Here is a 57,671-nt window from a genome sequence, read left to right on the forward strand (position 1 = left end):
GATATTCTGATGGCGCAGTCGTTTGTGGTCACCGGATCGGTACGTAATGCCGTGGTGGAGAAAATTGGGGCGTTTGTCTAAATATTTTTAAAAATGGATCTATTCAACATGCATACCCACTCGGCCAGCAATGGCCACGTGGGTATTATTTTGCGACAAATTACGCCAACCGACCGGAGTTATCGCCACCACCACATACAGGCGTCAACTTCTGATAGGTCGCACTCAGTCTGATTTAACCGTTGTTTATCAATTGTTGTTGCTGAATTGATGAAAAGGCTGCGATATTTCTTAAGCGACGATGTTACGAGATTGCGCCCGTGTTAACATCTTTGCTTTGATCCGCACCACCCTTCATGACCTCATCCTCGCTCGCTCGCATCGTTGAAATAGTAGCCGTTGTTCATCCTGACATTCTACTTGGCCCCATTCAGCCAGAACTCATACGCAACGAAGTTCTCGCAGATCTTCTGGAGGACACCGCACGGCGGTCGCCTGACCAGATCGCGTTAATTTTTGCAGACCGATGCGTCACTTATAAAGAACTCAATCAGGCCGCCGACCGCGCCGCTTCCGCACTCATTGACGCAGGTGTAAAACCGGGCCAAATCGTAGGCTTATGGCTTCCACGTGGAATTGATTTGCTCATCATGCAAGCCGCCATAGCCAAAGCCGGTGCAGCATGGCTACCATTAGATGCTGACACCCCAGTTGAACGTATTGCAGTCTGCCTCGAAGATGCCAGCGCACCGGGTATAGTTACCTGCGCTTTGTTTTCATCACGGCTTGAGAACCTTGGTCGCCACCTCTGGACGATAGAAAATCTGCTTACGCCGCTGGAAACGCCGCTTCAAAGTCGTACTGGCTTGTTAAGCACCCATCCGGCTTATGTCATTTATACATCCGGATCAACCGGCAAGCCCAAGGGTATCGAAATCACCCAAGGCGGCATCTGCCACTTTCTGCGTAGCGAAAATGCGGTACTGGGCGTGCGCGGGTCAGATCGCGTTTACCAAGGATTTTCTGTCGCTTTCGACATGTCTTTTGAAGAAATCTGGATCAGCTATCTGGTTGGTGCGACGCTATGGATCGCGCCAAAAGAACTCGCCTCCGATCCAGAGGCATTACCGCTGGCATTGGCCGCAAACGGCGTGACCGTATTGCACGCTGTGCCCACTTTGCTGGCATTGTTTAATCAAGATATCCCAAGCCTGCGCCTGATCAATCTGGGTGGAGAAATGTGTCCGGAGGCTTTGGTCAATCGATGGGCTAAACCAGGACTACAAATATTTAATACCTATGGACCGACCGAGGCAACCGTCTCTGCCAGTTTAGCGGCATTACGTGCCAACGAACCGGTGACAATTGGTTCACCTTTGCCAAACTACGGCATGCTAATCATTCATCCCGCGACTGAAAATGGTCTGACGTTGATGCCGCGTGGCGATACCGGCGAACTGTGTATCACCGGCCCTGGCGTCGCCGCTGGTTATCTCGGCCGCCCTGACCTGACCGCAGAAAAATTCTTAGTCAATCCGTGGTCATCCGGCGCACATGATGGCCGCCTGTATCGTACCGGCGATCTGGCACGGATCGACACTGACGGACGCGTTCAATGTTTGGGCCGCACCGACGATCAAGTGAAGATTCGCGGCTTTCGCGTCGAATTAGGCGAAATCGAAGAAGTATTGGCGCGACAACCCGGCGTCGGGACAGTCGCGGTCATATTGCGCAATGATGACGGTATCGATCAACTGATCGCTTTCATTGTTCCAGAAAATGGTGCAACGATTGCTACTGGCACACTGCGCGCAGCGCTCGGGAAACTTCTGCCGCCGTACATGGTGCCGGGATTTTTTGAGTTGATGAGCGAGATGCCACGACTGACATCGGGCAAAATTGACCGAAAAGCCCTCAAAATACGTCCACTTACGGTCAGCCCCGTCGGGACAGCAAGCGTTGGCTCGGACACAGCAGAAACAGTAGCCGAAGAAGCGTTATTCGCCGCATTGATCAAATTATTCCCCGGTCAACCTATTCGTCGTGATGCCGACTTCTTTAGCGATCTTGGTGGTCATTCACTCTTTGCCGCGCGACTTGCTTCCGCATTGCGAACCGATCCTCGCTTTGCCCACGTCACCGTACGCGACATCTACATGAATCGCGTGATTGGTCGCATCGCCGCAGCTTTATCAGAAGTGCCCGAAATCCCTGTTGCAGTCGATACCACCTGGATCGCTCCATCGTCGTTGAAACGTTGGGTCTGTGGAGCCGCCCAAGCCGCAGCTGTGCCATGGTTAGTGGCAATGCGGATGATGCAATGGCTCGCACCATTTTTTACGTATCACTTCTTTACCGGTGATCCTGGAGATTCAATTCCACGTGCAATTGTCATGTCGGTCGGCGTATTTTTACTGGCAACGTTTTTTGAATTCGGCATAGCTATTGCTGCCAAGTGGTTAATTCTAGGACGCCTTAAACCCGGGCGCTACCCGCTGTGGGGATTAACCTATTATCGCTGGTGGCTGACTGATCGTCTGATTGAGGCAGCGCCGACCTATTTGCTTAGCGGCTCATCGATTTACACATGGTGGTTGCGCGCACTCGGCGCGCGGATTGGCTCGGAGGTGTTAATTGGTTCAATTATGTTACGCGTACATGATTTGCTCATCATTGAAGACGGCGCAACGATAGGCAATGCTGTCAATTTTGAAAATGCACGTGTAGAGCACGGTGAATTGCGCATAGGGCAGATTGCGATTGGTCGAGAAGCCAACGTTGGTTCTTACGTCGTCATGGAGGGAAACACGACTATTGGAGAATTCGGCCATCTGGAAGGACAGTCCGCGCTAAGCGATGGTCAGTCCGTCCCGGCGAACCGGATTTGGGGTGGTTCACCGGCGCGAGATATGGGCGCTTTCGACAAACGCTCTAACTCACCACGACCACCCGTAACCCGTAAGCGTCAAGTTGGCGAATCGATATTCTTTTTATTAGGCGCATTACTGATCACCACGCTGTTCTTCATGCCGGTTTTTCCTAGTTTTATTCTGATCGACTGGCTTGATAACTATGACCGCTTCCCATGGTTACAAAGTAATCAGTTATCCTTCCAGCTAACAAAATATTTTGTGATGGCCTTCCCTGCGACAGCGGTGTTGATTATCTGTACGGCGTTACTTTCGGCGGGCATTCGCTGGAGTATTTTGCCGCGACTCAAAGCCGGTAGCTGGCCGGTGCGGAGCAATAAATATTGCAGCAAATGGCTGGTGAACCAGATTCAGGAGTCCAGCCTGAGTGTTCTGCACGGCGTATACGCGACCATTTACGCACCGTTCTGGTATCGTCTGCTCGGTGCCAAGGTCGGTCGTGGCGCTGAAATTTCGACTGCGCTGGGCGTTGTGCCGGATATGCTGACTTTGGGCGAAGAAACGTTTATTGCCGACGCCGTTCTGCTTGGAGATGAGCAAATCGACGGCGGCTGGATGCGGATGCAGCCAACTGTCATTTCACGCCGTAGTTTTGTCGGTAATGGTGCCTATATTCCCGACGGCACCACTTTGCCAGAAAACGTCCTGATTGGCGTTCACTCGCGCGCACCCGCCAACGACAAAATGCACAACGGCGACGTCTGGTTAGGATCGCCGCCGATTAACCTTCCAGCGCGTGAGCAAGTCAGCGGATTTCCTGAGCATTTAACATTCCGACCATCCAAGCGCCGCCGCCTTGGTCGCGGTTTAGTAGAAGCCTTCCGTATCGTCTCACCACACGCAATCGTGATTGCCGTCGGTTATACATTGGTATTAAACCTGATGCCGCTAGCCGGTGCAGGACTTTGGGGCGAAGTAATCTGGTTACTGACGTTATCAGGGCTGATGTACGGCGTCGGGACGTTTATTTGGATCGTCTGTATCAAATGGTTATTATTAAAGCGTTATCATAAATGCAGCGTCCCAATGTGGACCCCTTTTGTATGGCTATCTGAAGGCGTAACCAATCTGTATGAGGGAATCGCTGTCCCGAACTTACTCAATTACCTGCGCGGAACCCCTTGGCTACCGCTGGCGTTCAACCTGCTGGGATGTAAAATTGGACGCGGCGTGTATCTCAACACCACTGACATTACCGAATTTGACTGCGTCACCATTGGTGACTACAGCGAACTCAACGCTTTGGCTTGTCCACAAACCCATTTGTTCGAAGACCGCGTCATGAAGATCGATCACGTCACCATCGGAAACCGCGTCTATATGGGGCCTCGGAGCGCAGTTCTGTACAGCGCGGTGGTCGGTGATAACGCCAAGCTGGGCGCGCTGACACTTGTTATGAAGGGCGAGCAAATACCTGCTGGCACCAGTTGGCGTGGTTGTCCTGCCGCACCGGAGTTAAAGGGATCGAAATGAACGTCATTTGCGCGCTCTGAATCATGCTAGCGTATCAATCAGGGCAACCAATCTCCGTCACTCCCTGGCCGCTAGCGGCTCCTCATATCCAGCAAGTGCGCGCTATGAGGGCTGTCGGTGGGGGCGAGCTAAAACCGTTGATTCTCGCCATCAGTATCATTACACCGCAAACAACAAACCGTGATAGCGCCCGGAAGCTAGTCCGTGCGGCGCTGCGTGAAACACTCGGTATTTTGCTTGATATGTCACCGCAATCGGTGCCCTTGATTTCTGAACCCGGTCACCCCATCCGATTAGCTTTACCTCATCAGCAGATTGGACTGTCGATAACCCATGAAGCTGGTTTTTCACTCGCAGCCATCAACTTGTATGGCAAAATCGGTATCGATACGATGCGAACCGACAGCATTTCTGATTGGCAACAGGTAGCCCAAGACTATCTCGGAAGCACTATTTATAACCGTATTTTGAGCAAGCCCGAAAACCAGCGTGCGATTGCATTTGCGGAACAGTGGACGCGATATGAAGCGAGTCTTAAATGTCTCTGTTTAGGTATTACAGAGTGGGATTTAAGGTTAGATAAAGCATTACGCCAATGCGCCGTAAATTCGCTGATGTTGCCAAATGGCATGGTCGGCACTATCGCCACATTGCCCGCCAAACCTTAATTTTTGTTGTCTCATTTTAGCTTGGCTTGACGTTCGGCTCAAACCCTACAAAATCACTTTGCCGCGCATCGCCTTGTCTTTGCCCCGCCGGGTTTTTCCTTCAACACGTTTAAGCTGCGAAGAATAACTCGGTTTCGTAGGGCGACGACGCTTCTGTACCACGGTCACACCTAATACCAGCGCACGTAGTCGCTCTAGCGCATCCACCTTATTCTGTTCCTGACTGCGTGATTGTTGCGCCTTCAGAATCACCACGCCATCCTTGGTAATGCGCTGATCTTGCAGCGCCAGCAGTTTTTCTTTATAAATAACAGGAAGTGACGATGCGTTTATATCAAAACGCAAATGGATAGCGGACGACACCTTATTCACGTTTTGACCTCCCGGCCCTTGTGCGCGCACGCCGGTCATCTCAACTTCTGCAAGAGGAATGCTAAGGCCTTCGGCGATAACCAGCAAATTTTGATCGTTAGGAGGGAACATTTGGCCTATTATAAAGCGGCAATTTCGAAGAACCTAATACCACCAGAAAACACCAAGGTTGAACGCCGTTAACCTAGAGGGAAGTCCTGATGCGCGCCAAAGTTATCAAAGTAAAAAATGGGTTAATCATTCTGATCGCCCTCGCTTTTAGCGCAAGTGCTGGTTCAAGCTCGGGTGCGACGGAGCACTTCACAATTGATTCCGACCATACGTTTTCGTCATTCGAATATAGCCATTGGGGCTTATCGATGCAGCGCAATCGGTTTGATCGTACCAGCGGCTACATTGCGTTTGATCAGGCTGCAGGAACCGGTGAAATCATGATCGAGATTGAAGCAGCATCTGTTAATACCGGTACCGAGTTATTTAATAAAGCACTACGTGCCAGCGAATTTTTTGATGCCGAAAAATATCCAAAAATACTATTTACCTCTTCGCAGTTACTATTTGACGGAGACAATCTCAAGCAGGTCCAGGGCGATCTAACTATTAAAGATGTCACCCATAACGTGACGCTGGAAATAACCAATTTCAATTGTCGCTTTATGTTGCTGTACGGAAAGCGGGCTTGCGGTGCGAATGGCTTCGTCAAAATTCTCCGAAGTAATTACCACTTGGGACGTTTTGTACCTTTTGTCAGCGATGCGGTCACGCTGCATATCGTAGTGGAAGCGATCAAGGATTATTGATGCTTGCCACGCTTCATTCTCATGATCGAGTAATCAAACAAGAAGTCATCCAAGTAAATCCGCGTTACAGCTATTTGGGTAAGAAAAAATACTCTCTTCTAAAGAAATAACCAGACATACACCAATGCAGCAACAACCAAAAGAAACGGAATCGAATAAACATGAAAGGTGATCCACGCCTTTTTGTCCGGTGTCATACGCAGCGCAATAATATTAGCGAGTGAACCCAACATAAAACCAAATCCGCCGACGTTAACGCCGAAAGCGATCAATCGCCAGTCGCCACTATATTCCGCAAGCAAAATCGCAGCGGGGACATTACTGATGAATTGCGACGCCACGATACCGGCAAGATAGAGTCGTTGCGATTCGGCAAGACCGACACTCTCCACCAACGCATGAACTATCGGCAACTGCGCTACCAGTCGTAAATCGACAAACATTAAAATGAATACCAACAGCAATGCCCAGTCGATCCGCGCCACCACGTTGCGCTGCGCAAATAAAAAGATCGCCAATACCATTAACAAAGCGGGGGCGGCATAATGCCTGTCCGTCATGATTAAAAACGGCACATACATAGCCAGCGATATGAGAAGCAATTTTTTATTGATCGGGGTCATCGCAGCATCCTCCTCAACCATCAGTTTTAAACCGGGAAATGCAACTACGGTCAATAAAACCAGCGGAATCATAAAAATGCATACCATCGGTAACATCGCGATCACATAATCCTGAAAAGAGAGATGTGAAAGCTGCCAGAGGAAAAGATTTTGTGGATTTCCAATGGGTGTCAGCGCAGAACCCGCATTGGCCGCCAGCGCTTCAAAAATAATCAGGCGGGTTATCGGCAATTTGATCGTGGTGCGCAAACTGAGTGTCAACGGGACCATGACGAACAGTCCTACGTCGTTGGTCAACAGCATCGACAAAAATGCGGTGGCGAGCACCAGAAAAACAGCAAGGGCGCGCTCAGTTGGCATCAATACCGTTAAATGCCTACCCAAGCGCGACAGATAGCCGCTTAATTCAACACCCTTGGTTAACGCCAGCAAACCGGTCAATGTCGCAATCGTGGGCCAATCGACCAAATGCGGATACTGCTGAATTTTTTCGGGAGCAATAGCCGACAAAATCAGCAAAATGACGAATAAAATTAGAAAAAAATAATCTTTACGTAGTGTTTCAAATAAAGTTGCAAATAAGGATGAAGTTGTCGATAGTTTAATAATATTTGTCATTGTTGGTCGAGTAAACACTTTGTAAATCGGTGTAAAGTTTGCGAATTCCGGGCGACTAGCCGACGGTGAACGAACCGTTTAAGGCGTTTTCATCAACGCCCTCTAATCGTTGTGCCTACACAGAATACTGCTTCAACGCAATTATATCGATACACGCTCAGTGAGCGTGAAAAAGCAGGAGCACCGCACGTAGATCTTTGCTTTAGTGTATTTGAAAAGCGCAGCAGTACTAGTGGAAACAATCATTTCCACGCTGTAAGTGCGTAATTGCAGATTGGATCGCTTGACGGCGGGAAGATAGATTTGTATTAACGCGACATTCCCTCAACTGCTGTGCGCAATTTCTTTATGGAAGCATCCAGGTCGGTTTTTAATTCTTCCCAGGCATTCAGTCCACTATTTTTCAAATCCATGCTTTTTTTATCAAGATCATTCAGATCTCTTTGAAAGCCTTGAATAGTCGGCTCCATACGCAGTCTCGCAACTCGACCTGACTTCTTGGCCTTAGCATTAAGACTATCAATTTTGATTTTTAAGTCGGCAATTTGCTGGCGCACCGCTTTTAAATAGGTATCCCGTTGTACTTCTACACCATATATTTTTTGTCGCGTATCGGGCGACTCTGCGAACGTGTTTTCGTAAAAACACAAAGGTAATAAAGCCCAGAGCAATAAAACACCAATATTCGATTTAGCTACTTTGATGGTGCGTTTCATGTACATTCCCCGGTAGGCCCATCACATGGGCGTGATTTGAGCGTCTTATTGGAACGTCTTATCAGTGATCCTATAAGGGAGCCGTGATAACAGGTTAATAAATAAAACCGGTATGACACGTCAATAAATAGCAGGAATAGTTGACGCCAGATAAGTCCTGCAATTTCACTTGTTAACGAAAGCTCTCCATTCAGCCTATCCTCTATTTTCGTACTTTCAAGAAAATTCTATTCAGTATCGAAGCCACGGGTTGTACCTGTGTCTATTGAGCTCAAACCTCAACAAGTGGCATATCTGCTGACTGGCCCACAATATCGAGAACGGCTTACATAATTGGACGAATTGTTGAAATATCCTTGGAAGATCAATACTGGCTAAAAAGCGATACGATCAACAAAAAATTAACACACCTAAAAATCTGTGATCCCCATGACTGCAATAAGCTCCAAAATTGACTTGCAGAACAGTTAATTGCGATTACAATTGTAATCATAAAGACAACATTAATAACTGATCCACATCAAAATTTATCGTCAACAAATCAGAAAATCAACGCCTTAGTGGCGATTCTGGTTTAGAAATATCGCATCCCGTCCGCGTCTTTTTATTTTTAAAGGGATCAGTCACGATGGTTAATACAGTCCCATTTCTCTCCCCACATCCGACACACGTCATGAACGTAAAGACGCATTGCGGGAACTGCAATTTGCGCGACCTATGCCTTCCAATCGGACTCACCGAGGCCGAACTTGATCGATTGGATCAAATTGTTAAACATAGACGGCGCATTACGCGCGATAGTGCGCTCTATCGGATGAACGATCCATTCGTCAATCTGTATGCTATTCGTGTCGGGCATTTCAAGACATATCAAGTTAATGCCAACGGAGCTCACCATATTTCCGGATTTCAAATGACCGGTGAATTACTAGGGATGGAGGCCATCAGCTCATATCGGCATCAATGTAACGCAGTGGCGCTGGAGGATAGTGAAGTCTGTGAAGTGCCGTTTTCGGACTTGGAAAATCTCTTGAAAGATGTCCCGATCATGCTGCATTATTTTCATCGCATGATGAGCCATGAGATTGCACAAGATCATAACGCCATGCTGCAATTAGGGAATCTTCGCGCAGAGCAACGGTTTGGGGCTTTTTTGCTCAATCTTTCGACCCGATATAAAAATCGCGGCTATTCAGCTACGAATTTTCAATTACGGATGTCTCGAGAAGAAATTGCCAACTACTTAGGACTGACAAACGAAACTATTAGTCGGTTGCTTTCTCATTTTAAAAAAATGGGATGGTTGAAGGTCAACAACCGCGAAATTACATTATTAGACGTTCCCGCTTTGCTGATGTTAGTAGAGGGAAAGTAACCAAGCTGTGAAAAAGTCACCACCCAAGAGCGAAAGTCCAAAAAAGAGTAGCGCCAATCTACTCAGCAGATAAAAATATCAGGCGGTAGTAATGCCTTACGTCAACCAAGCTGTGAAACATCTGCCGTTACTGTCGCTGTCTCTTAACCTTTTCGCTATTCCTGCAACACTAACGGATCACAACATCAAATCGGGCCTACCAATTTGTTACGTTTAAAAAGGCGACTTTACCTGCTTAATTTTTTTCCATTGCTTATGGAGTTTTTTAAGATTGATTTCGTTATGCGCTGAGACATAATCGCGCACGTATCCAGAAACATCGGCCAGTCTTGGCTTACCCGCTGTACATTGCTGTAATAAACCATCAGCTACACGCGCATCGTTTAATTCGCCTAACGTATCTTGCAGCACGCTAAGGGCGGCAAGATACGTTTTGATTTTTTTTGCAGAATATAACGAAGAAAAGAACGCTAATCCATAGCGCATTTTTTTTGCCGCAATCCGTAATTTGTGACGCTCTGTCGCATCGATGGCACTTAGCCCCTTTCCGCGCTGACGTAGTTTCTTTTGATATCTACGCAACTGCGCAGTGGCGAAAGGGCGCAACGGTGCATTAGCACGTTCCAGTAGCGAGGTGGCAGTGTCCGACTTTTTCCCTAACTGCTGATTTGCATCATGGATACATGCGCCCAAGATCAATATAAGACGTGCATACCGGCTAGAGTTGAGAACTTTGACAGCATTACTTCTGCTCTTCTTCGCAAAGTCAGCGGCTTTTTTCTGTAACGGCATAACGGTCCGCGGTCCGTTGAAACCGAATGTCGCGGCGGCCAGTGTAGGACCAGCAAACACTTCCCAGTCACGTGCACTTCCTAAGTGTCTACCCAACCACTTGCACTCCTCCAGTAAAAACTCCGGTTCTGCTAACTGGTCTCTAAAAATCACGAGCGCTGAGCGCAGGCGGCGCACGCCAACCCGCATTTGATGTACGCTCTCGGCATCGGTCCCGTATTTAATGCCAGCTTCGTTACCTTGAATTTGCTCCAGACAATGGGCAAGAATTATCTGAAAACCCTCTCCTATCGTCTTTTTATCTGATAATGCAAGAGCGCTTGCCGTTGTTATCGCCGGTGGTTGCGGTGCATACAATCCGTAACCACGCTCAGCCTTACTAATATTACCGACGCTTAGTGCTATCGTCTCTTGCAGCGCTAATGCTAAGGCAAATAAATTTCCTGCCTTCCCCGATTTAAGTTCCAGTTCAATTTCACTAATCGGGATACTAATAACGCCGTCGCCATGACTAGAGACAATCTGGCCCTGATCGAGAGCCAACTCTACTTCGTCACCTTCGGGCAAACGCAACATCCAGATACGCCGCTGAAACCGCGTAGTGAATACAGGGGCGAGTTGCTGCATCAACTGTGGTCGACCCAACAGCTTGAACCATCTGGATCGGGGTTTCAACAGTGCCTGAATTGCCGGCAGGTCAGGCCTGAGATCCGTGACTTCGGACTCCCATTCGTTGCGCTGATGCAAGCCACTGTCGACCTGACCGCCCGCTTTCAATGTCTGGATTAATTTGCCATCAACTTCCCTCACCCGAAATCCTGCCCGATGGCGCATTAGATAACAATCCGGCGTATCGAAGTAGGTGCTGACAAGTTGTTGTTGGTAAGGTTTGGCGATCGCCAGTTGCTTTAACAAAGGATGCCGTCTAAAAGCGCTAACCGCACTTGGGGCAATAAGGAGTTTTAATTCTATTTCCATCACAATCTCTGGATGTGGCGCCGCTTTGTTTTATTAATGGCCATGCGGAGTGTTGGCTTACCGAATATCAATCTAATCAAATTCAACGGCACAAAAGCATAAAAGTAGAATCGACGGCTCTTCGTTTTCGCAATAATTTAATGATGAAATGCTGCGCAGTCAGCGTTCAAGCCGTAGAAAACTTATTGATCTGCCATCACCAACATATTACACCCACCACGAAACAGTCATTGCGGCAATTTTGCCTGCGCGTGCGTCAGCTGTGCCTCAAGCTCACGAATGCGTCTTAGGAGATTAAGCGCTACTGCCAGGCCGTGACCATCCAGCTCAAAATCATCCCGCAAACGTCGCGCCGTTCTGGCAATCACGATGTAATGTGTCTGATAAAGATCATTTTCCGCATCAACGCTGGTCGGTGCAATTTCGCCCATCTCGACCAAATCCTGCAATTCGGCCAGCGTCAATCCGGAATAATCTGCCAACTGATCTAGCGAACAAAGGCCTGCATCATTGAGCCATACCGCTTCCACAATATGCGTACGCATCACTAACCTCCTGTATTGAAGTGTGCACGAGGATTAAAAGTTGATTCGGCGGCAAGTTTTACAAACAAGGCTTGCTCACCCGGCGTCGCCGACTTTGGTACCTCAATCCGAACAACTGCAAACAAATTGCCATTTTCGCCGTTGGCGGAAGGGAGACCCCGCCGGGCCAGACGAAATTGTCGATTAGCCGCCGTAGCGGGCGGGATCGTCAACTCAACAGTACCGCCCAAAGTGGGAACCTGGACGGTCGCACCCAGCACTGCTTCCCATGGAGACAGCGGCAGATCGATATAAAGATCTTTTTCGCTGACGCGATAAAACGGGTGGGGAATAACCACCATGACGACATAAAGGTCGCCGTTTTTGCCACCATTACTCCCTTGCCCACCTTTGCCTGGCAAGCGTAACCGCTGACCGTCTTCGGCTCCTTTTGGCACCTTGACTCTGAAGGTCCGCGGTACGCGATGAATCAAACCTTGTTTATCATATTCCGGCAAACTCAAATTCACATCGATTTCGCCGCCGACATAAACCTGCTCAAGTGTGATCGGGGCCTTGACTTCATAATCTTGCCCGTGGGAAGGGCGACGTTGACGCGGTTGTCCACCTTCATGGCGGGAAGCCGCAAAGGCAGCCAGGATGTCGGCCATATCGACGTCGCCGAAGCCAGCATCAGAATCGTTAAAGGTTTGCTGCCAATCTTTGGGCGGCTGAACGTTTTCTCCCTGCTGATGGCGACCTAGCGCGTTATAAGCATCGCGCTTTTCCTGGTCTTTCAGCGTGGCGTAAGCTTCGGCGACTTCTTTGAATTTTTCCTCACCGTCTGGATCTTTGGAGACATCGGGGTGATATTTATGCGCCAGCTTACGGTATGCCTGTTTTATTTCCGCAGTGGTGGCATCTCTTTCGACACCAAGGGCACTGTAATAGTCTTTGAATTTCATATTCGCGCCCAGAATAAATTTTGATCGATGGACAGGTCGACTAGTCGCAAAGAATGGCCATCGATTTGCTTCCAAGCTTTAATCTTACTGTATATGAAGAGGAGTGTATGCAGACACAAAGGAAAAATGCCTAAAACAAGATAACTGCGTAATCGCCGACCAATCACGGGTTATCGCGTATTAAGCATCGCTTACAGACTTCCATCCCGAAAAATCCAATTTACCTATTACTGCCACACAATTTTGGGATACATCCGCTTTTTTTGATTACTCAGAACATTGGCATAACGCTTATTATTTTCGTAGTGAAACATTCAAAACTGCGTCCAATCGTCACTATTAATATTTTTTACAGGCGCCTTCCACGTTGATTCGCGCGCCAGAGTTTTGTTCATCTGCGGCAATCGTGTAGCCGGTCGAACGACAGCCTGAGCGGTCGCTTTGGTCGCGCCCTTCTTCATCGCTGCATTGACATGCGGCTGGACTATTCGCCTCGACGATTCTGATTCCGATGCAGTTAACCCCTTTGAATGGCCCGATAAAGTAGCCGCAAACGCTTGTGCGGCGCGCACCTCCTGGCTATTGTCCAATCTAAAAATACTCACACTCTCCGTCAAATGCGTCGCTTGATCCTGCAAAGAACCCGCCGCTGCCGCTGCCTCCTCCACTAGTGCCGCATTTTGTTGCGTGACTTGATCCATTTGACTAATGGCGTGATTGACTTGTTCAATACCATCGCTTTGTTCTTTACTTGCGGTGGCGATTTCACCAATGATATTGGTCACGCGTTTGACGCTACTGACGACCTCGCTCATGGTCACTCCTGCCTGTTCGACCAATTTGCTCCCGCTGCCGACCTGGGCGACAGAGTCGTCAATCAGGGCTTTGATTTCCTTGGCTGCGCCTGCAGACCGTTGCGCAAGATTCCGCACTTCTGCCGCCACTACCGCGAAACCGCGCCCTTGCTCACCCGCTCGGGCCGCCTCGACCGCCGCATTCAGAGCTAGAATGTTGGTCTGAAAAGCAATCCCGTCAATAACACTAATGATGTCAGCAATCTTCTTTGATGAAGTCCGGATAGCGCCCATGGTGTCAACCACTTGCGCCACCACCACGCTACTGTGGGTCGCCACGTCGGAGGCACTGACCGCCAGTTGATTTGCCTGATTAGCATTGTCTGCATTTTGCCTGACAGTCGATGTCAGTTGCTCCATCGCGGCCGCTGTTTCCTCCAGCGAACTGGCTTGCTGTTCAGTCCGACTCGACAAGTCCATATTGCCAGCGGCGATCTGCCCGGACGCAGTGGCAATTGTATCGGCCGACCTCTTGATTGTATTAATTGTTTTTTCCAAAGACTCCCGCATGCATTTCATGGCATACATCAGACTGCGATCATCACCAGGACGCGTATTTATACGCAAGGTCAAATCACCTGCTGCGATCCGGTTTGCGATATCAGCCGCGTATTCCGGCTCGCCACCGATGGCGCGCAAAATACTACGATTAGTAAAAGTGGCAAATATGATGACTAAGATCGCGATCCCCATCAGTAATAAACCAGCCTGGTACAACGACACCATGAAAGCGCTGTCAATATCATCCACATACACGCCCGTAGTGGCTATCCAGTCCCACGGCTGATAAGCTATTGAAAAGGAAATCTTGGAAAACGACTCTGTTGTTCCTACCTTTGGCCAGACATAGTGTACAAAACCGCCTCCAGATTGCGCCGCTGCTTTAGATATCAAGCGATAGACGTAATTACCTTCCGGGTCCTTAAAATCGGTCAAATCGCGCCCGTTCGTTTCTGGCTTGATGGAATGCATGATCACTACTTGTGAAAAGGATGAGATCGTAAAATAGCCATCTTTGCCGTACCGCATTGCTCTGACGCGCTCTAGCGCTTGTTTTTGTGCGTCGGTTTTGCTCAGCGCGCCGCTATCGACAAGCGCACCGTACTGCGCGATCACGCCGATTGCTGCTTCCGAAATATGTCTAAGATCATTTTTTCTCTCTTCGATACGAATTTCACGGGATTGATATGCACCGAAAACGGATACAGCCAGCAGCGCAATCAGGCTAATAACTAGCGGCAACCAGAGTTTTTGGGTAAAAGTAAGCTTATTCACAGCGAGGTCTCCTATAATATTTCGTTGTTTGCCAACAAGGAAATATGTCTGCGGGAGGGCTGTGCATGATTCCCGGGTAACATTCTTGCTGCCTTTGCATTAACGGCAGTTACCCGATAAAAATGAAGCTTTGCGGCTTCCATCGGTGATTTATTCTCTATCCGTGGTCTTGTTGCGCTGATTCGTCGCACTGACCGATGCTCCGAATATATTCCTGCAAAGTCTTCGCAGGATTTGCAGGAACGCCAAAAACAAGGTCAGCTTCATCAAACCAACCCACTTGCCAATAGTGATAATGAAGTAAGAATTTAAATGAGGTAAAGTCGCAGGGAGCAAGTCTTTCGCCCCATCAAGCGCGGCATTTAAGAAATCGTATTATTTTTTTATTTAAAATGTAAGATTTACAAAATCGGAGCTAATTGAATGCACGCTGTGCCACTTGGGCTGATTTCTGCCGCTGTCTTTCTTTTACACGTCGCTGGCGTCATCGCCGCCGCACACGCCTTAATGCATACCCGTACTTCACAAGGCGCGGTAGCATGGGTATTTGGACTCGTACTTCTGCCCTATTTTTCACTATTACCGTATCTATTTTTAGGAAGTAAACACTTCACCGGATACGTAGAACTGCATCACTCACGCGTGGCCCGCAAGCGCAAACTGGATGACTCTGATCAACTGGATTTGGTCAGACAATACCCTCCCGACCCCGCCGCACAACGTTACACTGCAATCAGCGCCATGCTTGGCGTACCCTTTCTCAGCGGACATCGTTTGCGCTTACTGATAGACGGAGAAGCGACATTTGCAGCCATTTTTTCTGCCATCGCTGCTGCCGAATACTATGTTTTGGTGCAATTTTTTATCATCAAGGACGACGCACTTGGTCGCCGACTTCAGGCGGCACTACTAGAACGCGCTGCCGCTGGCGTCAGCGTCTATTTGCTTTACGATGGTGTGGGCAGCCATGATTTGCCGAGTAGCTATGGAAACGTCCTGCGCGATGGAGGCGTAAAGGTACATCCATTCGCCACGCGACGATGGCGCAACCGCTTCCAGCTAAATTTCCGCAATCATCGCAAAATAGTCGTGGTCGATGGGTCTAGGGGCTTTGTCGGTGGACTCAATGTCGGCGAGGAGTATCTTGGACGTAAACCGCCGTTGGCACCGTGGCGCGATACGCATATGGAATTGCAAGGCCCCGCAGTCGGCGACCTGCAACTGGCGTTTGACGAGAATTGGCATTGGATCACCGGCCAGCAACTCACGTTGTTACCGCCCCGCCCAACCGATGGCTCAGCCACCAGCCTCATCGCCGCTACCGGTCCCGCGGATGCGCAAGAGACTTGTTCGCTGTTCTTTGTCCAGTTGATTCATGCTGCACAAAAGCGCATCTGGCTGACCACGCCCTATTTAGTGCCGGATTCAGCGCTGATCGCCGCGTTGCAACTAGCGGTCTTCCGTGGCGTCGACGTTCGCATTATGCTGCCTTCGCGCCCAGATCACCGTACCGTATTCCTGGCGTCAACACTTTATGCGCATGAAGTGGTCCGCGCCGGAATCCGCGTGTTTCGCTATCAGCCCGGTTTCACCCACCAAAAAGTGATGTTGATCGACGACAATACTGCCGCCATCGGCAGCATGAACATGGATAACCGGTCACTTCGGCTTAACTTCGAAATCGCCGCCCTGAATATCGACGTCGCTTTCGCCAGTGAAGTTGAAACAATGCTGCAAGAGGATTTTAAACAAGCAATAGAAATCGGCACAGAGGAATATGCCCGCTCCTCTTATTTACACCGTGTGGCGATGCATGTTGCCCGCTTGTTTGGTCCCGTGCTGTAAACCTGTTTATCCGTTAGTGAGCATTAATTCGGGCCTTCAACTTATCCGTAGCGAATCAATCATAGAGACTGAATGATAACTATCGCGCCATCTCGCTATTTACGACAAGGGATGGCGTCGCCTCCGTCACGGCCGCCATATCTACTCTCGATTCGGTGAGTTTTTTGTTCAGCACCTTCTCCAGTTTTGCCATTTCCCGTTCAGAGTCGGTCCACCAGTCAGTCGACCAGATACGGTGCAAGGTCCATCCCAATCCTTCCAGCACAAACTGCCGCAATCGATCGCGATCTCTCGCGGTTGGTAGTGAGTGATAAGTAGCACCGTCACACTCAACACCAAGCAAAAACGTGCCTGGATGGTCGGGATGAACGACGCCGATATCGAGTCGATATCCTGAACATCCAACTTGCGGATGGACAATCCAGCCACGATTGCGCAATGCGCGAATTACCTCGACTTCAAATGGGCTGTCGGGTTCGCGTCCGGTCGGAATGGATTGCTCAACCAGCGCTCGCGGTCCCTTCTGCGCAAATTCCAGATAATTTTTCAGATCAATGACACCGGTCGCACGTGTCCGTGAAACGTCGATATCTTCGGGCCGTATCGAACTATAAATCGTCACGCCGACGCGCGCCCGTGTGATCGCGACGTTAAGGCGGCGATGACCGCCCTCTTTGTTCAGTGGCCCGAAGTTCATTGGCATGCGACCGGCAGCATCTTTACCATAAGCAATCGAAAACAAAATCAGATCGCGCTCATCGCCCTGCACATTCTCGAGATTCTTGATGAATAATTTTTCTGGACCGTGTTCAGCAATATGCCGTTCCAACTCTGGCGCTTTGCGTAGCTCTTCATCCAGCAATGTTTCAATCAGGCGTCGCTGAGTCTGATTAAATGTCACCACACCCATCGTTAACTGGCGTCGTTTTTCATCTGAAAAGTGAACCACGATAGCAGCAACAATGGCGTTGGCTTCAGCGCGATTGGTACGGCTGCCGCCGCGATCATAGACGCCTGATACCAACTCCAGCCGCACCGCCTGATCTTGTGTCACAGGCGAGGGAAAAGTAATCAGCCGTGCGTCATAATAGCGATGATTGGAGAACGTAATCAGGCTTTCATGACGGCTACGATAATGCCACTCCAGTCTGAGCGTCGGCATACCCGCGCCCAAACATTCATCCAATATGCTTTCAAGATCATGGACCACAGTATCTTCACCGTCCCCAGCGGTTTGATCGTCTTCATCATCGGCACGTGCAAAGAAACTAGTAGGCGGCAGTTGTTTCGGATCGCCGACCACCACCAATTGTTTGCCGCGGGCAATAGCACCGACCGCATCCCACACCAAAATTTGCGAGGCTTCATCAAACACCACCAAATCAAAACTGGAATGCGCCGCGTCAAGGTATTGCGCGACGGAGAGCGGAGACATCAGCAAACAAGGCTTTAACTTCGGTAATAAAGTAGGAATTCCGCGAACCAATTTCCGTACCGGCAAATGCGCTTTTTGCTTAGCTAACTCGCGCAGTACCAAGCCCATTTCGGCATCCGGCTTTTGACCTGCGTCAATCCGCGGTACTTTACCCGCCAGCACCGCGTGAAGGTATTGCTCAGTCAGTTGCTGAAATCGCGCATCGGTTGCACGGAACTCTCGAATCTTCCGATCATGGTCCGCGCTGGAAAAATTACGCAGAACCAACTCCTGATCAGTAATGATTTTCAGCCACCACACCTGATAGGAATATTCAACGTAATCAATCAACTCCGGCAACGCAATACGGTCCTGTTCGATCGCCTGCACTACGCTGGAAATACCAGCATCCACCGCCTGCTTGCGCAATCCGCGCCACTTACACCAACTACGCAATCCGCGTTGCTGTGCGCGCCATCCTGCCAATACACCGCGCACCCGAGTCGGCAAACCCGCCGCGTGGCTAGCGCCAGCCAGATCAACTCCGGCATCGGAATATTCGGTCACCAATGCCAGTTTGAGCGTGAATTCGCGGAATGCATTTTTGAACGCAACCAAGTGTAGCGATAACCTACCTTGTGGCCCCAGATCGGCACGTTGATCATGAACAAGTTGGCGCAATCGTTCCGCCAAAGTTGCAGCCATAACGCCGTCAGTGATGGTCGCAAAACGTGCAAGGACCAACTCAAATTGCTGGCCCCATTGCTCGTAACGCGCGACGGCTGCCCAATCAGTTTGCGGCCCCTGATACTCGGCCCCCAACCACTGCGTGGCTTGCGCCTGCGCCAGATTCAAGGCCTGATCTTCTTGATTCAATCCACGCAAGGCGTCCAGCATCGCCACGATATCGGAAGCCGATGGTTGCTGTTGTTGTTGCGTGTGCGGCATCAAACGCGCCATCAGATCACGTGACGCAAACCAACTCTTAGGCCACCAGGTTTGCGAAGCGGCTGTCCACAGCGCCGCCAACTCCGCACCGTTGGCTTGCGCGATTTCCGGCTTAAAACCTAAAGACGCCAATTGCTGCGCAAACAGGTGACGCCGCTCGCCATGCTGTCTTAACTTTTGTAATGCATTAAGCTTAGTTGGATCATCGCCGAAAGCGGCGATCCCGGTCGGTATTTGAGGCGCTTGCAGCAAAACGTCCGCTAGCGCATCAAAAAACTCCAGCAATGCAAGCGATGGCGCCTCAGCACTGATCGCCATCATCGGTTCGAGTGCCAATGCGGCAATTTGTACTTGCTCAGAGGCACTGTCCAACTCGGCCATTGCGTTGAGTAACTGATCTTCCCAGGCATTCGACCACGCGCTATGACGGATGAGGCGTAAAGGATGTTGTTGAATCGGGCCCAGTTCCTCAACTACTACCTGGATCGTGCGCACCAGTTCACGCAAGCTATCAAGACCAGCGCGGTGATGCGTATCTGGATTGGTCCACGGCATGGGCGCAGCAGTCCAACGCTGTTGATGCAATATTGCGCTGTCAGTCGCCCCGCGCACGGTCAGGCCATGCGGATAAGTGCGATGCAGCGCTTGCACCAACGCATTCAGATCCTCGCGCAATGTTGCCAGGCGATCAGCTTCGCGCTGCCAGTCGCCCGCCGCAAATTGCTGAGAAATATTCATCGCAGTGCGCAATTGCTCCAGAACTTCGGACTTCTTGGCTTTGGCAGAATGCAACTGTAAGCAAAATGGGCCAAGTCCAATCGCATTCAAGCGGCGTTGGACAACGTCCAGTGCGGCCATTTTTTCTGAGACAAAAAGGACGGTTTTACCTTGCCCCAAAAAATGCGCAATCAGATTGGTAATGGTCTGAGACTTCCCTGTTCCCGGCGGACCTTCAAGCGCAAAATCATGTCCGGCGCCCGCGCGACTCACAGCATTTAACTGGGAAGAATCGGCTAATAACGGCGTCAACAAACTTTCCGGCGTATGGCGCTGATCCATGTCTGCGCGCATGCCGATATCTTCGCCGCGGCTCATCGATTCGGTTGGCCTTTCGATCAAATGATTGACTACCCGATTCTGTCTCAACTGATCACTGCGATCCTGCAAATCTTTCCACATCAAATATTTTGTGAAAGAAAATATCCCCAGATAGACATCCTCCAAGACTTCCCACCGAGGTACGTGATTGATCGCCAGACGCAAAATTTGCCAGATCTTTGCCACATCAACGCCATTGCCATCCGCCGGAAGTGGATCAAATCCTTTGATCGTCAGTTGAAATCTTTCTCGCAGCAACTGAATCAACGTTGGATTGATGATGGTTTCATCATCGTGGCGTTTGATCGAGTAACCGGCCCGGACCGATTGTCGCGTCAGCGTCACCGGCACCAATAATATCGGCGCAAGCAAAGTTTTCTCAGCGCGATCGTCCTCAGTCCAGCGTAGAAATCCTAACGCAAGATAGAGCGTATTTGCGCCACCCTCCTCCAAACCCAAACGCGCAACGCTGTAGATTTCGTACAAATGCGCATCCAACTTTTTAGCGTCAACAGTTGCCAACAACTCGTGCATTGCCAACGCTTGCAATGCAGCAGCGATCAACGGATCTTCACCATTGCGACGCACGGCAATCGCCGTGACACGCGGATCGTCTGGATTGGTAGCGTCCATTAATAATGGCTGATGCCGAAACTTCCACTCCTTCCCATCTGATAGCTCATCTTCGAGATGGCTGGGATTTGGCACGCACAGCGGCAACATCACCTTGGTCGGCTTAAAATTAATCAGTCGGTTGCGCAGGGTTAAATCCAGCAACTTTGATTTCCAGCGTGCCAGACGTCCATCCGCAGTTTCAACGGGTGCATCGTCATCGATCAGGCTGATCCCATCGAGCGGTGGCAACAGCGGCGGCGGCTCGATGCGTGGTTCCTCAGTCACTTGCGGAATGTCGTCGCTCTCGTTCGCTGGCACACGGAATGGCAGCGGACGGATTTGCTCCATGCGAGCGCGTTTTATATCGATAGCGAAAAGAAATGCATCCTCATCGTGTAGTTGCTCCTGACCATTTTCACAGGCCAGCCGAAGCGAGGCTGCGGGTCGGTGCGTCAGCATGGTGGTTTCAAATAGCAACAACTCACCACTGGCGACGCGTTTGCGAACCGCTTGTCCATCATCAAATACGGCATTCGGTAGCGTCGTGTTGATCAACCAGCAACCGACCAACGCATGACCTTTTTTAATGATGACAAGGGGATTTAATCCAGCTTGCTCCATGCACGACACCAACAACATCGAAGAGTCGAGACAGGTGACCAGACCGCTACTGAGAATCCGGTCGGGCGTACGAATTTTTTGACCATCGTTTCCAAATGACGCCGCTGGATTAATGTAATTTAACTTGAGCGCACCGATAACGCTATAAATAGCCGAAATCTGGGCCCATGCATCGTCACGGTTTTTAGATTGATAACCGTTCATGCTTTGTCCTGCACCGGCTTTATGCAATAGCTCACCGCACTGCGCCATCAGGCGATCAATAGCCGGATGATTGGGCAACGAGAATGCCGCCAATAATTCTGGCAAGGCCCGCGTTCCGGCCCATTGATCATAGGCCAGCACATCCACTGCATGCTCTGCGACGGTAACCTCATGATTATTCGCCATGACCTGAAAGATAATGCGACCACGCTCAGCCTCGTTCAACTCAGCCAGGTAACGATGGGAAATTTTCAAATCGATAGGGTCGATGCGGCGTGTCTGGTGCGCATCAAGTTGTGCAAATCGCAATCGAACCGGATCAGCAAAAGCAGGCTCGCAACGAATGACAATTTCGACATCAAGGAGCGGCGCATCGCTATGATTCTGGACCGAAAGACTACGTATCAACGGAACATTATTTTGATAGGACGCATAGTTCACCGTGGCATCTACCAGCGCTGCGATGGTGATCTCTGCTAGCGCTAGCGGCGGCACGTCTACATGTAACTGACGTGACTGTGGTGACTGTTGTGGTTGCTCTAACTTCTCCGACACTGCGTCCTCTTCTTTTTATCATCCAGCGCGACGTTCAGTCGCCAAGGTCAACATCATACCAACCCGTATGCAAAATTGCAGGCTCTATCGATGTTAAAACTGCTCGTTAATGACGGATTTGAAGTTATCGGAAGGTGAAAAGGAAATCAGACTCTCTGATATTCCCTGCAAGAATTAGTCTTAAACAATAAAGTTCAATACTAGCGCTAATGTGCACACTTAATGGTGATGCGACCAGTCGCCGGTTGGGGATGCCAGATAAGAATCTACCGCCGCCTTTTGTCCGGTGGCATGGCGCTTCAATTCGCCGCACTTGCAGAGTCCCTGATAAGGCTGAATATGGGAACATGCCGACACTTTTTGCAAAAAAACCTGCACAGGCTTAGTGCACTTTTCACATTTAAATGTCAGCGTCCGCGAAGGTTTAATAGACATATTTTGAAGCTGCTTTCTGCCGTTATTGGCGGCGATAATTGTGACGTTATTAACTATACCGTTTTTCAAATTTCTTAAACGTTTTACACTTTACTTTTGCATACTTTACTTTTTTACACTTTCTTTAACTTTGAAAGTGCCCAGAATGGGGGATCAACGCGCCGCAAGACGCCATAGCGAGGTGACTTCTGCTGCACGTGCCGCGTGCAACGGATCGGACGCATCAGCAGCTTTTGGATGATGTGGCTTAACATCCATTCGGCCTACGACGATTAAGCCAGCCTCATCAATGAACGCCAACAACGCTGCCCGTGAACGTAAAGCTAAGTGCTCAGCCAGATCGGATAGTATTAACCAGCCTTCGCCACCCGGCGCAAGGTGTTCGACTAAACCGTTAAGAAAACCGCGCAACATCCGATTATCGGGATCATATACCGCGTGTTCAATAGGTGAACTTGGGCGCGCCGGAAGCCACGGTGGATTACACACAATGAGCGCTGCCCGTCCGGGCGGAAAAAGATCAGCCTGCATCAGCTCAACTTGTTGGGTGAGCGCAAGTCGGGTCAGGTTTTCTTTAGCACATGCCAAGGCACGCGGGTCCAGATCGGTCGCCACTATGTGGGCAATACCGCGACGCGCCAACACTGCCGCCAGCACGCCGGTTCCTGTGCCGATATCGAATGCCAGGTTTGTCATTGGCAGCGGCGCTTCCGCTACTAAGCCGATATACTCGCCACGCACCGGAGAAAACACCCCGTAATGCGGATGAATACGCTCGCCAAGCGCAGGAATCTCCACGCCTTTCTTGCGCCACTCATGCGCGCCGACCACCCCAAGCAACTCACGCAACGAGGCAACAAAAGGACCGTTTGCGACGCCGTAAGCTTCCAGGCAAGCCTGTTGGACATCTGGCGCACGCCTCAGCGGAATACTATAATCTTCATCAAACGGCAGCAATATCATGGCTAAAGTACGACCACGCTGCGATTGCGCCTGACGATGAAAATTGAACACATCGCCAGGCGTTGTTGCTAGCTTTGGCGGTTTTCGGTCAGTACGCCGCGCTAAAGCCTGCAACAATTGGCGCGCATTTTGAAAGTCACCGCGCCACAACATCGCCGTGCCTTCAGATGCCAGACGAAAAGCAGCATCTGCGGTCATGCGGTCATCCGCTATCACCACGCGTTTAGGTGTGGGCGCGCCACTTTCGGAATGCCAGCGCATCGACTGCAACATATCATTTTCGGTCCAGCTAATCAGCGATGGTTGACTCACAACGACGCCTCCGATAGACCGAACGGAATCTGGAATGATTGCATCGGGAATACTACGAAATGAGCAAACATGGTGCTACCTTAATTAAAGTCGGCTTAAACGGGCATCCTCTCCGCAAGCCTGAAATCACAAAACCTGAAAGTACCGAAGATTTGACGCTTTGGCTCGACCAGTATTCAACGACAACTGAGGCAAAACCGTCATGGCAATGGGTTAAATCACGTCAATCAGAACCGTTCATATCCCAACAAATAGCGCCATTGTCCTGCTGGCAAACCAGCCATCGGCACGCGACCAAGGCGAATGCGCTTCATCGACACCACTTCCAGCCCGACCTTTTCACACATATGCGCGATCAAACCGCGTGGCGGGGCTTTCAGCGGAAAACGCAAGCGCGTTTCATTTTGCCAGCTGACCTTGATCGGTGCCAAAGGCTTGCCACTGAATTTCAACCCGTAACTAAGCAATTGCAATCCATCCGGAATAATATCGCCGCGTACCTCTACGATGTATTCCTGCTCTATCTTGGCCGTATCATCGACTAACTTCCGGGTAATTTTCCAGTCTTGCGTTAATACGACCAAACCGCTTGCCTTGGCTTCAATAGGATTGACCACGGACAGACCGACCAAATGATGTTTTAAAAACCGCAATCCCGATCGATCATCTGCCGTAAGGTTTGCTGCACTTAAGAATTGAATAATCGGCGATAAGTCGGAAGGATCGAATGCCAGATCAATACCAAGCGGCAGATGCAGCAGAATAGTGACCGGATCAACCGGTTGCAAAACAGCATCGGGCAGCAATGCAACACTATGTTGCGGTAGCACCCTAAAACCGGCCTCCTCGACGATTTCGCCGTCCACGGTGACCCATCCGCCCTGAATATATTGTTCAGCCTCGGTACGAGAGCAAGAGACTAGCTCGGAGAGGTGTTTGGCGAGGCGGACGGATTCTGTCATGGCAAAGGTCGAAATTGAATAGGCGCTTCTGTAATCAGCGCAGGTGTTAGGGAGAATGCTGAACGGGGTCCGACATCGATGCTGGCCTTAGCCAGCAATGACAAACGTAACGATGTATCTAAAAAGCAATGATTGTCAGCATCATTTTTACGGCGTAATTTACGGCGTGATTTCGCATTTCGCTTGCCGTATTTATACGTATTTGTGCGTGTTTGTGCGTCCTCATACATCCTGATTTAACGTCTTCATTTAACGGGGGTTTTAGACCGTCCATGAAATGCCTCAGGGCGCGACTTGTTTCTCTGCTCAAAAATCTTTACCGCATCCAGCGCCGCATTCTCTTTGGTGCGCAGTTCAGCATGATCATCGTGCAAAGTAAAAAAATCAGCAGCTTGCGCGCGCATCACGTGCTTGATCGCCGCAGCATCAATCAGGTCATACTTTTCAGTCAATACCGTGGTGACTTCATCCAGATATTCTTCGTAGGTCATTGTCATGGTGTTACTCCAATTTATTCTTAACGCCAGGAGGCTGTCGCGCAATCATTTTGCAGCCGGTTAACCGTAAGGACAGAAACACATCCGACAGACTCCTGGACCAAATAGGGCGGATAAGCAGTCTGCCTTCCGCCCTACTGTATTCTTATTTTAATATGAACTTTAGATCATCTTGGAAAAGACCAAAGATCCATCTCTGCTAGCCAACCCACGTCCGCGCATTGCGGAACATGCGCATCCATGGAGAATCTTCGCCCCAACTATCAGGATGCCACGATTGCTGCACGCTACGGAACACGCGTTCGGCGTGTGGCATGATGGCATTAAAGCGACCATCTGCGGTAGTGACCGCAGTAATACCCTGCGGCGAACCGTTAGGATTGTATGGATAAGCTTCACTCACTTGCCCTTTATTATCAACGAAGCGCATACCCACCAACGCCTGATTAATATCGCCAGTTTGCGAGAAGTCTGCAAAGCCTTCACCATGTGCAACCGCAATCGCGGTTTGCGTACCGGCCATGCCTTGCAAGAAAATCGATGGCGATTCTTCGATTTGTACCATCGAAAACCGGCCTTCGAATTTTTCCGACTTGTTGCGCGTGAATTTTGGCCACGCTTGCGCACCGGGAATGATGCCTTTTAAATTGGCAATCATCTGGCAACCGTTGCAAATGCCCAGTGCAAACGTATCGGTGCGGTTAAAGAACGTAGAGAACTGATCAGCCAGCGCATTATTGAACAAAATGGTCTTGGCCCAACCCTCACCAGCACCGAGCACGTCGCCGTAAGAGAAGCCACCGACGGCGATAAAGGCTTTGAAATCGTCGAGTTTGGCGCGTCCGGCAATCAGGTCGCTCATGTGCACATCGACCGCAGTGAAGCCCGACTTGTGCATCACATAGGCGGTTTCGATGTGTGAATTGACACCCTGCTCGCGCAGAATCGCCACGCGTGGTTTAGAGCCGACATTGATAAACGGTGCTGCTACATCTTGCTGAAAATCGAAAGTAATTTTTGGCGTGATACCTGGATCAAGCACGTCCAGAATACGGTCATATTCAGCATCGGCACTGGCTGGATTGTCACGCAAACGGGCAATGCGCCAGCTTGTTTCACTCCACAAACGTTGTAATGCAATCCGCGTCTGGCTGTAAATCACTTTTGCATCGCGAGTAAATTCAATCACATCACGGGCGTCAGGCTTGCCAATAATGTGACTGCATGCGCCCAGATTGTAAGTACGCAACACGTTCATGACATCCGACTTTTGCTCGGCGCGGACTTGAATCACAGCACCCAGTTCTTCGCTGAACAAGGCGCGTAATGTCATTTCATTACGACGTTCCGACACTTGACCAGCCCAGTTTTTCGAATCGCCCCAATCAGCAGCGTGTTCACTTTCCATAGCCAAAATATCGAGATTGACTGAAAAACCGGCATGACCAGCAAATGCCATTTCACACAACGTGGTAAATAAGCCGCCATCCGAACGATCATGATAGGCCAGCAATTTATCTTCGCTATTGAGTTGCTGGATAGCGCTGAAGAAAGCTTTCAGATCTTCTGCGCTGTCGACATCTGGCGTTTCATTACCGATCTGCTGCATTACCTGCGTCAGCGCCGATGCGCCCATACGGTTTTTGCCACGTCCAAGGTCAATGAAGATGAGAGCAGTATTGCCTGCATCGGTTCGCAACTGCGGCGTGAGGACGCGACGCACATCGGTGACCGGCGCAAATGCAGAGACGATCAATGACACCGGCGACGTCACTGCCTTATCCTCGGCGTTATCCTTCCAGGTCGTGCGCATGGACAAGGAATCCTTGCCAACCGGAATACTGATACCAAGCGCCGGACACAATTCCATACCCACTGCTTTGACTGTATCAAATAATGCGGCATCTTGACCGGGCTGACCACACGCGGCCATCCAGTTGGCCGACAATTTGATATCTGAAATATGAGCAATTGGCGCAGCAGCAATGTTGGTCAACGCCTCGCCGACCGCCATACGACCCGACGCAGCAGCATTGATCACCGCCAACGGGGTACGTTCACCCATTGACATCGCTTCGCCCAAATAACCCTCAAAACTCATGCTGGTCACGGCGCAATCCGCTACCGGAATTTGCCATGGGCCAACCATCTGATCGCGCACTGAAGTCGCGCCCACAGTACGATCACCAATCGTGATCAAAAACGACTTATCCGCTACCGTCGGCAATTTTAATATGCGCTGCGACACTTCCAGCAAATCCATGCCGGTCAGATCCACGGCTGGCAAATTGTGAGCCAGACGCTGGACATCCCGGTGCATTTTAGGTGGCTTTCCGAGCAACACATCCATCGGCATATCGACCGGATTGTTATTGTGTTGCGGATCAATGACCTTCAATTGACGTTCTTCTGTGGCGGTGCCGACTACCGCAAACAAACAGCGTTCACGCTGGCAAAAGTATTCAAATAGCGGCAAGCTTTCTGGTGCAATCGCCATCACGTAGCGTTCTTGCGATTCGTTGCTCCAGATTTCCTTCGGTGCCATGCCGCTTTCTTCCAGTGGCACTTTACGCAAATCAAAGATCGCACCGCGCTTGGCGTCGTTGGTAATCTCAGGGAATGCATTCGACAAACCACCAGCGCCGACGTCATGAATTGACAGAATTGGATTGGTATCGCCCATCGACCAGCAAGCGTTGATCACTTCCTGTGCGCGCCGTTCCATCTCGGGATTGCCACGTTGCACCGAGTCAAAATCGAGATCTGCCGTATTAGTACCGGTCGCCATCGATGATGCCGCGCTGCCGCCCATGCCGATACGCATGCCGGGACCGCCCAGTTGAATCAGCAAGCTACCGACCGGCAGTTCATTTTTAAACGTGTGTTTATCTGAAATGCTACCGATACCACCAGCGATCATGATCGGCTTGTGATATCCATGCACATTGCCAGCAACGTTTTGTTCGTAGGTACGGAAGTAGCCGCCCAATATAGGACGACCAAATTCATTATTGAAAGCCGCCCCGCCCAAGGGACCGTCGATCATAATTTGCAATGGCGAGGCAATACGATCCGGTTTGCCGTAAATAGCGGTGCTGGACGCACTCACAGAATCAGCAGAAATCGTCACATCGCCCGCGTTTTCCCATGCCTGATTAGCGTCAGGGAGCATCAAATTGGATACGGTAAAACCCGTCAAACCGGCCTTGGGCTTGGCACCGCGACCAGTTGCACCTTCGTCACGAATTTCACCACCCGCACCAGTGGATGCACCCGGGAAAGGTGAAATCGCAGTAGGATGATTATGCGTTTCGACTTTCATCAGGATGTGCGTTAACTCATCTGTCGCCTCATAGACGTCGCCGTTGGCCGCGCCGCGTGGATAAAAGCGTGACACGGTCGCGCCTTCAATGATCGACGAGTTGTCGCTATACGCGACGACTGTGCCTTGCGGATGCAATTCATGGGTATTTTTGATCATCGCAAACAATGACTTGTCCTGCGTCTGGCCATCAATCGTCCAGTCCGCATTGAAAATCTTATGTCGGCAATGCTCACTATTAGCCTGCGCAAACATCATTAATTCGACATCAGTCGGATTGCGTTCAGCACGGGTGAACGCCGCCATCAGATAATCAATTTCGTCGTCGGATAAAGCAAGACCGAGTGTGCTATTGGCAGTCTCAAGCGCCGCTTTACCGCCAGCCAAAATATCAATAGAAGCCAGTGGAGCAGCTTCTAGTTCACGGAACAAATCGCTGGCCGCTTCGGGACTGCGTAACACCGTTTCCGTCATGCGGTCATGCAATACATCCGCAATCGCTAAAATACTAGCTTCGCTGAGTTTTTTAACCCCGCCGAGCAGGCCGGATTTAAGGTGCACCTGATACGCAATACCGCGTTCGATACGCTTAATGTTCGACATCCCGCAATTGCGCGCAATATCGGTCGCCTTACTTGCCCATGGCGAAATCGTACCAAACCGTGGGATAACGATAAATTCTTCGCCGCCACTAGTTCCCTCGAAAAGATCACCATAAGTCAGGAGCGCTTGCAAACGACCGAGATCATCTTGCCCCACTACTGTTAAAGCATCGACAAAATGATCATAACGACCGGTAACGCCGATTATATTGGCGTCAATCAGCTGTAATTGAGATAAAAGACGTTGGGAGCGAAAAGCAGGAAGGGCATTAGAACCCGGCAAAATCAACATGGCGATATGGAGGGGTTGTGCAGCTATAAGCCGCGGGTTAAATCAGAAGCCGCCATTATACAACCATGCCTCGGAGGGCGCTCTATTCGTTCCCGTAAAATCCTTGTTTCGGTGCTAATTTTTCCACAATGCGGAATCCTTGGATGAATGAGGGATTCCGCATCTGGTTGTCACATCCATCCTAAGGGTAGATTGGTACGTAATCTCTCTCACCGCCATAGCGCTTTGTTAGTCGTAAAAACGCGGTAACGACCATGGTGCCAGGAATACTACCTTGGCGGATTCTGCGCCCGCCCGAATCCTAAGAATCGAATGAGTATAGATTTTTTACCATCATTATTTGCCACTATTTTCCACGCAGGAAGTTGGCAAAAATAAAAGTTAGAAATCCTTCAATACGATTTTACCAATCACATGGCCCGCTTCCAACGTTGCATGCGCTAACCGTAAATTAGCCGCATTGATTGGCGAAAGGACTTGCCCTACTGTCGTTACCAGGATTTTGCTATCAATCAAACGTGCAATTTCATTCAACAAATTGCCCTGCTCTTGCATATCGGGGGTCTGATACATTGAACGCGTGAACATGAATTCCCAGACAAAACCGGCACTTTTTGACTTGAGCAAGCTAAGATCCAAAGGCGCGGCATTTTCTACAATGCTGCAAATCATCCCTTGAGGCGCGATCACTGCCGCCGCCGCTGGAAAATGCTGATCAGTGTCATTCAGAATCAAGACATGGTCTACCGCTAAAAATCCCTTTTCCTTCAGTTGCGCCTGTAGATCGCCAAAATGGTTAATGACGTGCTGCGCGCCCAGCTCACGGACCCATTTCTCTGACTCTGGACGCGAGGCAGTAGCAATCACCGTCAATCCAGCAACTTTTGCCGCTAATTGAATCGCAATTGAACCGACTCCACCAGCGCCACCGATGATCAGAATGGATTTGCGCGGGATGGCGTGTGGTGGCGTTGTGACTTGCAAACGCTCAAATAACGCTTCCCAAGCAGTAATGGCGGTGAGCGGCAAGGCTGCAGATTGCTCAAAATCGTGCGATTTCGGCATATGGCCGGCGATGCGTTCGTCGATCAATTGAAATTCGCTGTTGGTACCAGGCCGCGTGATGTCACCGGCATAAAAAACTTTATCACCGACCTTAAAAAGGCTAACGTCAGGACCGACCGCCTGCACTATTCCAGCGGCATCCCATCCCAAGACGCGCAGCGCTTCTTCAACTTTGGCTTTTGGTGCGCGCACTTTCGTGTCGACCGGATTAACGGCGATTGCTTTTATTTCAACAAGCAAATCACGACCTTGCGGCGTCGGCTTACTCAGCGTCACATCCATTAAGGACTCTGGATGATCGATTGGCAAATAGCGCGTTAATGCAATGGCTTTCATGTGTGCTCCTGATAGGTGTAAAAGTAGTGACAAATACCAATCACTTTTGATTGAGGCGCTGCTCAGCGAATGAAAACTATTATCCCTGTTTGAATTATTTTATAAAGAGTCTATTATTTGATTCACTTTCAAAAATAATTTGCCAATGTACTCAATCACAGACATCCAGCTTTTTGTTCTCACCGCAGATTTAGGCAACTTATCCAAAGCTGCGCGCCAACTTGATCTGGTGCCAGCAACCGCGAGCGCGAGTCTAAAACGCCTGGAACTTCACCTAAACACACGATTATTTGTTCGCTCCACGCGAAGCCTGCGCTTAACGCCGGAAGGCACCTTATTTTTAGAATATGGGCGTCAAGCTTTGACGCTTCTCAATCAAGGTGAAGCCCATTTACGTAGCGACGGCGAAATCAAAGGGCATTTGCGCTTATCCATGCCCGCAGACGTAGGTAGAAACGTCTTACTTCCCTGGCTGAATGATTTTCAGCAATCCTATCCAAAAGTAACTCTGGCCTTGCAATTCTCCGACCGCATTATCGATCTCTTCAGTGCACCGATTGATGTTGCCTTTCGGTATGGCAAACTAGATGACTCCACATTGATTTCACAACCGCTGGCCGCGAGTCGGCGCGTAGCGGTCGCATCACCCGCTTATTTAGCGCAACATGGCACACCGACCACGCCAAAAGAGTTGGCAGAACATAACTGCCTACTGTTTTATCTCGAGCGCGGTTTGTTTAACAACTGGCGCTTTCACTCTGGAAAACATGCAATCGTTATCAAGGTGCGCGGTGACCGCATGACGGACGATGCCGCGATTGCGCGGGAATGGGCAATTGCCGGATTGGGGATTGCTTACAAATCATGGCTGGATGTGAGACTGGATTTAGCGGAAGGAAGATTAGTAACATTGCTGGATCAATACGTCGGAGAAGAAACCCCGCTCAACATGGTCTATCCGGATCGCAGCAGCGCTTCACCCGTGCTACGCACATTACTCTTATTTTTGCGTGAGAAATTTCATGCTTTGGGTATTCCTAGTGAGAGAGCTTATTAATCCATATGAAGACTGCGGATTATTCTTAACTTTAAAATCGGTGGTCGTTTTTCAGAAAGTTCTTAGGACTATTGACGACCATTCCCGCTTACTATTACCTTAACATTTTTCGTCCCCACTATTGAGGGATGGTAACGAAATTCAGTTAATCTCCTATTCCAGGTATAGCTCCAGATAAAAAAAGAACAGAATGATTCATACGTAATACTGCGTCAAATAGTCACCGATAACGGCGATATCGCATTAAGGGTCGTAATGGTTCAGTTAGCGGTTTCTTTAGATTAATTTGTAAGTCTGCATCATCAACTGTAAATGCAAATTTTTGCAACAAAAGACCCCAAACCAGTTTTATAAATTGTTGCGCCATTGTTTGACCCAAGCAGAAATGTCTGCCGCCCCCAAATCCAATCAATGAAAAGGCTTGTCGTTTATCTTCTTCACGTCCGGGAGAGAAACGATCTGGATCAAAGTTAAGTGGATTAGAAAATACCTCAGCCAATCGATGGCTCACTGGCGGACAAACTGCAACGAAACTGCCAGCTGGCACGACCATATTACCTACTTCAAAATCATACAATACCTGGCGCGGTATCAGATTGACCGTGGGGTATAAGCGTTCGACTTCTTTGATGAAGTTTCTCATCTGATATTGAGACTGAATAGCTGTTGGTAATATCGGATACTGTTTCAATGGATGCTCAGTTTCCTCGCGAATTTTGGCTGACCAATCGGGATAATGCGCCAATAATAAACCGGTCCAAGTGGCCAATATCGGTGTGTTAGTTTGCGCTGCAAAAAATGTCATGATGGCTAATCCAATTACTTCATCATCGGACAAAGCAGATCCGTCGGGATAGCGCGAAGACATAAGGGATCCTAAAAGATCTTGATTTTTTATCTTTTGCAAGCGTCTTTGTCTAATAATCTGCAAAAAATGATTTTCCACCTGACGCCGCGCATGATCACGTCGCCAATGAGACAGTAAAGGGGCATTAGTCCATACAACCGATACTAAACTAATAGTATTTTTCATTTCACGATACAACTGTGAAATATGCAGTGAATCCGATGAAGAACAGTCTTGTCCCAGAATAAAACGACTCATGATTTTAACGAGTAATGTCTCCATAATGATGGAGATATTCAATGTTCCCTCTTTGCCACAGCGAGAGGTGAATTCTTCCACTACCTTAACGATGGTATCTATATAACCTAAGGCTGCTTGTTCATGTATGGCAGCATGTAACAGGCGCATTTGTTGATCCATCCGCGCTGGTTCAGTATCGTAGACGATGCCTTTTCCCACCACCGGAGTGAGGATACGATGAAATTCTTGTACGCCCAATTGTGCATCCGTCGCATGAAAATACGCCGCATGATTCTGCGATCCCAGCAAAACATACACCGTTTTTCTCAGGAATTTAAAGCGAAATAATTTACCATGCTCCTCTAGGCCACGTTGAATAAATGGCGTTGGGTTGCCGCGGAACGCTAGCAGATGTCCCAGAACAGGTATTTTGCCGGATACCCACGGGGCAGATTGAACTATCAAAGTAACTCTCCTAATGAGGATTTGCTTTTGCCAGAGCTAACGTAGGAAAATAACAGCTATACAGTCGATAATTCAAAAGCGCTGTACGAAAAAAAACACCATTCACCGCATCGCCCGACCAGGTGCCATCTGTCTGTTGACGCTGAACCAGCCACATGATGCCGCGATTGGCAGCTACTGATTGGGGTCCTTCAATCGCCAACAGGGCGAGGCTCGCCCAGCTAGTACTAACGACAGTACTCGCAGGATGATCTACATAAGAGCCGGTATGACATCCAGAAAAATGCTCTCCCCAACCACCATCGGCGTGCTGTATGGTTTTCAACCACGCAGCTGCTTTTTGCAACGTTGAATTAAAAGGAGAAAGCTGTGCAGCGCATAGTGCTTCTACCGCAAACCAAGTCGAATAGATCAGGTTGACACCCCAAGCGGCTAACCATGTGCCATCAGATCGTTGCTGTGCACATAAAAACTTTATTGATCTGTTGATGGCATGACGTACAGTTTCAGATCCCAGCTCTGGATAATCCTGAACGGCAATATACAAGGCGCGCAAAACAGAAGCTGTACATTCAATGTAGGACAGTTCAGCCATACAATTGCCATATATTTCGGTTGGATTAGCGTTATTCATCCAATGCATACCGCGACTACGTTCATAAGAACCAAAGCCACCGTCTGCATTTTGCCGGGTCAACAAAAAACCAATCGCGGCTTGTAAGTGAGCGACGGAAATACGATTTTCTAGTGAGATTACCTCTGGTAGATGATGGCAACTTAGTAAAGCACTGATTACTTCAGCAGTGCAGTCAGAGATTGCCCATTGATGTGTTGAATCGTTAAAGCACCAACCTCCCGAATTTGAGTCTCGTTCGTCACGCTCCTCAATTGGTAATTCATTTGTAATTTGCATATTGTGGAGACGATGATAGGCAGCACGCACAGCTAGTATGACTTGCTCTGTTACTTGATGTGAAGCTGTCAGTGCTTGCAGTGTGAATGCCGTATCCCATGTCAGCGAGCGAGCGCCGGCATAACGAGTCCCTTCGGCTGCGCTAGTCCAGCACCAACTATCCAACATCTCTACACTGCGATATACAGCACTATGATTAGGATTTTCGTGCCACAGTGCCAATATATTGAGACTACTGCTTAGACTAGAAAGACCTTGAAAATTGCTTGTACGCTGCTCAGCAAGGATACGCTCCAGACAATGCGCCAAGGCACGCTGGCGCACTCGTTTTGTGCCAAATATATAGGGCAGAACACCTTCGCTCCAACGTTGGATGTCATACAAAATACGCAATACACGAGCAGGCATGTGAAATACATCGGTCAATGCAATTGTGTGACGACTTGCGTGGCGCTGACTACTATCTGCAGCTTTAGAGTCGGAACCATATAATTCATTGCGTATTGTCTGTGCTACAAAGCCTAAATCATATTGGAACCGCACGCCCTTTAGGTAAACCATGCCTCGGTAAACTGAGCGGGTATGGCAATAAAAGCGAGTGGGTGATAAAAAAAACCAACGCGGTGTAAGAAAAACTTCTGGTCCGCCTATATTTACAAAATGCCAGTCATATAGCCCCAAGATTGCCAACCAGAATTTGCCATGAGTCGGAACACTATCTACTCCACCCGGTTGAGAGTCCAGCCACCTATGTGCACTGCGTAACATAGGGTCATCTGCAGACATACCTAATAAACGGGCAGCGACATACACTAGGGTAGTCACATAGCGGTAGGAATGAGACTCATCATGGAATCCCCATCCACCATCAGGTCGTTGGGTTTTCGCAAAATAATGCAATATGGAAGACTTCTTTTCATCAGCAATCGGATGCCCAATTATTTTATGCGTCAACACTACCTGCGCGGTGGGTAACGGACACCACCACATCTCACCTTCCCAGTCCCCCGTTTTATTTTGACTTTGGATAAAGTAAGAACAGGCTCGTTTGAGTGCTGAGGCAATTTGAGACTGATTGCACTCATCTTTAGACGAGCAGATTATTGTTGATCCGGATTTCATATGCTGGTTTTTAGATATTTTCTTGTTAATATCCAACGATTTTGATGAACTACTGCGTGATGCGATTCAGTCAGCCAAGGAGTTTTTAGCTAATAGAGTCAACGATAGTTCGTGTACCGCCATTGCAAACAACCAGCGCAAACCTTGGTCGTATTTGCGAGACAGTCTGGTGAGCACAAACGTACTAGCGACGTTTTATGCGAAGACACCCGCATCTATTTATATATTAAATGAAGACAATATTAGGATTGCAATTCTCTGCATGCTGACAATCTACCGGGCAAAATAATATGCTTATTTTTGCACATAGGACTTCCAGACTTCCAGGCAGCCGTCGCCAGCTTCATTCAGAATTTTTATAAACCAAACAGTAAAGACCTGGGGTTGAACTGCAATCCATTCCAGCAAAGCAGGCGTGGCTATCCAAAACCAATTCGAGGCTTCATCAGGATTTGGCACAGGTTCGCTGTTAAATCTACCAACGTAAATGTGATCGAATTCGTGCTCAATAAGATGATTGGAAACCGATGCCCGATAAGTAATGGCGGCGACTTCTTGCAAGGGGCAATCGAATCCCATTTCCTCCATGAGCCGACGATGTGCCGCATCATCGTTGTTCTCTCCATGTCGTGGGTGACCACAGCAGGTACTTGTCCATAAACCACCAGAGTGATATTTATCCTTAGCGCGCTGCTGCAACAACAAGCGACCATCACTATCAAAGATAAAAATTGAGAATGCACGATGCAATACACCATCTTGATGTACTTGTAATTTATTACCAACGCCAATGGCGTGATCATATTGATCAACCAGAATGAGTACTTCGTCCATGATGTGGAATCTTTAATAAAAAAGGTAACACCAACACGCATGCTGCAAATAGATTGCTCTGTTAGGATTTTTTTTAAGCGTCATTCAATGACGTGTAATCACACAGCTCATCTTGTCTGTTTTACTTCAGATGGCTTACTTTATCGAACGACCCTCCCATTTGTACGAAGAAATTTCGCAGCAGCAGCAGCAGCAGCAGCAAATTAGTAACTTGCCAGCGATCTTTTAATTCCCCTCAGGAAATATAATTTCTCCATATTAACGCTCTTATTGAATTACGCAGACATTTTTTTATACAAAGTATTTATCCAAAGGTTTTTGGTATAGCACTGCTTTAGCCTGTATGAATTTTCAAGGTCGTTACTGTCGCATATTGTAGAAAAATAAAAACGAACCAGCATTCCAAGTAAAAGAATTTGCTCGTACTTAAGATAACTATGGACTATTCTTAAATTTGAAAATGGCATACATTTTCAGAAAGTTCTTAGCACTATTGATGATCATTCCCGTTTAATATTGCCACAGAGTTTTTCACCTCCACGATTGCAAGATGCGATAGAGATTGCATTAAATCGTCCTCACGTTCGTAGCGGAAGGTCTTTCCCCAATGTCCAGCAGTCGCACTCTCAGCGCATCTAGCAGCGCTATTCCAACACGCCTGAATCAACCTGCGCTGGTGCCGATTAGTCTCTCTGGCACGGAAGGCATGAACGCATTATTCGATTACACCGTCGTGCTGATGACACCCGAATCCTTGATCCATCTGAGTGAAGATATCGGCAATGTCAATCTTGACGATTTCATTGGTCGCGAGTTAACCATCATGATTGCATTGGATGGCAGCGGTGGATTTTTCGACAGCGCATTTGCTGACAATCTGCTTGGCAACATCGGTGCTGGGACGCGTGAAATCTCCGGCTTGATTACCGCTGCCCGCGTGCTGCGTCAGGAAGGACGCCATGCGCTGTACGAAGTCACCTTGCGCCCATGGTTGCATCTGGCGACACTGACCACCGACTGCAAGATATTTCAGGATCAAAGCGTGATCGAGATCATCGATCTGCTGTTTGCCGACTACGCCTGTCCAGTCGACAAGCGTCTCATTGAGACTTATCCCAAACGCGACTATCAGACCCAATACAACGAAAGCGACTTTACGTTCTTTAGTCGATTGTGCGAAGAATGGGGAATCAACTATTTCTTCGAGCATGATAACGGCGTCCATCGACTGGTCTTAATCGACAGCATCGGTGCGCATAAGAATTCGCCCAGCAGCGCTTATCACGTGGTGCAGTTTCATACGGAAGGCAAACATATCGATGAAGAGTGTATTCATGCCTTTTCACCCGTACATCAACTCACTTCCGGCCAGTACACCACGCGGGATTATGACTACACAAGGCCCAAGGCCAATCTCACCGCCAACCGCTACGATCCCCGCCCCACTGCGCACAGTGAGCAAGCGGTCTACGAATGGCATGCCGACGCGCATTATAGCCAGCCGAAGGCGGGTTCCGGTTCAGCAAGCACCAACCCGGAAAGCCAGAATGATCCGTTTGCCGAAGGCGATTTCATCGCCCGTTTGCGCATGCAAGCCTTACACAGCGCCGGCCAACGAGCGCAAGGCCAAGGCCATCTACGCGGCATGGTGCCCGGTTGCATCTTTACATTAGAGCGCCATCCGCAGACCGCCGCCAATGCCGAGTATGTGATCCTATCGACCACACTGAGGATCGACGAAGCCGCGCAAGAAACGCAGGCGTCCGACAATGCGCATCGGCAACGTTATCGCGTCCACGTCGACTTTACGGTGCAACCGGCCAGCGAGAACGTGCGACCGCAACGGTCTACACCCAAACCGTTGACCCACGGTCCCGCCACCGCCATCGTGGTCGGTCCGCAGGGACAAAACATCTGGACCGATACCCTCGGCCGCATCAAGATCCAGTTTCCATGGGACCGCCTCGGCCAACACAATCATCAGAGCAGTTGCTGGGTCCGCGTCGTCGCACCGTGGGCTGGCAATCAACTCGGCGGCATGCATATTCCGCGCATCGGTCAGGAAGTCATCGTCGACTTTCTCGGTGGCGATCCCGACTTGCCGCTATGTACCGGACGGGTGTACAACCAACTCAATACGCCACCGTGGGCATTGCCGAGCCAGAGTGCGCTATCCGGATTTCGCTCACGCGAACTGACACCTGATGGTGGCAATGCCGCCAGCGGACGTAGCAACCATCTGGTCATGGATGACACCGCTGGCAAAATCCAGAGCCAGCTCAAAAGCGATCATCAGCATAGCCAATTAAGTTTAGGCCACATTACACGCATCGAAGACCACGCCGGTCGCAAGGAAGCCCGCGGACAAGGATTTGAACTGCGCACCGACGGACATGGCGCAATCCGTGCTAAAAACGGTCTGCTGATCAGCACCGAAAGCCGTACTCATGCCAGTCACCACATCACCGATCTGGGCGAGACGGCACAGCGCCTGATCGATGCGCACGGTCAACAGCAAAGCTTTGGTGAACTGGCGCAGCAACATGGTGCGCTTGAAGCCGATGAGCACAAAGCGGTCACCACTTCACTCACCGATCAGAACGACGCGATTCAAGGGACCGGCGGCAACAACGGAAACAACGGCAACGTCAAAGAAGGCAGCTTTCCCGAATTAACCGCACCGCATCTGATACTCGCCAGTCCGGCGGGAATCGCTACCACGACGCCGCAATCGACCCACATTGCCAGCGGGGAGCATGTAGCGCTCACCAGCGGACAGGATATGAGTTTGTCGGTAGGACAGCGGCTCATCGCCAGTGTCAAAACCGGTATCCGACTATTTAGCTATCAAGCAGGGATGAAACTTGTCGCTGCCAGTGGCGACATTAGTCTTACCGCGCTAAAAGACAGCATCAATCTGCTTGCCAAACTCAACATTACGCTCACCGCCAACCGTATCGTCATCAACGCCACCGAAGAAGTCATGATCAATGGCGGCGGCAGTTATGCCAAATGGAATGCCAACGGAATTGAAAGCGGTACAAAAGGAATGTGGAAAGTGCATGCCGCCAGCCATTCGACGGTTGGACCTAACAGCCTGCCGATCGCATTACACCAATTTCCTCAAGCAGCGTGCAAAGAATGTCAACAATCGGCGCGCACCGCGGCTACACGTGCAGGCTCTCCTCCAATCTAATTAAATTGAAAAGAAAAATATGATCTATTACGGCCTTGACCCATACCATCCAGAATTACTCAGCCAGATCGAAGCGACCTTAACCGAAGCCAGCACCAAACACGCTCAACTATCAACCTTCGTGTTGATCGACGGTACCTTTGATGACGACTTCGGTATGGAAATGTGGAAAAAAAGTCGAAGCGAAAACAGTGAAGTTATGTCTCTATACGACAAGACGGTATTAAGCGAACTGGAAGAATGTGCCCCCTTCCTCATCGCCATGACCGCAATGAATTTACCCGGTGTACTTAAAAGCTGTGCAGGCAAGCCGATGCTCAGTATTCTACAAAGCCCACTCACCATCCATGCGCTAAAACGCCACTTCACGCCGTTCTTACAGATCCGCACAACATCTGACGGAATGTGTTTTTCGCTCCCGTTTTCGGACACAATTTGCAGTGAGGATATTCTGTACAGCTTCGATACTGCACAACGCACAGCATTCTGTTCCGGCTTTGCCAAATGGCACTTAATCAACCGCAAAGGCACGCTGACGACCATCGACGGAACATGCTTTGATGCAGCATCGTACCTACCTTCTGCGGTCGGCGAATCTAATGCCATCGATATCACCGACAAGCAATACGCGTGGTTAATCGATAGCGGCGAGGCAGATTATATTTTGCGCGAACTTGCCAAGCAACCGTTCGCACTACCGCCGGACCAAACTCCATCCATGCTCTTTCCAAGCATCCGTACGCTATTGCTGGCAATGGATAAACGCGATATCACCATTGATGACGAGCGACATGTGCTGGTCGCACAATCTCTGCAGCTTCCTGATTATTTTTGCGCTCTGGATATGCTGGATGAAGCCCAAACGCTTGGTGTCGAAGCCGCGGTAAAGCGCGCTTCTCTGCGCACGCTCGGATAAACCCGATTGACTATTCCAATCAACCTTAACATTGTCCCTGAAGAAGAGTAAATGCGCGCAATTATCCAATCTAATCTAACGAACGTCGCTTTCATTAAGTGGTCGGTATTAATCACCTCCGCCCTTGTTCTCACTGCTTGCGGCACGACGTCTCACACGACCTTGCAAGCAGCAAAACTCAAACGTGCGGTATTCGTTACTATTCCATCGACAGCTGTGTCAATGTCCTGTGTAAATCACACGAATGGGTACATTCACTCGTATGCAGTCCAAGAGCCGCTTACGATGGCAAGGGACATGAAGTACTCCTTTAATTGCTGGCCGCATGAAATGGGCAGTTCAATCGTTGCGGCTGGTTTCTTGCTGCCAGATCAATGGCAGCCAGGAATGAAAGTTAAAGTCCGCTGGAATCGGCCAATCAAAGGCGAAGATAACTGGATAGAAAAGACCACCACGATTCCAAGATATGAAAGTCCAGGAAAACTCTATGTGCACTTTTTTAAAAATGATGAGGTTCGTGTTGTTTCATCTCCGAATCATGGCGCTCGCAATCGTAATCATCCCATTTTAATGAACATCACCATCGCCCCACCGGAGGAAGAGTAAATGCACCTAATGATCCAATCTGCGCCATGGACATTCGCCTCCATTAAATGGGCGATATTACTCACTAGCACGCTCTGCTTCACTGCTTGCGGCACGACGTCGCACACGACCTCGCAAGCAGCAAAACCCAGACGGCCCGTATTCGTGCCGATTCCCTCAACCCCGGCTCCAATGTCATGCGCAAATCACACGAATGGGTACATTCACTCGTATGCAGTCCAGGAGCCCCGCACGATGGCAAGAGACATGAAGTACTCCTTCAATTGCTTTCCGAATGAAATGGGTAACTCAATCGTTGCGGCTGGTTTCTTGCTACCTGATCAATGGCAGCCAGGAATGAAAGTTAAAGTTCGCTGGAAACCTAATGCGCGCGACTGGATCGAGAAAACCACCACGATTCCACGATACGACAGAGTTGGAACACTTTTTGTCCACTTTTTTGACAACGATGAAGTGCGCGTGGTGTCAGCGTTCTATTTTCCAAGAAGTACCCTTCATCCCATTCTCAGCAATGTCACAACAGCCCCGCCCGAGGTAGAATAAATGCACACATTTGTCCAATCTGCACTAACGAACATCGCTTGCATTAAATGGTCGCTGTTAATCACGGCCGCAGTCGGCCTCACTGCTTGTGGCACCACGCCACACAAAACCTCGCAAGCAGCAAAACCCAAACGTCCCGTATTCGTGCCGATTCCATCGACAGCTGTGTCAATGTCCTGTGCAAATCATACTGATGCATATATCGATTCCTATGCAGTTCAGGAACCTCGCACGATGGCAAGGGACATGATGTACTCCTTTAATTGCTGGCCTCATGAAATGGGCACCTCTATCGCAGCACTTGGTTTCACGCTACCTGATCAATGGCAGCCGGGAATGAAAGTTAAAGTTCGCTGGAATCGGCCAATCAAAGGGGAAGAAAACTGGATAGAAAAGACCACCACGATTCCACGGTACAACAGAGTCGGAACACTTTTTGTCCATTTTTTTGAAAACGATGAAGTGCGTGTCGTGTCAGCGTTCTATTTTCCAAGAAGTACCCTTCATCCCATTCTCAGCAATGTCACAACAGCCCCGCCCGAGGTAGAGTAAATGCACGCAATGATCCAATCAGCACCATTAATTATTTCCGATAATGTTGAAAAAGAAATGACACCAGCCACCGCCGACCTCTGTAGCCTCATTCTAAAAAAAGGACGACCAACCAAAAATATTCCGTGGTGCCAGCAATATATCAATATTGGCGTGTTTTTTGATGGAACCGATAACAACCGATACCGAGACGAGCCGCTACAAAGTCATACCAACATCGTCAAGTTGTTTAATGCCCATAAAAGCGCGGATGGGCAAGGCTGGATGAATGCACCGGGACATTATCGTATTTATGTTCCCGGTTTGGGTACGCCCTTTCTGGAAAACGACGAATGGCGCGAAACAATGGAAGGAAAGGCGTTCGGCAAAGGTGGGCAAGCAAGGATTTTGTATGCATTACTGCAGGTATTTAACGCGGTGCACCAAGCATTTAACAATGATCGTCCAATGTTTTGGCCTAAAGACATCACTGCCAAACTCCAAAAATACACACGCGAAATTGACACCGGTGACCCATTACGCGACGCCCACGAACCACGCCCCGACCGGCGTAGTTGGTTTAAAGGGCTAAGCGACGAACTGGATATTGCATTGCGTCTCGCCCGCAAGGATCGTCCCTTACCAAAAATTCCAAAAATTAGCCTTTCGGTTTTCGGATTTTCACGTGGCGCGATGCAGGCTCGGGCATTTTGTTACTGGTTTAACGACTTGCTGGTGAAGGATGGCACCTTTGCAGGAATGCCTGCCAGTATCGAGTTTCTTGGACTATTTGATTGCGTGGCAAGTACCGGCATGTCGCAATCGGCGGCAGAAACTACCCCGGCGTTTTGGGCCGATGGGCATTGGGCGTGGGCAAATGAAACGTTGTCCCCACTGCCAGCATGCGTAGAACAAACTGTGCATTACAGCGCCGGGCATGAGCTACGACGCAATTTCCCGCTCACACGCGTGCAAGGAAAAAACGTCACCGAAGTAATCTATCCTGGTGTGCATGCCGATGTCGGCGGCGGTTACGCGCCGGGCGACCACGGACGTGGAATCAAAAATGGCAAAGGAGAACTGGATATGCTGCTGTCGCAGGTCCCGTTGGCGCATATGTATCTGGCTGCGAGTAAAGCGGGTGTGCCTTTAGTTAACTATTGCGTGATGGAGTCTGATCTCAAGGAAGACTATGCCATCAGCCCCAAACTTGCCATCGCCTGGAACGATTATATGGCGGCCGGAAAAACAGAATTTGAGGGCGATCCAGAGCGTAAGATCGTTCCCACGTTTCACAGTATCGTCCGTCAGCACATGCGGTTGTATTACAGTTTTCGACGGCTGCGATTGGAGGGGTTGACCAACTCTGTCGGTTACAACCGCGCCAACCAGCAAGAACAACACAATATGCAAAGCTATAACGCCTTACTAAAAGGCGATGTCAAACTGCTGACAAAACGCGCCCAATTAGCGGCCGATGAAAGGAATGGTCGAGATAGTTTTGGTCGCGATGTGCATGGTCGGCCCTCTCTCCGATTTGCTGCCGAAGATCATGGCGTGGCAAACGCCTGGCAACTGCGCCTGGCGCGTAGCGGGGTGCCCCCGGAATCAAATGAATTATGGGCCTTGGGAGAAATGACCAAAGCAGCGGTGCCGCAGAACGCACCCTTTTTAGTCCTGCTGGAAGAATACATCCATGATTCACTGGCGAATTTCTATTTGGCCGGTTACACCACCCTTGAAGAAAAATCAGAAGCTTTGCTCAAGATGGCAATCGCGTATCACGATTCAGGGAAAGCGCCATCGACGCCGTATAGAAGTCGTGTATGGCAAAACTATCAAAAGGGGATCAAGGACAATCCGCAACTGGATGCCATACTGCAAAGCCGTGTCGATACATTGGAAGCGGCGGATAACATGTCCAACTATCGGAATGGAGAAATTGATCCACAAACACGTCGTCCTTACGCTTACTACCGTGCGGACAAAATTCAAGCTAGGCAAAGTGCCAGACAACAGACTATTTTTTCGAAAGATGAGCAAGCCACGCTAGCGAGGTTTTATCCGCTGCAAACTGATGCCGACGTCGCTGAATTGCGCTCTCCCTTTATTGTGACTCAGACAAATACACGTCGTGAAGGAAGTGGCTATTTGCGACAGCGACATATCTTCGAATAGTTCACGCCCATCATTCATCCGCGAAATTCCACTTAACGCATTAACGAGTAATTAATTGTTAGTCGTCGAAAGCAATCAGGTATTTATTACTGATACGGCGCGAGTCAAACTAAAACAGCCGAACTTCATCAACGCAAGAAAGAACACCGCATGTCTATAGACAAGAAGCCCCGACCATTTCACCTTATCAAAACCAGACAACTCCGCAGAAAAATCGTCATGGTCCTGCTTTGTAGTATTTTCTTGCTTCTTGGTATCACGCCACAAACCGGCCGAACAAACGAGCGTCCTCCACCGTCGCTCATGCAGGCAAATATTTATCATCCTGGCGTAAAACTGGCAGAGTATTGGGTCAGTGAAAAATTGGATGGCGTAAGGGGCTATTGGGATGGAGTGGCGTTATGGACCCGCGGTGGCAATCCGATTCATGCGCCTGCGTGGTTCACTTCTGGCTGGCCGAAGGTTCCGCTAGATGGTGAGTTATGGGCCGGTCGCGGACTATTCACGACAGCCGTTTCGACTGTGCGACAACAGATACCCAATGACATAGCGTGGCGTCAGATTCGTTTTATGGTATTTGATTTACCGGCGCATTCAGGAACGTTCGATGAACGTATTCCCGTGCTGCAAAATCTCGTCACCAAGATAGCAAAGCCATGGGTTGAAGCGGTAGCGCAAATCAAGGTCGCGGATCAACAAGCGCTACAAAGCATGCTCCAAAAAAATGTCAACCAAGGCGGCGAAGGCTTGATGCTACATCGAGGCAATGCAACCTATCGCGGCATACGTAGTGACGACCTGCTCAAAATGAAAACGCATGATGATACTGAAGCCAGAGTCGTCGGCTATCTTCCCGGAAAAGGAAAACATCTCGGCGTGATGGGTGCGCTGATAGTCGAAACACCAACAGGATTACGCTTTCGGATTGGGACGGGGTTCACGGACGCCGAGCGTCGCCGACCTCCGCCGATTAGTAGCTGGGTGACGTATCGCTATCGGGGATTACATCCAGGTGGCGTACCGCGCTTTGCGAGTTTTATGCACATACGCGATGAAATGCCACCAACTGAACTACTGCAAACGATCAAACAGTAAAGCTGCTTTAACATTCACATTTAGCTAAGGTTAAAACGGTGTGTCAATTTAAAGCGCAGATAACTCGTAGCGTTATTTTTACCAGACGAGATTATTATCGTGCTGGTGAAGAAACGAAAATAAAAATGTTGAAAAGCACAATCAATACTAAGCAAAATAGTGCTCAACGCCGTTCAGCCAGAATCAGTTCAACACTATTCGTTCATAATGTAGAAGCAATCCAGACATCATTCCTACCGCATTGCAACATCGACAATCCTTGCATAAGTACCCCCGTTCAGTTAAAAATGTAATCGATTACATTTTTAACTGAATTGCGATGCGTACTGAAGATTCGCCTTTACCCACCTCCGATCACCCGGGTTCAATCTCGTCTGCATCAATCTCGTCTGTCGCCTCCCACGCAGGCGTATCAGTAGCGACTGTCTCGCGTGTCATGAATGGGCAAACCGGCGTACGCCCCCAAACCCGCGATAAAGTCATGGTTGCGGTTGAGGCGTTGGGATATCGGATGAATCATCTGGCGCGCAACTTGCGCACTGCCGAGAGTCGCTTGCTGTTAACCATGGTGCCTGACGTAGGCAATCCTTTTTACGCCGAGATTGTGCGCGGCATCAATCATGTTGCCCGTCAGCATGGTTACTTTGTCCTGCTATGCGACACCGGCGCAGAGGAAGAGCAAGAACGCTCGTATTTTGATTTGCTACGCACCCATCGTGCCGACGGTGCAATCTGCCTTGATCCCGACACCATTCAACACGCCTTAGCCAATGAGTCAGTGCGCCTGCCATGGGTCGCCTGTTGCGAGTTTGATCCTACAGTTGCCGTCCCTTATGTCAGCATCGATAATCATCGCGCTGCCAGCGATGCGATTCGCCATTTGCTTCAGCGTGGTCATCAGCGCATCGGCTTGATCAATTCTGACGCCCGTTATCTTTATGCGCGGCAACGCGAAGCCGGGTATATCGACACCATGCACGCTGCCGGTTTGACACCACGCCCGGAATGGCGCAAAACCGTTCAAAGCCTGGATTACGCCGCTGGAACCGTCGCCACGTTAGAAATGATGGCACAGTCGGATGCGCCGACAGCCATTTTTGCCGTCTCCGACACGTTGGCCATCGGCGTCTTGAGCGCCTTGCGTCAACTTGGCAAACGCGTGCCGGAAGACGTCGCGGTGATCGGCTTCGATGACATTGCGATTGCTGCGCAGATTGATCCTGGTCTGACGACGATTGCGCAGCCAATGCGCGCACTGGGTGAAACCGCCGCGCTGCTTTTATTGCACCGCTTGACCGCGCCAACGGTTCCTGTATCGGGCGTTCTGCTTGACCATCATCTAGTTCTCAGAGGGAGCACGTAATGATGCGTATCCGGTCGCAAATACCGCTTTGCCCTGATTCCCGCCAACACTGCGGCCCATTGACCAAATCCAACGGCTTGCGTGGCGATGATTTTTCATCAAAATCCTTATGAGGATCTTTCCGTGAGGACCAGACCATGAGTGTCACCGTCAGCTTCCAACATATCTGCAAAGATTTCGGACCGGTACGCGTATTGCACGACGTCAGCTTCGATTTGGCGCCCGGTCGGGTCTACGGTTTATTGGGCGAAAATGGTGCCGGAAAATCAACCTTAATGAAAATTTTGGCGGGTTACGAGACCACCAGCGATGGACAACTGGTCATTGACGGCCAGCCGCAACGCTTCACCAGTTCGCGCGCAGCCGAAGCCAGCGGCATTGTGTTGATCCATCAGGAATTTAATCTGGCCGAACATTTGACGGTCGCGCAAAATATATTTCTGGGTCATGAAAAACACAAAGGCTGGCTACTTGACGATGTCGCGATGCGCGAAGACGCTGCGCGTTACCTCAAACAGGTTGGTCTGAACGTCAGCCCAGATACCAAAGTACGCCACTTAATCGTAGCAGAGAAACAGCTGGTGGAAATCGCCAAAGCACTCGCACGCAAAGCACGCTTCCTGATTATGGACGAACCGACCGCAACGCTGACCTCATCTGAAACGCAGCGATTATTTGCGCTTATGGCGCAACTCAATAACGATGGCGTCACCATTCTTTATATTTCACACAAGCTTGATGAAGTCGAACGCATCACCGATGAAGTAATCGTTATGCGCGATGGTCGCTTTATTACACGCGAACCAACAGCAACTTTGACTCGGCAACAGATGGCCAATTTAATGGTTGGCCGCGATCTGTCAGATATGTTTCCTCTAAAATCGCGCCACGCCACCGACGCCGCAGTTTTATTGCAAGTAGATGGTTTATGCGTACCTGGTTGGTCAAAAGAACTCTCCTTTGAAGTACGCGCTGGTGAAATTTTAGGTTTTGCCGGACTGGTTGGCGCGGGCCGCACAGAGTCGTTCGAGGCCTTGCTTGGCTTGCGCCCCCGCAGCGCTGGAAAAATTACTTTGAGCGGCAAGCCGGTCAATCTGCGTAATCCTCGTCAGGCGATGCAACATGGCGTGACCTATCTCAGCGAGGACCGTAAAGGTAAAGGATTGCACGTCAATCTTGGGCTACGCGAGAACCTGACTATGATGACGGTGGAGCGCTATGCTCACCCATGGCTCGACATCAACGCCGAGAAAAAGGCGCTGGATCAAGCAGCCAATGTCTTCAATATTCGCACCGGCGATCTCGATAGTAAAGCACGCATGCTGTCAGGTGGAAACCAGCAAAAGTTAGCGCTTGCCAAAATTTTGCATCCTGATCCACGCGTCATCATTCTTGATGAACCAACCCGAGGGGTCGATGTAGGTGCCAAGCGCGATATCTATTTTTTAATTCATCAGTTAGCAGCGGAAGGACGCGCAGTCATTGTGATTTCGTCCGAGTTGATCGAACTGATTGGTCTTTGTCATCGCGTCGCGGTGATGCGTTCCGGCACATTACAAACAACGCTCGACAGCGAGCATTTGACTGAAGAGGAGTTGATTGCTCATGCAACCGGCACACACTGAATCCCCCGTTGAGGCGCAGAATGAGTCGCACAATAAAGCGCACAACAAGCCAGCCGCCGCTTCTGCCATCATCGGTCGCATTAAAAATATTGGCCCATTGATTGGCCTGATCGCTTTATGTATTGTCGGCACGCTGCTTAATCATGACTTTGCCACTGTCGATAATATGATGAACGTGCTGACCCGCACCGCCTTTATTGGCATTATCGCGGTTGGCATGACTTTCGTGATCATATCGGGTGGAATCGATTTGTCGGTCGGTTCCATGGCGGGCTTGATTGCTGGCAGCATGATCTACTTTATGAACATGCTGATGCATGGTGTAGGCGGTATGCACTTGAATCCCACTACTATTGTTGTTTTAGGTATTGTATTGGCGCTGGTGCTTGGCTCTGTGTTCGGACTCATACACGGCTTGCTCATCACCAAGGGGAAAATTGAACCGTTTATTGTGACCCTTGGCACGCTCGGCATCTTCCGGGCATTTCTGACTTATCTAGCCGATGGTGGCGCGCTGACGCTCGACAATCAATTGTCGGATCTATACAGCCCTGTGTATTACAAAAACTTGTTGGGCGTGCCAATTCCCATATGGATATTTCTTCTAGTTGCGATTGGCGGCGCTGTCATTCTCAATCGCACCACCTTCGGACGGCACGTTCAAGCGATTGGATCGAACGAGCAGGTGTCACGGTATGCGGCGGTACGGGTGGATATGGTGAAGATATCGACCTATATTTTTCTCGGACTTTGTGTTGGAGTCGCCACCATTTTATACGTCCCACGTCTGGGATCGGCCTCACCGACAACCGGCCTGCTGTGGGAGTTGGAAGCGATTGCCGCAGTGGTTGTCGGCGGCACAGCGCTTAAAGGTGGCGAGGGACGCATAGTTGGTACAGTTATCGGTGCGATTTTGCTCTCCGTTATCAGTAATATTCTCAACCTGACCAGCATCATTAGCGTCTATCTCAACGCAGCGGTCCAGGGCATCGTCATCATCGCGGTGGCTTTTCTACAGGGCAGTCGAAGATGAAGAAATAACGTTAAAAGGTTTAAAAAGTTAACGCAGTTTTTTACAAAGGGATTGCCGCTCACGGCACCCATCTACCGGAGGAGACACCATGAAACGTATCACCAAAATACTGGGCGCAGGGTTGTTAGCACTGAATGCATTGTCGGCGGCATCCGCATTTGCAGCAGAAAAAGTTGTATTAGGCGTAGCGATTCCCACGGCGACCCATAGCTTTACCGCCGGTATTGTCTGGTGGGCGAATGAAGCCAAGGCAGAATTGGAGAAAGCGCATCCCGGTTTGAAGGTCATCGTCAAAACGGCCGCCACCGCGCCGGAACAAGCCAATCAGCTTCAAGATATGCTGACCGTCAACAAGATCAACACGCTGGTTATTTTTCCCATTGAGTCGGCCTCACTCACGCAACCCGTGGCGCAGGTAAAAAAGAAAGGTGTCTACGTTACCGTCGTGGATCGCGGCCTCACCACGAACGATGCACAAGATGCGTACGTATCGGGCGACAATACCGCTTTCGGTAAATTGCCAGCCGAATACATGGCTAAACGTTTGAACGGCAAAGGCAATATCGTCGTTTTTCGCGGTATGCCAACCACGCTCGACAACACGCGTTTTGATGCATTTAACGCTGTGATGAAAGATCACCCCGGCATCAAGATCCTGGATGCAAAATATGGCAACTGGAACCGAGATGATGCGTTCAAAGTCATGCAAGATTACCTGACCCGCTTTAAACAAATCGATGCAGTCTGGGCGGCGGACGACGATATGGCGATCGGTGTACAGAAAGCAATCGAGCAAGCCAAGCGCACGGATATCAAAGATGTATTTGGCGGCGCTGGTGCAAAAGGCGCTGTGAAGAAAATCATGGATGGCTCTGATCCCCTGATTATGGCGGACGTTTCGTACTCACCTAAGTTCATCTATGATGCGATTAAAATGACCGCCGAAGCACGTTTGAAAGGTGAAAAGTTACCAGCGAACACCATCATTCCCTCGGTATTGATCACGAAGGAAAACGCCAAACAATTCTACTTTCCCAATTCACCGTTCTGATATGTAAACGCACATTTGAGCGCGTCGCGATAAGCAGTAATGATGGATACAGGACCGCATGATGGACGTGACATCAGGTCCTGTATCCACCGTTTTAACAATGCTAAACAAAGAGGATTAACCATGAAAACGATCAAAGGGCCAGCCATTTTTCTCGCCCAGTTCATGGGTGACAAAGCACCATTCGATACACTTTCCCATCTGGCTGCATGGGCCGCCGGTCTGGGATATAAAGGTATTCAGTTGCCAACCGACCCGCGCCTGTTTGACCTGACGCTAGGCGCGAAGAGTCAAACCTACTGTGATGACATCACAGGATTACTGGCGCAACATGGATTAACGATTACCGAATTATCGACCCATTTACAAGGCCAGCTCGTCGCAGTGCATCCGGCTTACGATCCTTTATTCGACAACTTTGCAGCGCCGCATGTGCGCGGCAATCCCGCGGCGCGGACTGCATGGGCCATCGAACAGTTAACACTCGCAGCAACGTCATCTCAACGTCTCGGCTTAAGCGCCCATGTGACTTTTTCAGGGGCACTGGCGTGGCCTTATTTATATCCATGGCCGCAGCGTCCAGCGGGTCTGGTGGAAACAGCATTTGCTGAGTTGGCTCGGCGTTGGCGTCCTATTCTGGATGCGTTCGATGCCGCTGGTGTTGACCTTTGCTACGAGTTACATCCCGGTGAGGATCTCCATGATGGCGTCAGTTTTGAACGTTTTCTTGATGCAGTTGACCAGCATCCTCGAGCCAGCATTTTGTATGATCCCAGCCATTTTCTGTTGCAACAACTCGATTACCTTGCTTTCATCGATATCTATCACGACCGGATTAAGGCTTTCCATGTCAAGGATGCAGAATTTCGTCCAAATGGTAAACAAGGCGTGTACGGTGGCTTTTCGTCCTGGCAAGATCGTGCCGGACGTTTTCGCTCACTCGGTGACGGGCAAATTGATTTCAACGCAATCTTCTCTAAAATGGCGCAATATGATTTTCCTGGTTGGGCGGTGTTGGAGTGGGAATGCTGCTTAAAGCATCCCGAGGACGGCGCAGCAGAAGGAGCGGAATTTATTCGACGTCATATTATTCATGTGGCAGACCGCGCTTTCGATGATTTCGCGGGTGGCGCAGTCAAACAGGATCAAATCAATCAATTGCTTGGGCTAGTACGCTAGAGCTGCAAAATACGACCACATAATTTTGGTAAAAAGGAACAGAAATGCAACGACGTTTAAGACTAGGAATGGTGGGCGGCGGCCAAGGCGCGTTCATCGGTTCGGTGCATCGGATTGCCGCCCGCCTCGACGATTACTATGAGTTGGTGGCGGGCGCATTATCCAGTGACCCGACGCGCGCTGCCAATAGTGCTACCGAGATTCGCCTCGACCCAAGCCGCAGCTATAGCGACTATCAAGAAATGGCGCGGCAGGAAGCCGCACGACCGGATGGCATTGACGTCGTCACCATCGTCACACCAAACTTTTTACACGCCCCGGTAGCAAGAGCATTTCTGGAAGCTGGTATCCACGTCATTTGCGACAAGCCTTTAGCTATTTCACTCAAGGAAGGCCAGGAACTTGCCACACTCGCACAACAAAAAAATCGTGTCTTTGCACTCACTCACACTTACACCGGCTATCCAATGGTGCGCCATGCCAAAGCGCTGGTCGAAGCAGGCGACATCGGTGACCTAAGACTGATACAGGTCGAGTATTCACAGGATTGGCTAGCCGCCTCTATTGGCAGCGCCAATACCGGCGCTGCCGACAACTGGCATAACGATCCGTTACGCTCAGGTCCCGGTGGGACGCTGGCCGATGTCGGCACGCATGCCTATCAACTGGCGCAATATATTAGCGGTCAAACACCCACTCAACTGCTGGCTGAACTATCTACTTTCGTACCCGGACGTCCTATCGACGACCACGTACAAGTCATGCTGCGCTACGCCAACGGCGCGCGCGGCACGTTGTGGGCGAGTCAGGTCGCCACCGGCGCTGAAAATGCCTTACGTTTGCGTTTATACGGCAGCAAAGCCCAACTCGCCTTCAACCAGGAAAATCCAAACGAGTTATGGATCACGCCGCAAGGCGGTAACGCCCAGCGCCTTACCCCGGGCCGGGCCGCCAGTGCCGCCGCCGCGCATGCCACACGGGTTCCCGCCGGTCATCCGGAAGGTTACATAGAAGCCTTCGCCCAATTGTATGTCGACGCAGCCTTACAGATTGCTGCAATCAACGCAGGTCAGCCGATTCCCAAAGCTGCACGCTGGCTAACAAATGTCAATGATGGCGTCGCCGGGATGGCATTTATTGAGGCCGTCATTCGTAGCCATCAAAATGATGCGCAGTGGACGGATATTGCACGCTGAAAGGATGCGATTAAAACATGAATGACAGTTGTATTCCGCCTTAAAATAATCGGAATAACAATACTTTTCCCGCATAAAAAACAGATTTAATTAATTGGTACTGATCGCGGATACGCCGCGTCACAACATACTATTTATGATGAAATAAAATTGTATTTCCAACCCGTAGATTTAAAAATACCGGTGGCGATGTCCACCGGTATGGGACTTCTTTGACATATTCGCCAATATCAGATGTCATCCGGTTCCGGTAAATGCAACGCTTCCTGACCATCACGCTCGGCCTTCATTCTCTCCAGTTCCTGAAGATTGTTCTCAACCCATTTTGCTAAATCCCCCGTCGGATCTCCGCCCTGACGTATCTGCTCTACAACTTCAGCGATATCATGCTCAGCCTTTTCAATACGCCGATCAAGGTCAGATTTTTCGTGATCACGACGATTGGAGCCAACTCTACTAAACTGCCATAGTTGCGCCAGAGTATTGTTCGCCTTGAAAAGTTGCAGTTTTCTGTAGTTATCCAGCCGCCCATCTGTCACATCCAATTGTTTTCCATAGTTGCCGCTTAGCCTGTAGGAACCGTGGAAACTTGGGTCTATATTCCACTTAAAGTTATGCCAGGATGATGCTGCCACTACATCAATAGTGACAGGGATACTATCCCCGGCGCGGTCATCTGCATGCAACATGCAATGAGGGGCATAATCCACAGTTAAGAAATAAACTCTTGTAAAAGCAGTTTTAAACCCTAGAACCCAATGTTGATTATTCCCACCAGTATAGGGATACTGAACAACAGGCGTTCCCGGCCCTTTTTCACCCCCTAGAACGTCCATTACTTTTCCGCTAAGTCGACTGGTAATAACATATTTAGCTCCAGTTACCAATGGTACAAATTCCGTGAACACAAATGACTGGGAACTGCTGTTGTCACGGACCCTGATTCTGTATCCCTCCTCCGTTCCAGAAAAACCGGTCAATATCCCGAAGGGATGGCCATGAAGAGTTCCTCCGGCCACCAGAATATAAGAACGCTTATCCTGACTGAGTACCAAGCGCCAATACCGAAATCTATCGACAGGATCGGTAACATTCAGCGAGCGCACCGAAACCGTGGAGTTGTAATAGCCCCAGGCCAATATGCAATCGCCACCTACCTTGTCTTTTTTCATGTTATGCAGCACATATAAACCATCAAACTCACCACCTTTCACCTTTTTGATCCGCCACTGCTGGGATCTATCCCGAATAAAATTTGGCTTTAACCCAAGTAGAGTGCCGAATATAATGCCGTGTGATGGGGTATCTACATAACCCAGCGCGTCCCCGCTATTCTTGCACTCAGAAATAATATACGTTTTGCCTTCCTCGGGAGTTTCAGTCGAGAATCTCCAGGGATCCGGCTGCGGCCTGTTGGGCGTATCTTTTCCACCAAACAACCAGTCACACCCGTAAGCCAAGCCGCCTATCAAATTATCTAAGGCTTCGCCTGCCACACCACTTTTCCACCGATCACTAGCCGGTCCCCAAACATAATCCGGCCTGTTAATTGCACTTGTCGGAGGCTTTTTACCGAGTGATGCATAAAACCCCTTCTCGTAGAGATCACATTTACCGCTGCCTGGAATTTGACCTATCTTCAGCACATCATCGCCAACACAAAAGGCAATGATCGCATGGTTATTTTGTCCAAATCCGCCACCACTATCCATGTAAGCATTATCCTCCCCGCCCACGGGCCAACCCGGTATAAACCATTCATTGCCCCATGTATCAAGCGCGGTCACATCAAAGTCTCGATGACCGTTATTTGTCTCTATCGCGTAATAGGCCGTCTCCCACATCCTTTTTTTACAGGACAACTTGAGGTTACAAATAAAAGTATTAGTCTTGGGATCGAAGACCTCAAAGTGGAGAACGCCAGAGACGTGCCCCGAATTACCGACATTCACCGAATTCCACAGAACATAGCTTCTCGCCTGTCCTGGGCCGACCGTCCCGGATGGCGGACCAATCTTCACCATCTTGCCAGCAGCCTCATCCCAGATCGCCCAGTCGCCGCTAAACTTCTCTACTCGTACGATCCGCATATCATAAGCAGTACTGTTATAGATGATGACTTCACGTATGCGCATCATGACTGTGGTAATACGAATCGTCCCACCGGTCTGCGCCAGATCCACGATCGTGAGGGGAGCTTTACCCGAATGGAGCCAGATGTCCACGTAAGGACTCACGCTATTGAGGTAAGGATCGTTGGGGTCCGCAACACGCTTGACGTTAGGATCAAAATGGGGATCGACGCTAGTGTCAACACATGGCGTAATGGCATGACCATGGGGCAATCGAAGCTTGGTATCGTCGGCATTTGAAGTCATTGAACACCTCGTCTATAAGGGTAATCTGATTAATAACTGTGTCAAGTTGCGATCACAGATTAAGCGAAAAATTTCTCACGTGCAAGTATTTGCACTATGCGTTGACAATATTGTCAGGTAACACATATCGATACGCAGCAATTGAAAACGACGCACACACACCAAATACACGACGACCATCACACCAAGATAACAAGTTGAACTTAACGATATCTGCACCAGGTTTTCTTAATTTCAATCGAACCCGAATCGATCTAAAAACAAGGCCCGATGAGGCTAAGCGCAAGTGAAAAACCGTTTAACTTATACTGATTGACGATAAACTTTATAGGAATCAAAATATGATCGTAACTTCTAGTGCTTTTCCATTGTTTTATTCAAAATATGCCGAGCTAGAGCCACCGGCGGAGAATCCTATTAGCGAGGTTGATCGTGTTACGTTGACTTATGCTCTGCGCTCGATGCAAGAAAGCATCACGCAACATTGGCAGCAACAAGGTAAAAGTATTGGGGAAGCCAACGACCCTGACGACGACCAGCTGCAGTGGAGCGCCAGAGTCGAAGCTGCAAGATTTATGTGCGGAGTCTGTTCTGTTTTACCGCCCGCTGACACTCAGCTCTTATACAGTGTGGATCAGGTGCCAGTGGGAGCACTAACCATGCTTCATCGACAGGAGGCCTTGAATGTTCCGTATGTAGAAATTTTTGTTACGCATCCGGGCAGCAGCGGTGCCGGAGCAGCGCTGTTAGAGCGGGCTGTAAAAAAATCAATGGAAATCGGGGGACTTGGACAACTGATGCTCTCGCCGATAGACAGTGCCATTCCTGCATATGAAGCACTTGGCTTTTCAAAAATACCTGAAGGTATGTTTCTTGATCCTGCCAAAAGTGAAAAATGGCATCTTTTTGGCGACGCATGGAGACTCGTTAATGGTGTCGGTGAAGTTAAAACTGGCTAAAGTATTTCAGAAGCCACATTAAGGCTGACCTCGACGAGAGCGCGCTAATGCCAGCTTCTCACATAGAACAACGGTACCGTCGATCAATCGCGGACCTGCTCGATTCATCAGATCGGCATCGATACCGAATAAATTGTTGCGATGAACTGCCAGCAAGCCAGAATAGCTGCGCCAATAATCGAGGTCACTTTCATCATCTTTCCGTTGTCCACTTATGAGTACCTCTGGATTTTCAACCAGCACGGCTTCTATATTAACGACTGGTGCTGTCACTGACAGATGGGCGAAGATATTTTCTCCGCCGCATACGTTGATCGCATCGCTGACAATCTGGCTGCCGTTGAGCGTATACAGCGGGCGACTCCATACCTGATAAAAAACTCGGACGCGAGGACGTTTCTGGTATTTAAAAGCGAGAGCGTCAATTTTTTCACCTAGCGCGGCTGCCTCTTTTTCTGCGTCACCAGTTGTGCCTAATAGTCGGCCTAGACGGATGATGCTGTCCGGGATATCGCGCAACTTGCGTGGGTCGCTGTAAAATAATGGGATGCCGAGTTTTCGTAATTGTTCCAATTGACGATCGGCACTGTTATGTCGCCATACCACCAATAAATCCGGTTTGAGCGCAATCAACCGCTCTATGTCCAGCAGGCTGTTGTCACCTATTCGAGGAATACTTTTTGCAGCAACCGGATAATCGCTGTACTTGACTGTACCGACTATTCGGGACCCACCACCGGCGGCAAATATTAATTCCGTAATATGCGGGGCCATTGTCACTACGCGCAAAGCTGGCTGCGCTAACGTGATGATATTGCCTGCGTCATCTTTGACTATAATAGCCGCTCCTGAAGCATTTACTATGACTGAAAGTTGCACACTGATGAGCAATACCGTCATTAAGAAAATACGCTTTACGATGTTCGGTTTCACAATAATATTCCGATATACAAAATTATTAACGCCCGAAAGTTTTTAGCGCCACGTTTAGAAGTAGAAGCATCGTGTAGGAATGTAACGAGCAATGAATCAACTACATTTATTTATAGAAAATTTTTTCTCGACACTTAGATGGAAACCGACCCATTACATACGCGCTACGCAGGAATAAAAATAGACCGATTTTCGTGCGTGATGATCTCGATCGGATGCCCTAAACATTGGCTCAGAATTGGTGCTGTCATCACCTCGGCAACCGGCCCGGCACGCCAACCTCCATCTCCCATCAGCAGCAGCGCATGACTCGCCACGCTATGCGCCAGATTCAAGTCGTGGCTTACCATTACGATGGCTTT

The 57,671-nt window shown here is 49.5% G+C and carries 40 protein-coding genes (1 of these 40 running past the window's edge); 20 read left to right on the forward strand and 20 right to left on the reverse strand.

Annotated features, from left to right (window positions below):
• Positions 1 to 356 precede the first annotated feature (356 nt).
• On the forward strand, positions 357 to 4,403 hold the full coding sequence (locus QN379_RS17270) for a Pls/PosA family non-ribosomal peptide synthetase (protein ID WP_322239266.1): 4,047 nt from the start codon (positions 357 to 359) through the stop codon (positions 4,401 to 4,403).
• Between the two features lie 23 nt (positions 4,404 to 4,426).
• Positions 4,427 to 5,071 (forward strand): hypothetical protein, encoded by a 645-nt coding sequence (locus QN379_RS17275; RefSeq protein WP_322239267.1) that lies wholly within the window; start codon positions 4,427 to 4,429, stop codon positions 5,069 to 5,071.
• 45 nt (positions 5,072 to 5,116) lie between these two features.
• Here the strand turns inward: QN379_RS17275 and arfB are convergent, their stop codons facing one another.
• The gene (arfB, locus tag QN379_RS17280) at positions 5,117 to 5,530 is read right to left on the reverse strand and encodes an alternative ribosome rescue aminoacyl-tRNA hydrolase ArfB (protein WP_369124730.1); all 414 of its coding nucleotides are present in this window, start codon (positions 5,528 to 5,530) and stop codon (positions 5,117 to 5,119) included.
• A 113-nt stretch (positions 5,531 to 5,643) separates the two neighbouring features.
• On the opposite strand from arfB, the gene QN379_RS17285 reads away from it, so the two are divergent.
• Entirely contained in the window at positions 5,644 to 6,243 is a 600-nt protein-coding gene (locus tag QN379_RS17285; RefSeq protein ID WP_322239271.1) for a YceI family protein, read from the forward strand.
• Positions 6,244 to 6,341: 98 nt separating this feature from the next.
• On the opposite strand, the gene QN379_RS17290 is transcribed toward QN379_RS17285, so the two are convergent.
• Positions 6,342 to 7,484, reverse strand: coding sequence for an SLC13 family permease (locus tag QN379_RS17290; RefSeq protein WP_322239273.1), 1,143 nt, complete (start codon positions 7,482 to 7,484; stop codon positions 6,342 to 6,344).
• Between the two features lie 308 nt (positions 7,485 to 7,792).
• The gene (locus tag QN379_RS17295; RefSeq protein ID WP_322239275.1) at positions 7,793 to 8,200 is read right to left on the reverse strand and encodes a hypothetical protein; all 408 of its coding nucleotides are present in this window, start codon (positions 8,198 to 8,200) and stop codon (positions 7,793 to 7,795) included.
• Between the two features lie 673 nt (positions 8,201 to 8,873).
• Between QN379_RS17295 and fnr the strand changes: the two genes are divergently transcribed.
• Positions 8,874 to 9,575, forward strand: a complete 702-nt coding sequence (gene fnr, locus QN379_RS17300) for a fumarate/nitrate reduction transcriptional regulator Fnr (RefSeq protein WP_322240704.1) — start codon at positions 8,874 to 8,876, stop codon at positions 9,573 to 9,575.
• A 213-nt stretch (positions 9,576 to 9,788) separates the two neighbouring features.
• On the opposite strand, the gene QN379_RS17305 is transcribed toward fnr, so the two are convergent.
• From QN379_RS17305 to QN379_RS17320, 4 genes are all read right to left on the reverse strand, one after another.
• Positions 9,789 to 11,345 carry a CHAD domain-containing protein gene (locus QN379_RS17305; protein WP_322239277.1) on the reverse strand — a complete coding sequence of 519 codons (1,557 nt, stop codon included), beginning with the start codon at positions 11,343 to 11,345 and terminating at the stop codon, positions 9,789 to 9,791.
• Positions 11,346 to 11,572: 227 nt separating this feature from the next.
• Positions 11,573 to 11,890, reverse strand: coding sequence for a chaperone modulator CbpM (locus QN379_RS17310; protein WP_322239279.1), 318 nt, complete (start codon positions 11,888 to 11,890; stop codon positions 11,573 to 11,575).
• A gap of 2 nt (positions 11,891 to 11,892) precedes the next feature.
• Positions 11,893 to 12,834, reverse strand: coding sequence for a DnaJ C-terminal domain-containing protein (locus QN379_RS17315; protein WP_322239281.1), 942 nt, complete (start codon positions 12,832 to 12,834; stop codon positions 11,893 to 11,895).
• Between the two features lie 314 nt (positions 12,835 to 13,148).
• Positions 13,149 to 14,963 (reverse strand): methyl-accepting chemotaxis protein, encoded by a 1,815-nt coding sequence (locus QN379_RS17320; protein ID WP_322239282.1) that lies wholly within the window; start codon positions 14,961 to 14,963, stop codon positions 13,149 to 13,151.
• A 423-nt stretch (positions 14,964 to 15,386) separates the two neighbouring features.
• Here QN379_RS17320 and cls point away from each other — a divergent pair, with 423 nt between their 5' ends.
• Complete coding sequence (cls, locus tag QN379_RS17325; protein ID WP_322239283.1) at positions 15,387 to 16,808, forward strand: cardiolipin synthase; 1,422 nt, start codon at positions 15,387 to 15,389, stop codon at positions 16,806 to 16,808.
• 79 nt (positions 16,809 to 16,887) lie between these two features.
• Here the strand turns inward: cls and QN379_RS17330 are convergent, their stop codons facing one another.
• From QN379_RS17330 to QN379_RS17360, 7 genes are all read right to left on the reverse strand, one after another.
• Entirely contained in the window at positions 16,888 to 22,263 is a 5,376-nt protein-coding gene (locus tag QN379_RS17330) for a DUF4011 domain-containing protein (RefSeq protein WP_322239285.1), read from the reverse strand.
• Between the two features lie 219 nt (positions 22,264 to 22,482).
• Positions 22,483 to 22,698 carry a hypothetical protein gene (locus QN379_RS17335; protein WP_322239287.1) on the reverse strand — a complete coding sequence of 72 codons (216 nt, stop codon included), beginning with the start codon at positions 22,696 to 22,698 and terminating at the stop codon, positions 22,483 to 22,485.
• Positions 22,699 to 22,851: 153 nt separating this feature from the next.
• Positions 22,852 to 23,934, reverse strand: a complete 1,083-nt coding sequence (locus QN379_RS17340; protein ID WP_416186886.1) for a methyltransferase — start codon at positions 23,932 to 23,934, stop codon at positions 22,852 to 22,854.
• Positions 23,935 to 24,200: 266 nt separating this feature from the next.
• Entirely contained in the window at positions 24,201 to 24,935 is a 735-nt protein-coding gene (locus QN379_RS17345) for an rRNA pseudouridine synthase (RefSeq protein ID WP_322239291.1), read from the reverse strand.
• 245 nt (positions 24,936 to 25,180) lie between these two features.
• Positions 25,181 to 25,432: a hypothetical protein gene (locus QN379_RS17350; protein WP_416186835.1), complete on the reverse strand. Its 252-nt coding sequence runs from the start codon at positions 25,430 to 25,432 to the stop codon at positions 25,181 to 25,183.
• Between the two features lie 199 nt (positions 25,433 to 25,631).
• Entirely contained in the window at positions 25,632 to 29,648 is a 4,017-nt protein-coding gene (gene purL, locus QN379_RS17355; RefSeq protein WP_322239293.1) for a phosphoribosylformylglycinamidine synthase, read from the reverse strand.
• 381 nt (positions 29,649 to 30,029) lie between these two features.
• Entirely contained in the window at positions 30,030 to 31,049 is a 1,020-nt protein-coding gene (locus QN379_RS17360; RefSeq protein ID WP_322239295.1) for a zinc-binding alcohol dehydrogenase family protein, read from the reverse strand.
• A gap of 145 nt (positions 31,050 to 31,194) precedes the next feature.
• Here QN379_RS17360 and QN379_RS17365 point away from each other — a divergent pair, with 145 nt between their 5' ends.
• Positions 31,195 to 32,106 (forward strand): LysR family transcriptional regulator, encoded by a 912-nt coding sequence (locus QN379_RS17365; RefSeq protein WP_322239297.1) that lies wholly within the window; start codon positions 31,195 to 31,197, stop codon positions 32,104 to 32,106.
• A 220-nt stretch (positions 32,107 to 32,326) separates the two neighbouring features.
• Here QN379_RS17365 and QN379_RS17370 read toward each other — a convergent pair whose 3' ends face one another.
• From QN379_RS17370 to idi, 3 genes are all read right to left on the reverse strand, one after another.
• The gene (locus tag QN379_RS17370; protein WP_322239299.1) at positions 32,327 to 33,658 is read right to left on the reverse strand and encodes a cytochrome P450; all 1,332 of its coding nucleotides are present in this window, start codon (positions 33,656 to 33,658) and stop codon (positions 32,327 to 32,329) included.
• Between the two features lie 10 nt (positions 33,659 to 33,668).
• Positions 33,669 to 35,729 carry a prenyltransferase/squalene oxidase repeat-containing protein gene (locus tag QN379_RS17375; RefSeq protein WP_323507177.1) on the reverse strand — a complete coding sequence of 687 codons (2,061 nt, stop codon included), beginning with the start codon at positions 35,727 to 35,729 and terminating at the stop codon, positions 33,669 to 33,671.
• Positions 35,730 to 35,987: 258 nt separating this feature from the next.
• Entirely contained in the window at positions 35,988 to 36,527 is a 540-nt protein-coding gene (gene idi / locus QN379_RS17380) for an isopentenyl-diphosphate Delta-isomerase (protein WP_322239304.1), read from the reverse strand.
• A 607-nt stretch (positions 36,528 to 37,134) separates the two neighbouring features.
• Between idi and QN379_RS17385 the strand changes: the two genes are divergently transcribed.
• From QN379_RS17385 to QN379_RS17445, 13 genes are all read left to right on the forward strand, one after another.
• Positions 37,135 to 39,723 carry a type VI secretion system Vgr family protein gene (locus QN379_RS17385; protein WP_323507178.1) on the forward strand — a complete coding sequence of 863 codons (2,589 nt, stop codon included), beginning with the start codon at positions 37,135 to 37,137 and terminating at the stop codon, positions 39,721 to 39,723.
• Positions 39,724 to 39,742: 19 nt separating this feature from the next.
• Positions 39,743 to 40,639: a DUF4123 domain-containing protein gene (locus QN379_RS17390; RefSeq protein ID WP_322239308.1), complete on the forward strand. Its 897-nt coding sequence runs from the start codon at positions 39,743 to 39,745 to the stop codon at positions 40,637 to 40,639.
• A gap of 51 nt (positions 40,640 to 40,690) precedes the next feature.
• Positions 40,691 to 41,245 (forward strand): DUF3304 domain-containing protein, encoded by a 555-nt coding sequence (locus tag QN379_RS17395; RefSeq protein WP_322239309.1) that lies wholly within the window; start codon positions 40,691 to 40,693, stop codon positions 41,243 to 41,245.
• A gap of 171 nt (positions 41,246 to 41,416) precedes the next feature.
• Positions 41,417 to 41,788: a DUF3304 domain-containing protein gene (locus tag QN379_RS17400; RefSeq protein WP_323507182.1), complete on the forward strand. Its 372-nt coding sequence runs from the start codon at positions 41,417 to 41,419 to the stop codon at positions 41,786 to 41,788.
• On the forward strand, positions 41,789 to 42,340 hold the full coding sequence (locus tag QN379_RS17405; RefSeq protein WP_322239313.1) for a DUF3304 domain-containing protein: 552 nt from the start codon (positions 41,789 to 41,791) through the stop codon (positions 42,338 to 42,340). It abuts the gene before it with no gap.
• The gene (locus QN379_RS17410) at positions 42,341 to 44,497 is read left to right on the forward strand and encodes a DUF2235 domain-containing protein (RefSeq protein WP_322239315.1); all 2,157 of its coding nucleotides are present in this window, start codon (positions 42,341 to 42,343) and stop codon (positions 44,495 to 44,497) included.
• A 150-nt stretch (positions 44,498 to 44,647) separates the two neighbouring features.
• Positions 44,648 to 45,592, forward strand: a complete 945-nt coding sequence (locus QN379_RS17415; protein WP_322239317.1) for a DNA ligase — start codon at positions 44,648 to 44,650, stop codon at positions 45,590 to 45,592.
• A 319-nt stretch (positions 45,593 to 45,911) separates the two neighbouring features.
• Complete coding sequence (locus tag QN379_RS17420; protein WP_322239319.1) at positions 45,912 to 46,955, forward strand: LacI family DNA-binding transcriptional regulator; 1,044 nt, start codon at positions 45,912 to 45,914, stop codon at positions 46,953 to 46,955.
• Positions 46,956 to 47,092: 137 nt separating this feature from the next.
• The gene (locus tag QN379_RS17425) at positions 47,093 to 48,580 is read left to right on the forward strand and encodes a sugar ABC transporter ATP-binding protein (protein WP_322239321.1); all 1,488 of its coding nucleotides are present in this window, start codon (positions 47,093 to 47,095) and stop codon (positions 48,578 to 48,580) included.
• On the forward strand, positions 48,561 to 49,613 hold the full coding sequence (locus QN379_RS17430) for an ABC transporter permease (protein WP_322239323.1): 1,053 nt from the start codon (positions 48,561 to 48,563) through the stop codon (positions 49,611 to 49,613). Before QN379_RS17425 ends, QN379_RS17430 begins: the two co-directional genes overlap by 20 nt.
• 88 nt (positions 49,614 to 49,701) lie before the next feature.
• Positions 49,702 to 50,664, forward strand: coding sequence for a substrate-binding domain-containing protein (locus tag QN379_RS17435; protein ID WP_322239325.1), 963 nt, complete (start codon positions 49,702 to 49,704; stop codon positions 50,662 to 50,664).
• Positions 50,665 to 50,787: 123 nt separating this feature from the next.
• Complete coding sequence (locus tag QN379_RS17440; RefSeq protein WP_322239327.1) at positions 50,788 to 51,843, forward strand: sugar phosphate isomerase/epimerase family protein; 1,056 nt, start codon at positions 50,788 to 50,790, stop codon at positions 51,841 to 51,843.
• Positions 51,844 to 51,887: 44 nt separating this feature from the next.
• Complete coding sequence (locus tag QN379_RS17445) at positions 51,888 to 53,039, forward strand: Gfo/Idh/MocA family oxidoreductase (RefSeq protein WP_322239329.1); 1,152 nt, start codon at positions 51,888 to 51,890, stop codon at positions 53,037 to 53,039.
• A gap of 230 nt (positions 53,040 to 53,269) precedes the next feature.
• Here the strand turns inward: QN379_RS17445 and QN379_RS17450 are convergent, their stop codons facing one another.
• Entirely contained in the window at positions 53,270 to 55,417 is a 2,148-nt protein-coding gene (locus tag QN379_RS17450) for an RICIN domain-containing protein (protein ID WP_323507179.1), read from the reverse strand.
• Positions 55,418 to 55,758: 341 nt separating this feature from the next.
• Here QN379_RS17450 and QN379_RS17455 point away from each other — a divergent pair, with 341 nt between their 5' ends.
• Positions 55,759 to 56,376 (forward strand): GNAT family N-acetyltransferase, encoded by a 618-nt coding sequence (locus tag QN379_RS17455; RefSeq protein ID WP_322239333.1) that lies wholly within the window; start codon positions 55,759 to 55,761, stop codon positions 56,374 to 56,376.
• Between the two features lie 18 nt (positions 56,377 to 56,394).
• On the opposite strand, the gene QN379_RS17460 is transcribed toward QN379_RS17455, so the two are convergent.
• Both QN379_RS17460 and QN379_RS17465 read right to left on the reverse strand, forming a co-directional pair.
• Positions 56,395 to 57,309, reverse strand: a complete 915-nt coding sequence (locus tag QN379_RS17460; RefSeq protein WP_322239335.1) for a cobalamin-binding protein — start codon at positions 57,307 to 57,309, stop codon at positions 56,395 to 56,397.
• Positions 57,310 to 57,473: 164 nt separating this feature from the next.
• Positions 57,474 to 57,671, reverse strand: the end of a protein-coding gene (locus QN379_RS17465) for an ABC transporter ATP-binding protein (RefSeq protein ID WP_323507180.1). 585 nt of this gene lie beyond the right edge of the window; only the last 198 of its 783 coding nucleotides appear in the window; its start codon lies beyond the right edge, outside the window; its stop codon occupies positions 57,474 to 57,476.

The sequence above is a fragment of the Glaciimonas sp. Gout2 genome, from assembly GCF_035018905.1.
Taxonomy (GTDB): domain Bacteria; phylum Pseudomonadota; class Gammaproteobacteria; order Burkholderiales; family Burkholderiaceae_D; genus Glaciimonas.

What these genes read in the sequence shown, in the direction of transcription:
- QN379_RS17270 (WP_322239266.1), top strand. Translation starts at nt 357, where the DNA reads ATGACCTCATCCTCGCTCGCTCGCATCGTTGAAATAGTAGCCGTTGTT.
- QN379_RS17275 (WP_322239267.1), top strand. Translation starts at nt 4,427, where the DNA reads ATGCTAGCGTATCAATCAGGGCAACCAATCTCCGTCACTCCCTGGCCG.
- QN379_RS17285 (WP_322239271.1), top strand. Translation starts at nt 5,644, where the DNA reads ATGCGCGCCAAAGTTATCAAAGTAAAAAATGGGTTAATCATTCTGATC.
- QN379_RS17290 (WP_322239273.1), bottom strand. Translation starts at nt 7,484, where the DNA reads ATGACAAATATTATTAAACTATCGACAACTTCATCCTTATTTGCAACT.
- QN379_RS17295 (WP_322239275.1), bottom strand. Translation starts at nt 8,200, where the DNA reads ATGAAACGCACCATCAAAGTAGCTAAATCGAATATTGGTGTTTTATTG.
- fnr (WP_322240704.1), top strand. Translation starts at nt 8,874, where the DNA reads ATGAACGTAAAGACGCATTGCGGGAACTGCAATTTGCGCGACCTATGC.
- QN379_RS17305 (WP_322239277.1), bottom strand. Translation starts at nt 11,345, where the DNA reads ATGGAAATAGAATTAAAACTCCTTATTGCCCCAAGTGCGGTTAGCGCT.
- QN379_RS17310 (WP_322239279.1), bottom strand. Translation starts at nt 11,890, where the DNA reads ATGCGTACGCATATTGTGGAAGCGGTATGGCTCAATGATGCAGGCCTT.
- QN379_RS17315 (WP_322239281.1), bottom strand. Translation starts at nt 12,834, where the DNA reads ATGAAATTCAAAGACTATTACAGTGCCCTTGGTGTCGAAAGAGATGCC.
- cls (WP_322239283.1), top strand. Translation starts at nt 15,387, where the DNA reads ATGCACGCTGTGCCACTTGGGCTGATTTCTGCCGCTGTCTTTCTTTTA.
- QN379_RS17335 (WP_322239287.1), bottom strand. Translation starts at nt 22,698, where the DNA reads ATGTCTATTAAACCTTCGCGGACGCTGACATTTAAATGTGAAAAGTGC.
- QN379_RS17340 (WP_416186886.1), bottom strand. Translation starts at nt 23,934, where the DNA reads ATGTTGCAGTCGATGCGCTGGCATTCCGAAAGTGGCGCGCCCACACCT.
- QN379_RS17345 (WP_322239291.1), bottom strand. Translation starts at nt 24,935, where the DNA reads ATGACAGAATCCGTCCGCCTCGCCAAACACCTCTCCGAGCTAGTCTCT.
- QN379_RS17350 (WP_416186835.1), bottom strand. Translation starts at nt 25,432, where the DNA reads ATGACAATGACCTACGAAGAATATCTGGATGAAGTCACCACGGTATTG.
- purL (WP_322239293.1), bottom strand. Translation starts at nt 29,648, where the DNA reads ATGTTGATTTTGCCGGGTTCTAATGCCCTTCCTGCTTTTCGCTCCCAA.
- QN379_RS17360 (WP_322239295.1), bottom strand. Translation starts at nt 31,049, where the DNA reads ATGAAAGCCATTGCATTAACGCGCTATTTGCCAATCGATCATCCAGAG.
- QN379_RS17365 (WP_322239297.1), top strand. Translation starts at nt 31,195, where the DNA reads ATGTACTCAATCACAGACATCCAGCTTTTTGTTCTCACCGCAGATTTA.
- idi (WP_322239304.1), bottom strand. Translation starts at nt 36,527, where the DNA reads ATGGACGAAGTACTCATTCTGGTTGATCAATATGATCACGCCATTGGC.
- QN379_RS17385 (WP_323507178.1), top strand. Translation starts at nt 37,135, where the DNA reads ATGTCCAGCAGTCGCACTCTCAGCGCATCTAGCAGCGCTATTCCAACA.
- QN379_RS17390 (WP_322239308.1), top strand. Translation starts at nt 39,743, where the DNA reads ATGATCTATTACGGCCTTGACCCATACCATCCAGAATTACTCAGCCAG.
- QN379_RS17395 (WP_322239309.1), top strand. Translation starts at nt 40,691, where the DNA reads ATGCGCGCAATTATCCAATCTAATCTAACGAACGTCGCTTTCATTAAG.
- QN379_RS17400 (WP_323507182.1), top strand. Translation starts at nt 41,417, where the DNA reads ATGTCATGCGCAAATCACACGAATGGGTACATTCACTCGTATGCAGTC.
- QN379_RS17405 (WP_322239313.1), top strand. Translation starts at nt 41,789, where the DNA reads ATGCACACATTTGTCCAATCTGCACTAACGAACATCGCTTGCATTAAA.
- QN379_RS17410 (WP_322239315.1), top strand. Translation starts at nt 42,341, where the DNA reads ATGCACGCAATGATCCAATCAGCACCATTAATTATTTCCGATAATGTT.
- QN379_RS17415 (WP_322239317.1), top strand. Translation starts at nt 44,648, where the DNA reads ATGTCTATAGACAAGAAGCCCCGACCATTTCACCTTATCAAAACCAGA.
- QN379_RS17420 (WP_322239319.1), top strand. Translation starts at nt 45,912, where the DNA reads ATGCGTACTGAAGATTCGCCTTTACCCACCTCCGATCACCCGGGTTCA.
- QN379_RS17425 (WP_322239321.1), top strand. Translation starts at nt 47,093, where the DNA reads ATGAGTGTCACCGTCAGCTTCCAACATATCTGCAAAGATTTCGGACCG.
- QN379_RS17430 (WP_322239323.1), top strand. Translation starts at nt 48,561, where the DNA reads ATGCAACCGGCACACACTGAATCCCCCGTTGAGGCGCAGAATGAGTCG.
- QN379_RS17435 (WP_322239325.1), top strand. Translation starts at nt 49,702, where the DNA reads ATGAAACGTATCACCAAAATACTGGGCGCAGGGTTGTTAGCACTGAAT.
- QN379_RS17440 (WP_322239327.1), top strand. Translation starts at nt 50,788, where the DNA reads ATGAAAACGATCAAAGGGCCAGCCATTTTTCTCGCCCAGTTCATGGGT.
- QN379_RS17445 (WP_322239329.1), top strand. Translation starts at nt 51,888, where the DNA reads ATGCAACGACGTTTAAGACTAGGAATGGTGGGCGGCGGCCAAGGCGCG.
- QN379_RS17450 (WP_323507179.1), bottom strand. Translation starts at nt 55,417, where the DNA reads ATGACTTCAAATGCCGACGATACCAAGCTTCGATTGCCCCATGGTCAT.
- QN379_RS17455 (WP_322239333.1), top strand. Translation starts at nt 55,759, where the DNA reads ATGATCGTAACTTCTAGTGCTTTTCCATTGTTTTATTCAAAATATGCC.